General features: G+C 66.3%; 48 protein-coding genes, 1 tRNA gene and 2 pseudogenes (1 of these 51 cut by a window edge). 13 read left to right on the top strand and 38 right to left on the bottom strand.

Going from position 1 to position 57,671, the window contains the following annotated elements; genetic code table 11:
- Window position 1: 1 nt before the first annotated feature.
- From AC1DWP_RS10635 to AC1DWP_RS10615, 5 genes are all read left to right on the top strand, one after another.
- Window positions 2–334, top strand: a complete 333-nt coding sequence (locus AC1DWP_RS10635; protein WP_477614430.1) for a hypothetical protein — start codon at window positions 2–4, stop codon at window positions 332–334.
- A 522-nt stretch (window positions 335–856) separates the two neighbouring features.
- Window positions 857–2,530, top strand: coding sequence for a S8 family serine peptidase (locus AC1DWP_RS10630; RefSeq protein WP_477614429.1), 1,674 nt, complete (start codon window positions 857–859; stop codon window positions 2,528–2,530).
- Window positions 2,530–3,123 (top strand): RNA polymerase sigma factor, encoded by a 594-nt coding sequence (locus tag AC1DWP_RS10625; protein WP_477614428.1) that lies wholly within the window; start codon window positions 2,530–2,532, stop codon window positions 3,121–3,123. Before AC1DWP_RS10630 ends, AC1DWP_RS10625 begins: the two co-directional genes overlap by 1 nt.
- Window positions 3,120–3,644, top strand: coding sequence for a hypothetical protein (locus AC1DWP_RS10620; protein WP_477614427.1), 525 nt, complete (start codon window positions 3,120–3,122; stop codon window positions 3,642–3,644). Before AC1DWP_RS10625 ends, AC1DWP_RS10620 begins: the two co-directional genes overlap by 4 nt.
- Before the next feature lie 41 nt (window positions 3,645–3,685).
- The gene (locus AC1DWP_RS10615; RefSeq protein WP_477614426.1) at window positions 3,686–6,211 is read left to right on the top strand and encodes a CHAT domain-containing protein; all 2,526 of its coding nucleotides are present in this window, start codon (window positions 3,686–3,688) and stop codon (window positions 6,209–6,211) included.
- On the opposite strand, the gene cysE is transcribed toward AC1DWP_RS10615, so the two are convergent.
- Complete coding sequence (cysE, locus tag AC1DWP_RS10610) at window positions 6,172–6,771, bottom strand: serine O-acetyltransferase (RefSeq protein ID WP_477614425.1); 600 nt, start codon at window positions 6,769–6,771, stop codon at window positions 6,172–6,174. The two genes, AC1DWP_RS10615 and cysE, sit on opposite strands and share 40 nt — an antisense overlap.
- Before the next feature lie 29 nt (window positions 6,772–6,800).
- Window positions 6,801–7,727: a cysteine synthase A gene (cysK, locus tag AC1DWP_RS10605; protein WP_477614424.1), complete on the bottom strand. Its 927-nt coding sequence runs from the start codon at window positions 7,725–7,727 to the stop codon at window positions 6,801–6,803.
- 227 nt (window positions 7,728–7,954) lie between these two features.
- On the opposite strand from cysK, the gene AC1DWP_RS10600 reads away from it, so the two are divergent.
- Window positions 7,955–10,300 (top strand): (Fe-S)-binding protein, encoded by a 2,346-nt coding sequence (locus tag AC1DWP_RS10600; protein ID WP_477614423.1) that lies wholly within the window; start codon window positions 7,955–7,957, stop codon window positions 10,298–10,300.
- Window positions 10,301–10,341: 41 nt separating this feature from the next.
- Here the strand turns inward: AC1DWP_RS10600 and AC1DWP_RS10595 are convergent, their stop codons facing one another.
- The 6 genes from AC1DWP_RS10595 to AC1DWP_RS10570 form a co-directional block, all read right to left on the bottom strand.
- Window positions 10,342–11,103: a lysophospholipid acyltransferase family protein gene (locus AC1DWP_RS10595; RefSeq protein WP_477614422.1), complete on the bottom strand. Its 762-nt coding sequence runs from the start codon at window positions 11,101–11,103 to the stop codon at window positions 10,342–10,344.
- A 35-nt stretch (window positions 11,104–11,138) separates the two neighbouring features.
- Window positions 11,139–13,571 carry a LuxR C-terminal-related transcriptional regulator gene (locus AC1DWP_RS10590; RefSeq protein ID WP_477614421.1) on the bottom strand — a complete coding sequence of 811 codons (2,433 nt, stop codon included), beginning with the start codon at window positions 13,569–13,571 and terminating at the stop codon, window positions 11,139–11,141.
- A 254-nt stretch (window positions 13,572–13,825) separates the two neighbouring features.
- Complete coding sequence (locus AC1DWP_RS10585) at window positions 13,826–14,755, bottom strand: ABC transporter substrate-binding protein (RefSeq protein WP_477614420.1); 930 nt, start codon at window positions 14,753–14,755, stop codon at window positions 13,826–13,828.
- A gap of 20 nt (window positions 14,756–14,775) precedes the next feature.
- Window positions 14,776–15,591 (bottom strand): ABC transporter permease, encoded by an 816-nt coding sequence (locus tag AC1DWP_RS10580; RefSeq protein ID WP_477614419.1) that lies wholly within the window; start codon window positions 15,589–15,591, stop codon window positions 14,776–14,778.
- Complete coding sequence (locus tag AC1DWP_RS10575; RefSeq protein ID WP_477614418.1) at window positions 15,588–16,235, bottom strand: ABC transporter permease; 648 nt, start codon at window positions 16,233–16,235, stop codon at window positions 15,588–15,590. The genes AC1DWP_RS10580 and AC1DWP_RS10575 overlap by 4 nt, the downstream gene beginning before the upstream one ends.
- On the bottom strand, window positions 16,232–17,350 hold the full coding sequence (locus tag AC1DWP_RS10570) for an ABC transporter ATP-binding protein (RefSeq protein ID WP_477614417.1): 1,119 nt from the start codon (window positions 17,348–17,350) through the stop codon (window positions 16,232–16,234). Before AC1DWP_RS10570 ends, AC1DWP_RS10575 begins: the two co-directional genes overlap by 4 nt.
- A 58-nt stretch (window positions 17,351–17,408) precedes the next feature.
- Here AC1DWP_RS10570 and AC1DWP_RS10565 point away from each other — a divergent pair, with 58 nt between their 5' ends.
- Window positions 17,409–18,866, top strand: coding sequence for an aromatic amino acid ammonia-lyase (locus tag AC1DWP_RS10565; protein WP_477614415.1), 1,458 nt, complete (start codon window positions 17,409–17,411; stop codon window positions 18,864–18,866).
- On the opposite strand, the gene AC1DWP_RS10560 is transcribed toward AC1DWP_RS10565, so the two are convergent.
- The 3 genes from AC1DWP_RS10560 to dcd all read right to left on the bottom strand — a co-directional run bounded on the left by AC1DWP_RS10560 (window position 18,863) and on the right by dcd (window position 21,231).
- On the bottom strand, window positions 18,863–19,531 hold the full coding sequence (locus AC1DWP_RS10560; protein ID WP_477614414.1) for an alpha/beta hydrolase: 669 nt from the start codon (window positions 19,529–19,531) through the stop codon (window positions 18,863–18,865). The two genes, AC1DWP_RS10565 and AC1DWP_RS10560, sit on opposite strands and share 4 nt — an antisense overlap.
- Window positions 19,532–19,617: 86 nt before the next feature.
- Complete coding sequence (locus AC1DWP_RS10555; RefSeq protein WP_477614413.1) at window positions 19,618–20,568, bottom strand: aldo/keto reductase; 951 nt, start codon at window positions 20,566–20,568, stop codon at window positions 19,618–19,620.
- Between the two features lie 87 nt (window positions 20,569–20,655).
- The gene (dcd, locus tag AC1DWP_RS10550; RefSeq protein ID WP_477614412.1) at window positions 20,656–21,231 is read right to left on the bottom strand and encodes a dCTP deaminase; all 576 of its coding nucleotides are present in this window, start codon (window positions 21,229–21,231) and stop codon (window positions 20,656–20,658) included.
- A 116-nt stretch (window positions 21,232–21,347) separates the two neighbouring features.
- On the opposite strand from dcd, the gene AC1DWP_RS10545 reads away from it, so the two are divergent.
- A tRNA-Gly gene (locus AC1DWP_RS10545) sits at window positions 21,348–21,421 on the top strand.
- Between the two features lie 107 nt (window positions 21,422–21,528).
- Here AC1DWP_RS10545 and AC1DWP_RS10540 read toward each other — a convergent pair.
- The 3 genes and pseudogenes from AC1DWP_RS10540 to AC1DWP_RS10530 form a co-directional block, all read right to left on the bottom strand.
- Window positions 21,529–22,482: a tyrosine-type recombinase/integrase gene (locus AC1DWP_RS10540; protein ID WP_477614621.1), complete on the bottom strand. Its 954-nt coding sequence runs from the start codon at window positions 22,480–22,482 to the stop codon at window positions 21,529–21,531.
- Between the two features lie 9 nt (window positions 22,483–22,491).
- Window positions 22,492–22,644 (bottom strand): annotated as a pseudogene (locus AC1DWP_RS10535) (site-specific integrase); the annotation flags it as partial.
- On the bottom strand, window positions 22,641–22,844 hold the full coding sequence (locus tag AC1DWP_RS10530) for an excisionase family DNA-binding protein (protein ID WP_477614411.1): 204 nt from the start codon (window positions 22,842–22,844) through the stop codon (window positions 22,641–22,643). The gene AC1DWP_RS10530 and the pseudogene AC1DWP_RS10535, both read right to left, overlap by 4 nt.
- An 873-nt stretch (window positions 22,845–23,717) precedes the next feature.
- On the opposite strand from AC1DWP_RS10530, the gene mobF reads away from it, so the two are divergent.
- The gene (gene mobF, locus AC1DWP_RS10525) at window positions 23,718–26,363 is read left to right on the top strand and encodes a MobF family relaxase (protein ID WP_477614410.1); all 2,646 of its coding nucleotides are present in this window, start codon (window positions 23,718–23,720) and stop codon (window positions 26,361–26,363) included.
- 342 nt (window positions 26,364–26,705) lie between these two features.
- Here mobF and AC1DWP_RS10520 read toward each other — a convergent pair whose 3' ends face one another.
- The 12 genes from AC1DWP_RS10520 to AC1DWP_RS10465 form a co-directional block, all read right to left on the bottom strand.
- Window positions 26,706–27,971 (bottom strand): MFS transporter, encoded by a 1,266-nt coding sequence (locus AC1DWP_RS10520; protein ID WP_477614409.1) that lies wholly within the window; start codon window positions 27,969–27,971, stop codon window positions 26,706–26,708.
- Window positions 27,972–28,371: 400 nt separating this feature from the next.
- Window positions 28,372–29,130 carry an SDR family NAD(P)-dependent oxidoreductase gene (locus tag AC1DWP_RS10515; RefSeq protein WP_477614408.1) on the bottom strand — a complete coding sequence of 253 codons (759 nt, stop codon included), beginning with the start codon at window positions 29,128–29,130 and terminating at the stop codon, window positions 28,372–28,374.
- Between the two features lie 13 nt (window positions 29,131–29,143).
- Window positions 29,144–30,319: an acyl-CoA dehydrogenase family protein gene (locus tag AC1DWP_RS10510; protein ID WP_477614407.1), complete on the bottom strand. Its 1,176-nt coding sequence runs from the start codon at window positions 30,317–30,319 to the stop codon at window positions 29,144–29,146.
- A gap of 67 nt (window positions 30,320–30,386) precedes the next feature.
- The gene (gene lpdA / locus AC1DWP_RS10505; RefSeq protein WP_477614406.1) at window positions 30,387–31,826 is read right to left on the bottom strand and encodes a dihydrolipoyl dehydrogenase; all 1,440 of its coding nucleotides are present in this window, start codon (window positions 31,824–31,826) and stop codon (window positions 30,387–30,389) included.
- Window positions 31,826–33,205: a dihydrolipoamide acetyltransferase family protein gene (locus AC1DWP_RS10500; RefSeq protein WP_477614405.1), complete on the bottom strand. Its 1,380-nt coding sequence runs from the start codon at window positions 33,203–33,205 to the stop codon at window positions 31,826–31,828. The genes lpdA and AC1DWP_RS10500 overlap by 1 nt, the downstream gene beginning before the upstream one ends.
- A 40-nt stretch (window positions 33,206–33,245) precedes the next feature.
- A complete protein-coding gene (locus tag AC1DWP_RS10495) occupies window positions 33,246–34,205 on the bottom strand; it encodes an alpha-ketoacid dehydrogenase subunit beta (RefSeq protein WP_477614404.1) in 960 nt (319 codons plus the stop codon).
- 8 nt (window positions 34,206–34,213) lie between these two features.
- Window positions 34,214–35,329, bottom strand: a complete 1,116-nt coding sequence (locus AC1DWP_RS10490; protein ID WP_477614403.1) for a thiamine pyrophosphate-dependent enzyme — start codon at window positions 35,327–35,329, stop codon at window positions 34,214–34,216.
- 84 nt (window positions 35,330–35,413) lie between these two features.
- Window positions 35,414–35,767, bottom strand: a complete 354-nt coding sequence (locus AC1DWP_RS10485; protein WP_477614402.1) for a nuclear transport factor 2 family protein — start codon at window positions 35,765–35,767, stop codon at window positions 35,414–35,416.
- Entirely contained in the window at window positions 35,764–36,828 is a 1,065-nt protein-coding gene (locus tag AC1DWP_RS10480) for a Leu/Phe/Val dehydrogenase (RefSeq protein WP_477614401.1), read from the bottom strand. Before AC1DWP_RS10480 ends, AC1DWP_RS10485 begins: the two co-directional genes overlap by 4 nt.
- A 65-nt stretch (window positions 36,829–36,893) precedes the next feature.
- Window positions 36,894–38,651: a hydantoinase B/oxoprolinase family protein gene (locus tag AC1DWP_RS10475; protein ID WP_477614400.1), complete on the bottom strand. Its 1,758-nt coding sequence runs from the start codon at window positions 38,649–38,651 to the stop codon at window positions 36,894–36,896.
- Window positions 38,648–40,765 (bottom strand): hydantoinase/oxoprolinase family protein, encoded by a 2,118-nt coding sequence (locus AC1DWP_RS10470; protein WP_477614399.1) that lies wholly within the window; start codon window positions 40,763–40,765, stop codon window positions 38,648–38,650. The genes AC1DWP_RS10475 and AC1DWP_RS10470 overlap by 4 nt, the downstream gene beginning before the upstream one ends.
- A 553-nt stretch (window positions 40,766–41,318) precedes the next feature.
- Window positions 41,319–42,311, bottom strand: coding sequence for a LacI family DNA-binding transcriptional regulator (locus AC1DWP_RS10465; protein WP_477614398.1), 993 nt, complete (start codon window positions 42,309–42,311; stop codon window positions 41,319–41,321).
- Window positions 42,312–42,394: 83 nt separating this feature from the next.
- Here AC1DWP_RS10465 and hisD point away from each other — a divergent pair, with 83 nt between their 5' ends.
- From hisD to AC1DWP_RS10450, 3 genes are all read left to right on the top strand, one after another.
- Window positions 42,395–43,696, top strand: a complete 1,302-nt coding sequence (hisD, locus tag AC1DWP_RS10460; protein ID WP_477614397.1) for a histidinol dehydrogenase — start codon at window positions 42,395–42,397, stop codon at window positions 43,694–43,696.
- Window positions 43,697–43,710: 14 nt separating this feature from the next.
- Window positions 43,711–44,472, top strand: a complete 762-nt coding sequence (locus AC1DWP_RS10455) for an SDR family NAD(P)-dependent oxidoreductase (RefSeq protein ID WP_477614396.1) — start codon at window positions 43,711–43,713, stop codon at window positions 44,470–44,472.
- Window positions 44,473–44,565: 93 nt separating this feature from the next.
- On the top strand, window positions 44,566–45,297 hold the full coding sequence (locus AC1DWP_RS10450; RefSeq protein ID WP_477614395.1) for a GntR family transcriptional regulator: 732 nt from the start codon (window positions 44,566–44,568) through the stop codon (window positions 45,295–45,297).
- Between the two features lie 94 nt (window positions 45,298–45,391).
- On the opposite strand, the gene AC1DWP_RS10445 is transcribed toward AC1DWP_RS10450, so the two are convergent.
- The 9 genes and pseudogenes from AC1DWP_RS10445 to AC1DWP_RS10405 form a co-directional block, all read right to left on the bottom strand.
- On the bottom strand, window positions 45,392–46,303 hold the full coding sequence (locus tag AC1DWP_RS10445; RefSeq protein WP_477614394.1) for an oligopeptide/dipeptide ABC transporter ATP-binding protein: 912 nt from the start codon (window positions 46,301–46,303) through the stop codon (window positions 45,392–45,394).
- A complete protein-coding gene (locus AC1DWP_RS10440; RefSeq protein WP_477614393.1) occupies window positions 46,300–48,108 on the bottom strand; it encodes a dipeptide/oligopeptide/nickel ABC transporter permease/ATP-binding protein in 1,809 nt (602 codons plus the stop codon). Before AC1DWP_RS10440 ends, AC1DWP_RS10445 begins: the two co-directional genes overlap by 4 nt.
- Entirely contained in the window at window positions 48,105–48,782 is a 678-nt protein-coding gene (locus AC1DWP_RS10435; protein WP_477614620.1) for an ABC transporter permease, read from the bottom strand. Before AC1DWP_RS10435 ends, AC1DWP_RS10440 begins: the two co-directional genes overlap by 4 nt.
- Before the next feature lie 39 nt (window positions 48,783–48,821).
- A pseudogene (locus AC1DWP_RS10430) lies at window positions 48,822–49,037 on the bottom strand (ABC transporter permease); the annotation flags it as partial.
- 25 nt (window positions 49,038–49,062) lie between these two features.
- Window positions 49,063–50,622: an ABC transporter substrate-binding protein gene (locus AC1DWP_RS10425; protein ID WP_477614392.1), complete on the bottom strand. Its 1,560-nt coding sequence runs from the start codon at window positions 50,620–50,622 to the stop codon at window positions 49,063–49,065.
- A gap of 305 nt (window positions 50,623–50,927) precedes the next feature.
- On the bottom strand, window positions 50,928–52,055 hold the full coding sequence (locus tag AC1DWP_RS10420; RefSeq protein WP_477614391.1) for an alanine racemase: 1,128 nt from the start codon (window positions 52,053–52,055) through the stop codon (window positions 50,928–50,930).
- A gap of 79 nt (window positions 52,056–52,134) precedes the next feature.
- On the bottom strand, window positions 52,135–53,094 hold the full coding sequence (locus AC1DWP_RS10415) for a carbon-nitrogen hydrolase family protein (protein WP_477614390.1): 960 nt from the start codon (window positions 53,092–53,094) through the stop codon (window positions 52,135–52,137).
- A gap of 921 nt (window positions 53,095–54,015) precedes the next feature.
- Window positions 54,016–54,567, bottom strand: a complete 552-nt coding sequence (locus AC1DWP_RS10410) for a hypothetical protein (protein WP_477614389.1) — start codon at window positions 54,565–54,567, stop codon at window positions 54,016–54,018.
- Window positions 54,568–54,808: 241 nt separating this feature from the next.
- On the bottom strand, window positions 54,809–55,675 hold the full coding sequence (locus tag AC1DWP_RS10405; protein WP_477614388.1) for a TIGR04255 family protein: 867 nt from the start codon (window positions 55,673–55,675) through the stop codon (window positions 54,809–54,811).
- A 720-nt stretch (window positions 55,676–56,395) separates the two neighbouring features.
- On the opposite strand from AC1DWP_RS10405, the gene AC1DWP_RS10400 reads away from it, so the two are divergent.
- Window positions 56,396–56,773, top strand: coding sequence for a VOC family protein (locus AC1DWP_RS10400; RefSeq protein WP_477614387.1), 378 nt, complete (start codon window positions 56,396–56,398; stop codon window positions 56,771–56,773).
- Window positions 56,774–56,860: 87 nt separating this feature from the next.
- On the opposite strand, the gene AC1DWP_RS10395 is transcribed toward AC1DWP_RS10400, so the two are convergent.
- The 3 genes from AC1DWP_RS10395 to AC1DWP_RS10385 form a co-directional block, all read right to left on the bottom strand.
- Window positions 56,861–57,097, bottom strand: a complete 237-nt coding sequence (locus tag AC1DWP_RS10395) for a hypothetical protein (RefSeq protein ID WP_477614386.1) — start codon at window positions 57,095–57,097, stop codon at window positions 56,861–56,863.
- A gap of 110 nt (window positions 57,098–57,207) precedes the next feature.
- Window positions 57,208–57,498: an MMPL family transporter gene (locus AC1DWP_RS10390; protein ID WP_477614385.1), complete on the bottom strand. Its 291-nt coding sequence runs from the start codon at window positions 57,496–57,498 to the stop codon at window positions 57,208–57,210.
- On the bottom strand, window positions 57,495–57,671 hold the 3' portion of the coding sequence (locus AC1DWP_RS10385; protein ID WP_477614384.1) for a DUF3303 domain-containing protein. The gene runs 78 nt beyond the window's last position; 177 of the gene's 255 nt are visible here — the last part of the coding sequence; the start codon falls outside the window, past its right edge — the gene reads right to left on this strand; the stop codon is at window positions 57,495–57,497. Before AC1DWP_RS10385 ends, AC1DWP_RS10390 begins: the two co-directional genes overlap by 4 nt.

Here is a 57,671-nt window from a genome sequence, read left to right as displayed (position 1 = left end):
CATGGCAAAGCTCACCTTCCTCGCCGGTCTCGCTGCGGGCTACGTGCTCGGGGCCAAGGCCGGTCAGAAGCGCTACCAGCAGATCAAGGCCCAGACCGACCGCGTCTGGGGCAGTGCCCCCGTGCAGTCCCGTGTCGACACGGTCAAGCAGGTGGTCAAGGACCAGGCGCCCGTCGTGGCGGCCAAGATCGGTGACGTCGCGAAGACCGCCGGCGCGAGCGCCAAGGAGCGCCTCACCGGTGAGGACCTCCCGGAGACCCTGCACCGCGGGACCGATGGGCGGCTGCACGCCGACACCACCGGCTTCGGACCGGGGCCGGGCAAGCTGCCCTGACCGCCGGCGCACCGCAACCGGCACACCAAAGGAAGCGGCACGGCATACGGAGTTCCGGTATGCCGTGCCGCTTCTGTGTTGCTGGACTCAACGGCGTCGCCGAGGAGGTCCGGCTGGGCGCGTGCTGGGAACCCCTGACCAGCACCTTCCACAACCTGACCCACCCGGCGACGCGCCCCGAAGGGCGGGTCGGCCGCACGCCCCCACGAACTGCCGACCAGCCGCTGGCACCCCTGTGACCAGCGGTCCTTCGTCGCCGGGACCCGTCGCCCCCTGCGACAGGTCCTGCACGACATTGGCGTCCTCTCCGTTGTGTCCTCCTCGGTCCCCCGACCAGGTCTGACACTGGACAAGAGTCGGCACCACGGGCCCTGATACATCGCCGGCCAAGAATTTTTTTGCGGAGAGTTTTCGGTGGCTGCCCGGTATCAAACGGGCCCGTCTGGTTCTCCTGTCAGATGACGCATTCCCTCACTACGCTGAACAACGCACGCGTGGTCGGCACGACCCTCAGGAGATCCGATGGCCGCATCAGCCCCCCCGCCGCCCCCTGGGCCGGGACCCACACCCTGGGTCGCGATCCCTCGCTCGGCGGCGCGGCGCCTGGACGTGCGGGTGCTCGACCCCGCCAAGGCGGTGCGGCTCGACGGCGACGACGCCCTCGCACCCACCTTGTATGCCGGTAACCGCCTGCTCGTTCGCGGCCTCGCCACCCAGTCGGCGCGGGGTCCGATCAGCGCGCTGAAGGGGATCGCGGAGCGGCTCGGCTACTCGGCCGACGCCCAGCGGGACGAGCGGTTCGAGGCGTTGCTGCGGCAGAACGAGCTGGAGGACCAGGTCGACGCGGCCATCTCCACGACGGTGGTGTTCACGCCGTTGCCGGACCGTCCCGTCGTGGCCCCGGACGCCTGGCTGATCCTGCAGACGCTGCGTGCCGAAGACCCGGAGTCGGCGAAGTCGGTGAGCCTCAGCCACATCGTGACGGCGTCGGGCTACGGCTCCGGCGTGGGGTACGGGTCCGGCGTCGGCTACGGCTCGGGTGTCGGCTACGGCTCCGGGGTGGGGTACGGCTCGGGCGTCGGTTACGGGTCAGGGGTCGGGTACGGCTCCGGGGTCGGCGAGGGGGACGTACAGATGCCTGGCGGCGGGCCCTCGCCGCGGTGCCCCGTGGTCTGGGGTGGTCCGGCGCCGGCGCCAGGGGGCTACACCGCAAACGGCTCGGAGAACGGGGCGGAGTGCGATGACACGGGCGCCCCGGAGGGACCGGTCGTCGCGCTGCTCGACACGGGACTCGGGCAGCACCCCTGGTTCGGCTACGGCGTCATCCGGGACGTGACCGTCGACGGGATCCCCATCGGTGAGCGCTTCAGCACCGAAGACGACCCCGAGGGTTCCGGCTGCACCCTCGACCGGGTCAACGGCCTGCTCGACCCGTTGGCCGGGCACGGCACGTTCATCGCCGGGGTCGTGCGGCAACGCTGCCCCGAGGCCATGCTGATGGTCATTCCCGTCATGCACGGCGACGGCGTCACCGACGAGGCCTTCCTCGTCGAGACCCTCGGGCTCCTCTTCGTCCGCCAGCTGCTCGCCCACTCCGACGTCGACAAGGGACCGGCGATCGACGTCCTGTCGCTGTCGCTGGGGTATTACCACGAGACACCTGGGGCGTTCGACGACGAGCCGGCGTTCTGCGGCATCCTCAGGGCGCTGTCGAGCACCGGCGTCGCGGTGGTGGCCGCGGCCGGGAACGGCGGCACGAACCACGAGTTCTACCCCGCGGCCTTTGCGGTCGCGGGCGGTTTCGACGTGCCCCTGACGAGTGTCGGCGCGTTCAACCCGGACGGTTGCACGGTGTCGGTCTACTCCAACACCGGCCACTGGGTCCGCGCCTACCGGCGCGGGACCGCGGTCGTGAGCACCATGCCGACCACGTTCAACGGCAGCCTGCAACCGGCCCTCGTCCAGCCTGCCGCGGCTGACCCCGCGGCAGGGCGCCCGCTGCGCGGGTCGTGCGACCCCGACGACTACTCGAGCGGGTTCGCCCTCTGGAGCGGCACGTCGTTCGCAGCGCCTGCGTATGCCGGCGACCTCGCTGCCTGGCTCGTCCGCGAGGGCTGGGCAGGGTTCGACTCATCGAGGGCTCGGGTCGAGGGGCTCACCAAGGCCCTCGGCGCGCTCGAGGGAGGCGAACGGTGATGCACGCCGAGGGCGGCACCCGGAGCCTGGCCGAGCTGGCGGCGCGCGCGTTCGCCGACTACCGGGACGGGCGCCCGGAGGCGATGTCGCAGCTGGTGGACAGCACCACCACGCTGCTCTGGCACACCGCCCGGGCGCAGGGGCTCAGCGGCCCGCAGGCCGAGGACGTCGTGCAGAACACGTGGTTGTCGCTGGTCCAGCACGCGTCGGGGATCACCGACCCCCAGGGCGTGCTGAAGTGGTTGCTCACCACCACCCGGCGCGAGGCCTGGGCCGTGTCCAAGCGGGCCCGGCGCGAGGACGTCCGAGAGGACATGGGGGATGCGATGCCTGAGGTAGCCACGACCAGGGACGAGCCGGCCGAAGTCGTCGTCCGCAGCCAGGAGCAGGGCCTGCTCTGGCGCCACTTCAAGGACCTGCCGGAGCGGTGCCAGCAGCTGCTGCGGGTCATCGCCCTCGCCGACCGACCTGACTACGCGCAGGTCGCCGACGCGCTCGGCATGCCCGTCGGCAGCATCGGACCCACCCGCGGTCGGTGCCTGGCCAAGCTCCGAGGGGCGCTGCTCGGCGACCCGGGATGGGCGACGTCATGAGCGGCGACAGCGTGAGCGGCGGGGCCATGGGCGAGGGCTGGGAGGCCGACGCGCTCGGTGAGATCGACGACCAGGACCTCAGGGCCCTCGCGACGCTCCGGACCATCCTGCAGGCGAGTGACCCGGTGCCCAGCGGTCTGGCCGAGCGGGCCAAGTTCGCGATGTCCGTGGCCGCCCTCGAGGCCGAGGTCGCCGAGATCACGACGACGACCGCCGAGCTCGCCGGGGTGCGCTCCACCCAGTACGACCGGGCCGGCACCATCACGTTCTCCAGCGACCAGCTCAGCGCGATGATCACCATCGAGATGGTGGACGGCGGGAGCGCGCGGCTGAGCGGGTGGGTCACCACGGGACCCACGCACGTCGAGCTGCGCGAGCGGTCGCGCACCCAGGAGACCACGACCGACGACGCCGGCCGGTTCACGTTCGCCTCCGTCGAGCGCGGACTCGTCCACCTCGTCATGCGCCGGCTGGACGATCCTGGGAGTCGTCCGGTCATCACTCCCGCCATCGAGATCTGAGGTACGACATCGAGGTTGCTGACCACCAGGTCGCCGAGCTCTTGGCCCGAGCACGGAACCTCAACGAGATCGGCCGGTTCCGCGACGCCGAGCGCAGTCTGCGCCGCGCCCTCGTGCTGGCGGACCGCCTGGACGGCGAGGAGCGGGTGTCGACGCGAGCGCGGCTGCTCATCACCCTGGCCTGGCCGACCCTGGCGCTGCACGGACTGGACCAGGCCCTGGCGATGCTGGCGGAGTCCCGTGAGCAGAGCGACTCCGCCCGCCTGCGCGCCCTGAGCTGGATCCAGGAGGCCGTCGTCCACGTCTCCTGCCAGGACTGGCGGTCGGCCCTCAGCGCCCTCGGCAGGCTCGGCGACACGGAGGGGCTCCTCGCCCCCGGTGAAGAGGTCGCGGCCCGGATCAACAGTGGCCTGGCCCACCTCTCCCTGCTCGAGCTCGCGCCCGCTCGTGCCGATCTGATGACCGCGCTCGAGGTCAGCGTGGAGCACGGCCTGGTGGAGCAGGAGTTCAAGGTCCGCCACAACCTCGGCTGCCTCGAGTACTACGCGGGCCGGCTCCCGGAGGCCATCCGCCTGATGCGCGAGGCCGACGAGATGGACGTGCAGGTCGGCCGGGTGAGGGCTCAGCACGACCTGGCGCTGGTCCTGCTCGAGGTCGGGCTGCTCGACCAGGCGCGAGAGACGCTGACCCGCGCGCTCGACCAGGCCAGGCGCGACGGCCACCGCCTCGAGGAGGCCGACCTTCGGCTCGACCTCGCGACGACCGCACTGCTGCGCGACGAGCTCGCGACCGCGCGCGAGCACCTCGACGCCGCCGTGGTCGCCTTTCGCGCCAGGGGAGCGATCGAGCGCCAGCGGAGCGCCGCGCTGCTGCGCGCCTGGGTCGCCGTGACGGAGGGGGTCGTGCCCCGCGGTCTCGACCGCACCCTCGCGCCCTGGTCTGGCGTCGACCGGCCGGTCATGCCCGACGAACGCCTCGCGGCGCGGGTGCACGTCGAGGCGCTGCTGCTGCGAGGACACGTCGACCAGGCCGGGTATGCCGTGCAGCGGCTGAGGGGGCGTGTGCGCCAGGGCTTCGCCGCCGACATGCACGATCGCCTGCTCATCGCGAAAGTGGCTGCGGCACAAGGCGACACAGCCACTTCCCGGAGAGTGGTCCGCTCGGCCATGCACCGGCTGACCGGGCGCCAGGCACCGAGCCAGAGCGTCGAGATCCGGTCGGCCCTGGCCCTGCACGGTCACCGGATCGCGGACTTCGACGTCAACGACGCCCTCGTGAGCGGATCGCCCGTGCGGGTCTTCGACGCGGTGGAGCGCTGGCGCGCGGTGTCCCACCGCCTGCCCCTGCTGACCACACCAGAGGACGGGCGCTCCGCCGAGCTGGTCGCCGAGCTGCGCCAGGCCCGTCGTGAGGGAGCCGCCCCCGGCGAGGAGGGCGCCCGCCAGCGGGCCCGCGCCGCCGAGCTGGAGTGGGAGGTCAGCCGCCTGGACTGGTCACGGGCCGAGGCCGGCGGGGTGGCCGCTGCGGTGGCCCCGGTCGGACATGCCGTCACTCGCGACCTGCTCGGGTCCCGTGGCGAACAGGCCCTGGTCTGGGTCGCGCAGGACGGGCAGGAGTACGTCCTGGTCGTGACTCCCAGGGGGACCCGGCTGCACCACGTGGGACCGGCCGCCGAGGTCGCCGCCCTGGCGGACCGACTCACGCGGGACCTGCACGCGCACGCGTTCGCCGCCACCAACCCAGCGCTGGAGGCGGCCGTCGGCCGAGCGGTGGCGGGCTCCCTGGCCGCGCTCGACCAGCAGCTCTTCGGCGACTTCGAGCTGGCCGAGGGGCCTGTCGTCGTGGTGCCGGGGCGGACCCTGATGGCGGTGCCCTGGGGCATGCTGCCCAGCCTCGCGGGCCGTCCGGTCACGATCGCCCCGTCGGTGACCCGCTGGTCCACCCCGCTCCTCGCGGCGGACGCGGTCCCGGCGGAGCGGCTCCGGGTCACGACGCTGACGGGGCCGAGGCTCGACCGCGCCGCCGCCGAGGCGGCCGCGGTGACCACGGCCTGGGAGAGGGTCGGTGCCCTGGTGACCCGTCACGAGGGAGCGACGGCGCAAACCGTCCGTGACGCCTTGTCCGGCGCTGGCCTGGTGCACGTGGCGGCGCACGGCACCCACGAGCGTCAGAGCCCGTGGTTCTCCTCGTTGCACATGGCCGACGGCCCCGTCTTCGCGCACGAGCTCCCGCGACGGGCGACCGCACACCACGTCGTGCTCTCGGCGTGTGATGTGGGACGGCTCGACCCACGCCCCGGGGACGAGCCCCTGGGGCTCACGGCCGCGCTGATGGCGCTGGGCGTCCGCAGTGTCGTCGCGCCCGTCGCACCGGTGTCAGACGTTGCGGCTGCCGACGCCATGGGCAGCTACCACCGCCACCTGGCCGACGGCGACTCCGCCTCCGAAGCCCTGGCCGCGACGCTCACCGAGCACCCGGGCGCTGGCGCGTTCTGCCTCTACGGCACCGACTGGCGGCCGGAACCCGCTCAGATCCAGAGGGCCGGATCCTTGAACATCGCCTCATAGGGATCTTCGTGACCCTGCGGGAACCGGATGACCGCGGGGATCCCCGTGGCAATCGCCCCAGCCGGAACGTCCTTGACCACAACGGAGTTCGCGCCGACCTGCACGTCGTCACCGATGTAGACCGGACCCAGGATGCGGGCTCCGGCCCCGATCGTGACCCGCGACCCGACGGTGGGATGCCGCTTGACGCGCTGCAACGAACGACCGCCCAGCGTGACGCCGTGATAGAGCATCACGTCGTCTCCCACCTCGGCCGTCTCGCCGATCACGACGCCCATCCCGTGGTCGATGAAGAACCGGTGGCCGATCACCGCACCCGGGTGGATCTCGACGCCCGTCACCGAGCGCACCACCGTCATGACGACACGGGCCACCGGCTTCGCCCAGCCGCCGCGCAACCACAGGCGGTGGGCGAACCGGTAGGACCAGATGGCATGCAGCCCAGGCGAGTTCAGCGCGACGTCGACGCGCGACGTCGCGGCGGGGTCACGGGCGATCGCGGCGTCGAGGTCGTCGACGATGCGGCTGCGCGCGCGCCGGGCATACAGGGCGAGGGTCACGGAAGAAGCGCCACCTTGGGTCGGGTCGGTCAGTCGAGCAGGTCGGAGAAGAGGATCGTCGAGAGGTAGCGCTCACCGAACGACGGGATGATGACGACGATCGTCTTGCCCGCGTTCTCGGGGCGCCTGGCGACCTGGTCGGCTGCCGCGAGAGCCGCGCCCGAGGAGATCCCGACGAGCAGGCCCTCCTCCTTTGCGGCGCGCTTGGCCCACTCGACCGCCGTCTCGGCGTTGATGTCGATGACCTCGTCGTAGACCGTGCGGTCGAGGATCTCGGGCACGAAGTTGGCGCCGATCCCCTGGATCTTGTGGGGACCGGGCTCGCCGCCGTTGAGGATCGGCGACTCAGCAGGCTCCACGGCGACGATCTGCACTCCCGGCTTGCGAGCCTTGAGGACCTGTCCGACCCCGGTGATGGTGCCGCCCGTGCCGATGCCCGCCACGACGATGTCGACCTGGCCGTCGGTGTCCTTCCAGATCTCCTCGGCCGTGGTCTTGCGGTGGATCTCGGGGTTGGCCTCGTTGGCGAACTGGCGAGCGAGGATTCCGCCGCGCTCGGCCGCGATCTCCTCGGACTTCGCCACGGCGCCCTTCATGCCCAGCGCACCTTCCGTGAGGACGAGCTCGGCACCATAGGCGCGCAGCAGCGCCCGGCGCTCCTTGCTCATCGTCTCGGGCATCGTGAGCACGACGTTGTAGCCGCGCGCCGCACCCACCATGGCCAGCGCGATCCCCGTGTTGCCCGACGTGGCCTCGACGATGGTGCCGCCCGGCTTGAGCTCACCGGCCGCCTCGGCCGCGTCGATGATCGAGACGCCGATGCGGTCCTTGACCGACGAGGCCGGGTTGTAGAACTCCAGCTTCGCGGCGACGGTGGCCTCACTGTCGATCAACCTGTTGATCCGCACCAGGGGCGTGTTGCCGATGAGCTGGGTGACGTCGTCATAGATGGGCATGCGCGCTTCCTTGCGTTCGTATGCCGCGTGCCTGCCGTGCGCGCGGACGTGGACGTTCGTCCTGTTCAGCGAACCAGACGTTATGCGTATTCCAACAGATCGTTATGCAATCTGGCAACGCGCTCTCACCCTGCGGGCGTCGCGAACGACGCGCACGGCATACGACTCGCCTTTGAGCCCGCTCACAATCCGGTAAGCAGTCGCTTACCGGCCAGTAGAGTGACGCCATGTCTGCGCTCGAGATCGTCGCGCTCGTCGTCTGTGGAGTGGTTGCCCTCGTGGGCATCGCCCTGTTCGCACGGGTCATCCGTCAGTTCTTGTCCGTCTTCCGCCTGGGTCAGCCGGACGGCTCCCGCACGGGTGACAAGGGCGCGAGGACGGTGACGCTGCTGCGCGAGTTCCTGGGGCACACCCGGATGTCGCGGCTGCCGGTGGTGGCGGTGGCGCACTGGTTCACGATGATCAGCTTCGGGGTGCTGTTCTTCACCCTGCTCAACGCGTTCGGGCAGCTGGTCAAGGCTGACTTCACGCTCCCGCTGATCGGGCACTTCTTCCTCTACGAGTGGATCACCGAGTTCTTCGCGTGGACCGGGCTGGTCGGCATCGTCACGCTGATGGTGATCCGGCAGAAGAACCACCCGCGGTCGGCCGCCGGTGAGGGCGGGCGTCGCTCGCGCTTCTTCGGGTCGACCTGGTGGCAGGCGTACTACGTCGAGCTGACCATCCTCGGCGTGACGATCTGCATCATCACCCTGCGAGCGCTGGAGTACGCGCTGGAGAAGCTCGGCGGGACGACCGGCACGACCGCGGTGGGTCACGCGAACGGACTGCACTACCCGCTGACGGGCTGGCTGGGCGGACTCTTCGACGGCGCCTCGGTGAGCACGCTGGAGAAGGTCGTCGTCGTGGTGGCGGCGGTGAAGATCCTCATCTCGTTCGCGTGGATGATCACCATCTCCCTCCAGCCGACGATGGGTGTGGCGTGGCACCGGTTCCTCGCGTTCTTCAACATTTTCCTCAAGCGGCACGCCGACGGCCGCACCTCCCTGGGTGAGCTCCAGCCGATGATGGTCAAGGGCGAGCCGGTGGACTTCGAGAACATCGAGGACATGGACGAGGACGCCGCGCTCGGGGTCGGCAAGGTCGAGGACTTCACCTGGAAGGGCCTGCTCGACTTCACCACCTGCACCGAGTGCGGCCGCTGCCAGTCCCAGTGCCCGGCCTGGAACACCGACAAGCCGCTGTCTCCCAAGATGCTCGTGATGGCGATGCGGGACCACGCGCACGCCAAGGCCCCGTGGCTGCTGGCCGGCGAGTCCGAGCGCGAGGGCCTGGGCGAGGATGCGGCGAAGCTTGCTGAGGTGCCGCTGGTGGGCGACACCGGCTACGACATCCGGAACCCCCTCGCGGCCTACAACCCGCACGGTCCCGATGCGGTGATCGACCAGGACGTGCTGTGGTCCTGCACCACGTGTGGAGCCTGCGTCGAGCAGTGCCCGGTCGACATCGAGCACGTCGATGCGATCGTGGACATGCGCCGCTACCAGGTGCTGATCGAGTCGGCGTTCCCGAACGAGCTCGGCGGGCTGTTCAAGAACCTCGAGAACAAGGGCAACCCGTGGGGTATGGCCGCCAGGGCGCGCCTCGACTGGGCCAAGGACCTGCCCTTCCCGGTCAAGATCCTCGGCCAGGACGTCGAGTCCGCCGACGACGTGGACTACCTGTTCTGGGTCGGCTGCGCCGGCGCCTACGAGGACCGTGCCAAGAAGACGACCCGCGCGGTGGCCGAGCTGCTCGACCAGGCCGGGGTCACCTTCGCGATCCTCGGGGACGGCGAGTCCTGCACCGGGGACTCCGCCCGACGGGCCGGCAACGAGTTCCTCTTCCAGATGCTCGCCCAGCAGAACGTCGAGACCCTCAACGAGGCCGGCGCGACCAAGATCGTCGTCACCTGCGCGCACTGCTTCAACACCATCAAGAACGAGTACCCGCAGCTCGGCGGCAAGTACGAGGTCGTCCACCACACCCAGCTGCTCAACCGGCTGGTCCGCGAGAAGAAGCTCGTCCCCGTCGCCCGCCCCGCCGACGTGCCGGGCAAGTCGTCGAACAAGGACGTCGCCTCCACCGCTGCCACCGTGACCTACCACGACCCGTGCTACCTCGGCCGGCACAACGGCGTCTACGCCCCGCCACGTGAGCTGATCGGCGCCCTGCCCGGAGTCGAGCTCAGGGAGATGGAGCGCACCAAGGAGAAGTCCTTCTGCTGCGGCGCCGGCGGTGCCCGCATGTGGATGGAGGAGAAGCTCGGCACGCGGATCAACACCAACCGCACCGAGGAAGCCATCGGCACCGGCGCCGAACGCATCGCCATCGGGTGCCCCTTCTGCCGCGTCATGATGTCCGACGGCCTCGCCGCCGCCCAGTCCGAGGGCAAGGGCGAGGACGTCGAGGTCGTCGACGTGGCCCAGATGCTGCTCGCCGCGGTCAAGCGCCGCGACGACCCCCAGGCGGCCGCGCCCGAAGCCATCGAGCCCGAGCCCACACCGGACCCCGAGCCGCAGCCGGTCGCCTGAGGTGACGTGTGCCGCGGGGCCAGCCCCGCGGCATACGCGCGTCAGCGGGGTGTGTCGGCCCTGCGCACAGCGGCTTCGTCGAGCTCCCGCGCGACATCGACGGTCGGCGCCCCGCCACCTCGTGAGGCGGGCCACCACCAGGCGCCGGCCAGATCGCTCGGCGGCTGGGGGTAGCGCGCCACGAGCTCGTCCACCATGGCGGCCAGCCGTTGGTGCAACCGCTGGGTGAGGGCCTCAGCCGTCTCCCCCACCAGCGGCACGAGCGGCTCGCCGACCAGCACGTCCACGGCCTTGCCGCGACGCAGTGAGTAGCGGCCGTCGACGGTGAAGATGCGGTGGACCCCCCAGTGCGCCACCGGGACCAGCGGTGCTCCGGTCGCCAGGGCGAGGTAGGCCGCGCCCCGCCGGAAGTCGGCTCGGTCCTTGACGACGAACGCCCGCCCGATCGTCGCTTCGGGATAGACCCCCACGACCTCACCGGCCCGCAAGGCACCGAGCGCCTGTCGGGCCGCGAGCTCCCCGTGCGCACGGTCGACCGGCAGGTGCCGCATCGCGCGCATCAGCGGACCGGACAGCCGCGACCGGAACACCGACTCCTTGGCCATGAACCGCACGAGCCTGCCCCGTCGCGCCCCGGCCAGTCCGACGAACATGAAGTCGAGGAAGCTGCTGTGGTTCGCGGCGACGACGACCGGCCCCTTGGCCGGGAGGCGATCGGTCCCGGACACCGTGATCCGCAGGTCGAGCGCGCGGAACAACCCGCGGCAGAGCCCGATGACGAGGCGATAGGTGAGGTCCGGCACGGCAGGCATTCGGAGCCGCGACCGGAGGTGGATGCTCAGGCGATCTCGACCATCAGGGCCGCGAGCTTGGCGCGCGAGGCGATCTCGAGCTTGCGGAAGATGTGCGACAGGTGGGCATCGACCGTGCGTGGTGACACGAACAGCTGCTCGGCGATCTGCCTGCTGGTGAGCCCCTCGGCCACGAGCTCGGCGACGCCGCGTTCGGCCTTGGTCAACACGTGCAGCGGCGAGTTCGACGCCTCGGGCGCGACCTGACCGGCGCACAGGGCCGTCACCGCGGCGACACCCTGTGCGGTGAACTGACCGCGCTCGAGCCAGCCGGTGGGACAGTCGCGAATCGCCCCGGCGGCATACACGACGCCCGGGCGGTCGCGGCCCACGGCGCGGCGACTGACGCGCAGCGCTGCCGCGGCCCCCGCAACCGGCCGGAATGCCGCCGTGCCCGTCTCCGCGGCGATCGCCGCCAGGCCGTCGAGCGCGTCCGCAGCCCGCAACGGCATCGGGACCTCGGTAGCTCGCCGCAGCACCGACAGGTAGGAGGCCTGCGCCTGCCCGGGTTCGCCGAGGGACATCAGGGCGTCGGCCACGAGCAGCCTCGCCTCGATCGCGTCGCGTCCCAGCTTGCTGCTGTCCGCGAGCACGACGATGTCGGCGGCCTTTCCCGCGGCCCGGCTGACGTCGCCGGCCGCCAACAGTTCGCGGGCGTCCTGGAGCTGGACGACCAGCCGGACAGCCCAGGGCAGCGTCTCGGCGTCCACCGGCAGGCCCGGCTCACCCGAGACCATGCGGTGCATGGTGTCGGCGAGCAGCGCGATGCGGTCCTCGCGGATCTCCTCGGCCTGGGTGCGGGCGAACAGGGCCAACGAGGCCGCCTCGACCAGGCGCCCCTGCTCCCAGGCGATCTTTGCCTGCATCGTGCGCGCGGACAGCGCGATCCACACCTCGTCGGGGGGAGGCGAGTCCACGATGACGGTCGCCAGCTTCTCGGCCTCCGCGAAGTCGCCTGCCGAGACGAAGACGTCCATGAGGGTGCGTCGCACCTGACGGATGACGTAGGGGTCGTCGCCGCCCAGGGCGAGGGTTCGCTCGGCATCGGCGCGCGCCGCCGCAAGGTCGCCGGCGTCGAGGTGCATCTCGGCGCGGATGGCCGCGGTGCGGGCCAGTTCGACGTCGCGCATCGGTCCGTCCAGGGCACTCGCGTGCTCCTCGGAGCGGTGCAGCAGGCGGAGCCCTTCGTAGGTGCCGCGCACCTCTGACGCGCAGATGCCGGCTCGGCGGGCCAGCTGCGAGCCGATGATCGGCGGCCCGTCGCCGCTGGAGAGTGCGGCGTCCATCATGTCCAGGGCTTCACGGGCCCGCATGGCGGCCGAGAGGGACGGAAAGGCCCGGTTGGCGATGGCGTAGCCGCGCGGCCGGGTGGCTTCGACGGCACAGGCCTGTCGAACGGCGGTGTCCACGAGGGCCAGCTGGTTGAGGAACGGCGCATCGGCGGACCCCTCGTTGACGGCCTGCGGGATGACCCGGTCGGCCCAGGCGAGCAGGCCGGTCAGCGACTCCTGGGCATCGTCCGTGGCCTCGGCGAGGGCGCGACCCACCTCCCGCATCGGTGGCAGGAGGTCGAAGCTCCCGTCGGGGTTCACCTCGACGAGGCTGCGCCGAGCCAGGGCCGACGCGAGCTGGACGGCCTGGGGCCGACTGACGCCACACACGTCCGCGAGGACATCGAGCCCGAGCGGGCGGCCGATGATGGCGAGTCGCCGGAAGCACTGCTGCTGCTCGACGTCGAGCAGGTCGTAGGACCGTCTCACGGCCTCGGCGAGGGTCCCGACCGGCGGGACGTCGCTGACCCCGATGAGCGCGATCTGGACGGCCAGCTGCTCCACCAGCGAGGGCAGACCTCCACTGGCCCGCAACAACCGCCGCAGGATGGCGTCGTGCTTGTCGAGGTCGACGGAGTGCCCCCCAGCGGCGGCCACTCGGGCCAGCAACAGCTCGAGCGCCGGACCCTCCAAGGCCCCCCGAGCGGAGGGCACGGGCAGCGGTGTCAGCTTCATCACCTGCTCATGGGGCCGCCCCGCCACGGTCGTCGCGGTGCACAGGAGCTTCCAGTCCTCGGCGTCCTCGACGAGGTCGTTGAGCACCTCGCCGAGCCCCTCGATCGCGTCCACGCCGTCGAGCACCAACAACGTGTCGCGACCGTCCAGGGCTCGCTTGAGCGCCAACGTCGGCGAGTCACCGGGAGCCACCTCGGCATCGAGGGCATCGAGACACGCGGTGACGAGCGACTCCGTCGTCGAGTGTCGGTGGGCGGGGACCCAGGCCACGGCCGGAGCGCTGCTCGCAGTGTGCCGGGCCACGAGGGTCTTCCCACACCCGGGCGCGCCCGTCAGCGTCACCCACCGACTGCCGCCGAGCAGAAGCCGGAGGCGATCGAGATCCTCGTCGCGACCCACGCACGGAGTCAGCATCCGGACAGGCTATCGAAAACCTGCTGGCCAATATCGGTGGTTTCACTGATGCCGACCTCGACCCTCCCCGGGCACTCTCGTGGACAACGGAGATCACTGGATCCGACGTTACGGGAGGCGCGGAGGGGCACCTCCCGAAGCGGCGGATCTGGGATTGGCGGACCGGGGGGTCACGCCGAAAGGCCGGGTGTGGCTTCCGGGGGGAAACCACACCCGGCCTTCATCCTGTCCGGGGTCCTACGGCTGACGAGTGATCAGCTCAGGCTGTTCTTCGTCAGGAACTCCTTGGCCACCGTGTCGGCGTCCTTCTTGTCGACCACGACCTCCTTGAGGAGGGCGGCCAGGGTGGGCGTGTCGAGCTTGGCCGACACGGCGTTGAGGGCTCCCTCGATGGTCGCGTTGCTCTTGCTCTTGGTGATGAGCGGCACGACGTTCTGGGCGGCATACATGCTCTTGGGGTCCTCGAGCGCTACGAGGTCGTTTGCCGCGATGCTCGGGTCGGTGGTGAACAGGTCACCCGCGTCGATCTGGCCGTTCTTCAGGGCGGCCAGCGTCAACGGGCCACCCGCGTCGAGCGGACGGAAGGTCTTGAACTCCAGGCCGTAGATCGACTTGAAGCCGGGCAGACCCGTCAAGCGGGTCTTCCACTCGGGCGGGCCACCCACCGTGAGCTTGTCGGACTTGCCTGCGAGGTCCGCGATCGACTTGACCCCGAGCTCGTCGGCCTTGGACTTCTTCATCACCAAGGCGTCCTTGTCCTCGGCGGCCGACTTGTCGAGCACCGTGAGGGTGGCCGGCAGCGCGGCCTTGAGCTCGGTGTAGACGCCCTCGCTGTCCGTGGCCTTCGCGTTCTTGTTGAAGTACTGGCTCAGCACACCGGTGTACTCGGGGATGAGGTCGATCGACCCGTCCTGGAGAGCCGGGATGTAGGCCTCGCGGGCACCGATGTTGAGCTTCTTCTCGACCTTGACGCCCTTGGCCTCGAGGGCCCCGGCGTAGATCTCGGCCAACAGGGCACTCTCGGGGAAGTCGGCCGAGCCGACCTTGATGGTGCCCGAGGCTGCGCTGGAGCTCCCGCTGCTCGTCTTGGTGGCGAGCGGGTCGCCACCGGAGTTGCCGCACGCGGCGGTGGCCATCAGAGCGGCCGCCGTGGCGATCGTCAGGGTCATCTTGCTGAACTTCACGAAACCGCTCCTACCGTTGGTCAACTGGACTGGGAATCCACCGTACGCCGCGGCGCCTGAATCTCTACATCGAGGGGGGTATTTGATCGCTGGCTGGACACCGTCGACCCTCCTGTAGACCGTCGGCCCGGCCGCCCGCCGGCCCGGCCCGTGAGCCCGGGCGACACGGCATACCGCTGCACCACCGCGAGCAGGAGGTCGACGACCAGGGCGAGGACGGCCACTAGCAGTGCGCCGCCGGCCATCTGCGGGAAGTCCCTGACCTTCTGCCCGTCGATCAGGAACCGGCCGAGGCCCCCGGTGCCGGCCACGGCCGCGAGGGTGGCGGTGGCGATCACCTGGAGGGTGGCCGAGCGGAAGCCCGAGAAGATCAAGGGCAGCGCGTTGGGCACCTCGACCCTCGCCAGCACCTGGCTGCCCGTCATGCCCATGCCCTTGGCCGCATCGCGGGCGGCAGGGTCGACGCCCTCGACACCGGCATAGGCGCCCGCCATCAGCGGCGGGATCGCCAGGACGACGAGCACGATCAGGCTGGGGACGAGGAAGGCAGAGTCGCCGGCGAGCTTGGGGAAGAGCCACAGCACCATGAGGTAGAGCAGACCCAGACTGGGGATCGCCCGGGCAGCACCGGCGAGGTTGACGACGAAGAACCGGCCGCGCCCGGTGTGGCCGATGACCAGTCCGAGCGGGATCGCGATGAGGGCCGCGACCAACAGCGCCACGCCGGAGTACCAGAGGTGCTCGACGATCCGCGCCGGGATGCCCTCGGACCCGGACCAGTTGATCGAGTCGGTGAGCCACGAGAAGGTCTGGTTGATGACGCTCGACGCGATCATGCCCGGCCCCCCGTCGCCCGCAGCCAGGGCGTGAGCACCTTGGTCAGCACGATGATGATGGCGTCGAAGGCCAGGGCGAGCACGATGCAGGCGGCGATGCCGACGAACAGCGGGTCGTAGAAGTCACGGTTGAACCCGTCGCTGAAGAACAGGCCGAGCTGGTTGATGCCGAGGACCGTCCCCACGCTGACGATGCTGACGTTGCTCACCGCGGCCACGCGCATGCCCGCCGAGATGACCGGCACCGCGAGCGGCAGCTCGATCGCGAAGAACCTCTTGACGCGGGTGTAGCCCATCGCCGTCGCGGCCTGTTGGACGTGGTCGGGCACGGCGCCGAGACCGTCGGCGACGGTGCGCACGAGCAGGGCGACGGTGTAGAGGGTCATCGCGATGAGCACGTTGCCCGAGTCGAGGATCGGCAGGCCGGTGATGGCCGGCAGCAGGACGAAGAAGGCCAGGCTCGGGATCGTGTAGAGCAGCCCGAATCCGGCGGTGAAGGGCGCGTAGAGGACCTTGTAGCGCCTGGCCAACCACCCCAGTGGCAGGGCGATGAGGAGCCCGAGGAGCAGGGGCACGCCGGAGAGGTAGGCGTGCTGCACCCCGCGGCTCAGCACCTCGTCGAGGTGGTCGAAGAACCAGGTCATGCCGCCGGCGCCCCCGGCTTGCCGGGGTCTTGCAGCTCCGGCCGGTCGGTCTGCTCGATGGCGGTCAGCACCTCGTGGGCCCGGACCGTGCCGACCAGGGCGCCGGAGTCATCGACGATCACGCCGCGACGGCTCGGGCTGGACAGCGCGGAGTCGAGGGCCGAGCGCAGCGGTCCGCTCGCTCGCGCGACGGTGCCACCGCGGTGCAGCAGCTCCGTGCGGACCTCGCCCTTGACGCGCCCCGGCTCGACCCAGCCGAGCGGGTGGTTCTGGTCGTCGACCACGAGCACCCAGTCGGCGTCAATGGTGTCGACGCGCTCGCCCATGCCGACGGTGCGCTCCGCTGCCAGCGGCAGCCGCGGGGTCGCCTGGAAGGACAGCGCGCGGTAGCCGCGGTCGCGTCCCACGAAGTCCGCCACGAAGTCGTCGACCGGGTGGGAGAGGAGGTATGCCGGGGCGGCGATCTGGGCGAGGTGTCCCCCGACCTTCAGCACGGCCACCTGGTCGCCGAGCTTGATGGCCTCGTCGATGTCGTGGGTGACGAAGATGATCGTCTTGCCGAGGTCGCCCTGGAGCCGCAGGAACTCGTCCTGGAGCTGCTCGCGCACCACCGGGTCGACGGCGCTGAACGGCTCGTCCATGAGCATGACGGGCGGGTCGGCCGCGAGGGCCCGCGCGACGCCGACGCGCTGCTGCTGGCCGCCGGACAGCTGCGCGGGGTAGCGCTTGGCGAACGCCGGGTCGAGGCCGACGCGCTCGAGGAGCTCCATGGAGCGCTTCCTGGTCTCGGTCTTGTCCATGCCGAGCAGGCGCGGCACGGTCGAGACGTTGTCGAGCACGGTGCGGTGCGGGAACAAGCCGGCGTGCTGGATGACGTAGCCGATGCCGCGTCGCAGCTCGGACTCCTTCATCCGCCCGGTGTCCTTGCCGTCCAGCGTGATCGTGCCCGACGTGGGCTGGATCATCCGGTTGATCATGCGCAGGGACGTCGTCTTGCCACACCCAGAGGGGCCGACCAGCACGGTGATCTTGCCGCTGGGTGCCTCGAAACTGAGGTGGTCGACGGCGACAGTGCCGTCGGGAAACTTCTTCGTGACACCGTCGAAGGCGATCATGCGGATCAACCTAACCCAGCACACCGACAATCGACACCGACCAGCGATACTTGGCGGCGTGACGCAACCCGTGCACCTCGACGGCCACAGCCTCGATCTCGACGCGCTGGTGCGCGCCGCCCAGGGTGCCCCCGCGTCGATCGAACCGGCGGCCATGGAGACGGCAGAGCGCTCGCACCGCCATGCGGCAGAAGTCAGTTCACGTCGGTCGGTCTACGGGCGCACCACCGGGGTCGGTGCCGCTCGCGACGAGAGCACCGACTCCAAGGTCGACCACGGGCTGCGGCTGCTGCGCTCGCACGCGGCTGGCTGGGGGGAGGAGATGCCGTCGTCGGCGGTCCGGGCGGCGTTGGCAGTGCGAGCCAACCAGCTGCTCGCGGGCGGTTCCGGCGCCAACCCCGCGCTGGCGCAGGCGCTGGCCGATCTCGTGGGCGCGCCAGCAGCGGACCTGCCAGTGGTGCACCGCTACGGCTCGCTCGGCACGGGGGACCTCACCGCCCTCGCCGAGGTGGGCCTCGCCCTCATCGGTGAGCGCGAGCGCGCCGGCGGCGGGCACCGCGCCGACCTGGAGCTCACCTCCGCAGATGCCCTGCCGCTGATGTCGTCCAATGCGTTCGCCATCGCCGAGACGGGCCTGCACGCCGCGTCCCTTCACGCCTTGGCGCGCGCAGCAGACACGGTGTGCGCGCTGAGTTTCGTTGCCCTACAGGGAAATCCTGAGGCCATCAGCGAGACGGCCGCAGCGGCAACCCCGTTCCGGGGGGCGCGCGAGGTCATCCGCGTGCTTCGCGAGCTGTTGGCCGACCAGCCCGGGGAGCCGGCTCACCTCCAGGACTTCTTCGGCCTGCGCACCTGGCCTCAGGTGCATGGGCCAGTCCTGGACACGATCCTGGACCTCAAGGCAGTCGTGGAGACGGCCGCCAACACCGCCTCCGAGAACCCCCTCTTCACTGGTGCGGGGGACGTCGCCGAGGTGACGCACCACGGCGGCTTCCACGCGGCATACCTGGTGCTGGCGGTGGACACGACCTTGCTGGCGCTGACGCGCTCGGCGCAGGCAGTGCAGTCGCGGATCAGCCACACGCTCACCGACTCCGACAGCGGGCTGCCGCTGTTCCTGTCCGACTCCACGATGGGGTCCTCAGGGGTGCTGATCGCGGAATACGTTGCGGCGTCGGCGTTGTCGACGATTCGCGGAGTGGCATCGACGCCGTCGAGCGTGCAGACCGCCGGGGTGTCCGCCGGCATCGAGGACGACGCGAGCTTCGCGGGACAGGCGGCTCTGCGGCTGGGCGACGCGACTGCTGCCTACCGACGGATGCTCGCAGTGGAGCTCGTGTGCACAGTGCGGGCGCTGCGGATGCGCGGCGTGGCGCCGGTGGGCGAGCTGGGCGAGGCGTTCGCGCGGTGCGAGAGCCTGCCCGCGGGCATCGAGGACCGTGACCTCTCCCCCGAGCTCGCCACCGCCGAGCGCATCGTGGAGCGGTATGCCGTGTCGACGCCGGAGCATCGCTAGGCCTCGGCGGGGCCGCTCGGACAGGGCTGGTTCTCCGCAAGGGCGCCGCGGGCCAACAGGTGGGTGGCGAGGAAGGCCGCGGACTCGCTGTGCCAGCGGGTGGCCTGGCGCAGCATGGCGTGGCTCTCGCCCTCGACCGCCTCGTAGGTGACGTCGGCGCCCAACGCTCCCATCGCCGTCGCCAGCGCGCGCGACGCTCGGGGCGAGGTCATCCGGTCGAGGGTCCCGTGCATGAACAACACGTGCAGCCCCCTGTGCCAGCGGGCACGGTCCTTGGCTTCGACCCACGGAGCCAGGGCGACGATCGCGGTGACGCGCTCGTCGTCAGCCAGGTGCAGGGCGACGCGGCCACCCATCGAGTGACCCAGCAGGCCGATCGGTACACCGGGGTACTTCGCGACGATCTGTTCGAGGGCGAGGCGGGTGTCCGCGAGCGGACTGGCCTGGTCTCCGTTCCAGCCGCGCACTGCATAGCGGATCGAGGCCACCGCGATGGCTCCGTCGCCGGCCTCACCGACGGCACGCGCGAACGGCGCCATCCGCAGCACGGCTCCCTGCCACGGGCGGACAGGGCGGCGGCTGCGCGACTTGCCGCCGTGCAGGACGAGCACGACGGCGCGCGGCTGGTCGACCTCGATGGGCCAGAGCAGTCGGGGGGCGCGCACGGGTTCTCCTCACGGATGGGACGGTCGCAGTATTTCGTAGCCGACCGCGCTCCGGATTTCGGGCCCCCCTCGCCTGGTTGCCGAGCTCACCAGGCGTCGTCGAGGACCGCGCGTTGGTCGTCGGTCAGCGTCAGGCGCGCCCCGTCGAGTGCCTCGGCGAGCTGGGTGGCGCGGCTGGTGGCGACGATCGGGCGGATGGCGGGGTCGCCGCCGACCATCCACGCGAGCACCACGGCGCTGCGGGACACCCCGAGGTCACCAGCCACCTCAGCCAGGGCCGCCTTGCGACGGTCGCTGCCGAGGTGGTCGAACGCCTCCTCCGGCTCGCGGTCGTCACGGTCGTAGGAGCCCTGCATCAACGGGCTGTAGGCCCAGGCCTCCCACTGCGGGTTGGCCTCGAGGTAGTCGATCGTCTCGTCGGTGATCCACCCCATCCGGTGGTCGTGGATGCGGTTGCGGACCATCGGGCGCGGCTGGAGGTAGGAGTAACGCAGCTGCAGGGTGTCAGCGCCTGGCAGCCCCTGGCTCTCGGCGTGGGCGCGAGCCCGTTCGGCCCGCCAGACCGGCCAGTTCGACAGCCCGACCCGCCCGATCCGGCCCTCCGCCGCGTGCCGGCCCAGGGTCTCGGCGACCTCCTCGACGCTGACCTCGCGGTCGTCGCGGTGGGCGAAGAAGAGGTCGACGCTGTCGAGGCCGAGTCGGCCCAGCGACGCCTCGAACTGGCGGTCGATCGCCGCCTTGGACAGGCCTGTCGTGGGACCGGGGAAGACGCCCGCCTCGACGGGTTCGCAGCCCGCCTTGGTCGCGATCTTGACCCGGTCCCTCATGCCGGGGCGCGCGACGAGCCAGCGGCCGATGAGCGCCTCACTGTCGCCGCCGGCGCCGCTGTCGCTGAGCCAGAACGCGTAGCAGTCGGCCGTGTCGATCCACACCCCACCGCCGTCCACGAACTGGTCGAGCAGGGCGAACGAGGTGGCTTCGTCGATGCGGGTGCCGAACTCCATGGCTCCCAGGGCAATTCTCAGGTCAGCGGTCATGCGTCCAACTCTGGTGCGTCGACCGCACCACACGTCAAGGCGAGGTAGGCCGCGGCGGCGAGCACGCGGCATACCCCAGGGTGCGTCTCAGACGTCGGTGACGTGGAAGTTCTTGAACGAACGGCTCGCGGTGGGGCCGCGCTGGCCCTGGTAGTGGGAGCCGTACTTTGCTGAGCCATAAGGGTTTTCGACCGGGCTGGAAAGGCGGAAGAAGCAGAGCTGGCCGATCTTCATGCCCGGCCAGAGCTTTATCGGGAGGGTGGCCACGTTGCTCAGCTCGAGCGTCACGTGACCGGTGAACCCCGGGTCGACGAAACCGGCCGTCGCGTGCGTCAGCAACCCGAGCCGGCCGAGGCTGGACTTGCCCTCGACGCGGGCGGCGACGTCGTCGGGGAGGGTCACCGTCTCGTAGATGGAACCGAGGACGAACTCGCCCGGGTGCAGGATGAACGGCTCGCCGGCGTCGACCTCGACCAGGCGGGTGAGGTCGGGCTGGTCCTCGGCCGGGTCGATGAACGGGTACTTGTGGTTGTCGAACAACCGGAAGTAGCGGTCCAGCCGCACGTCGACGCTCGACGGCTGGACCATGTCGGGGTCCCAGGGCTCGAGGACGACTCGTCCGTTGTCGATCTCGGCCTTGATGTCGCGGTCGCTGAGCAGCACGGAGAGAGACTAACGCGAGGGGTATGCCGCCGGCCGTCAGTCTCGCGCGCGCGTTCGGTTAGACTTCCTGCCGCACCGCCCGCGGGCGGTGTTCACGTCGCTCCCGAGGGACGTGTGCCGGTGTAGCTCAATGGTAGAGCGCCAGCTTCCCAAGCTGGACACGCGAGTTCGATTCTCGTCACCGGCTCCACAGAATCGCCGCAGGTCAGCCGGTTGGAGGCAGTGCCCCGAGAGGGATCCCAGATCCAAGTCCAGCCCCGCGAGCAACTATCGAGCAACAGGGCAACGGTTGAGGGCTCATTTGGGCGCCTCTCGCTGGCTCCGAACCAGCTCATCCAGGCGGTCAGCGAGGTGCCTCGACCGGGCATCCGTCGCGTGTTGATAGATCATCGCGGCACGGACGGTCGAGTGCCCCATCCGCTGCATGAGTTCTCGGGTCGAGGCGCCCGTTTGGGCAGCTAGGTGGTTCCCAGTGTGGCGAAGGTCGTGGAAGCGAAATCCCTCCGCGAGACCTGCGGCCTTGACGGCGTCCTTCCACCGGACGTTCGCCCTCCAGTTTCCCCGACGAGGGACGCCACCGCGCTCCCCCGTGAAAACGGAGGCATCCGGGTCGGCGTCCACCCGACGAAGGTGCAGCTCGAGTTCGTCGACCAGGACGGCGGGCAGAGCGACGGTTCGGTTGCGGTTGTTCTTTGGCAGGGCGATCTCCAGACTCCCCCCGCGCTCAACCAAGCTCCGGCGCACGAATATCAGACCGGCATTCAGGTCAATGTCACGCCGCCGCAAGGCAACCAGCTCACCCCAGCGCAGGCTGGCCAGGGCGGCCGTGAGCACGAAGGCCCGATAGGTCGGCCCGATCGTGTCAGCCAAGAGAAAGACCTCAGGCACCGTTGCCACCGGTCGCTCGGGCGGGTTCTCCTGGTCCGCACCCTTGATGCGGCAGGGGTTCCTGGCGATCCTGCCGTCGTCCACTGCCGTGTTGAGGATGGCCCGCAACAAGCGGTAGCCCTTGGCGGCCGTGGATTCCGACCTCCCTGAGTCCCTCAGCCTCGCACGCCAGGATCTCACCGCTTCGGGTGTGATTTGGTCGAGGGGCAGGTGGCCGAGAAATGGCTCGATGTGCAGACGGAACAGGCCAGCGTATAGATCGCGCGTCCGCGAGCTGAGCCGGTGCTCAGCGATCCATTGGCTGCCGTATTCGCCGAGCTTTCGGCGACCCAGGGCCGGATCCGTCCAGCTGCCAGCTAGCATCTGGGTCTGCTGGAGGGCGAGCCACGCTTGGGCATCTGCCTTGGTTTTGAACGTGTGCCCGGCGAACGTCCTCAGCCCATCCGGTCCGAGACAGCTCGCCGAGTACCGACCAGACGCGCGCTTGCGAATGTTCCCGAATTCGCGTCGCTGCCGCGGACTCATGACACATGCCGTCGCACGGAGCGGACGACCACGTCGACCGTCCCGCCCTCGACGAAGTCGTCGAGGGCGCTCACGGGGATGCGCACATATCTGCCGACCTTGACGAAACGGATCCGGCGTTCGGCGACCAGGCGCCGAGGAAAGCGCACCGGCGTGCCCAGCGCCTCGGCCGCCTCGTCCAGCGTCAAGAGCTTCTCCATCGCCATCCCTTCCTGCCTCTGCCTCTGCCTCTGCCTCTACCCTCGGCTCAGTCCCGCCCTTCTCGGCCGTTACGAAGCCGGTCCTGGATGCTCCGGTCGGTCCCATGGCCTCCTGGTCCAAGCACGCGACGTGCTTACTCTGAATACGCACTCGTCGGGTCACTATCGGGTCCCAGTGGGGGACGGCAGGCGACAGAGGCCATCTCGGTTGCAGGCGTCGGTCGTCGTCAGTAGGGGCGAAGTAACCCCGGGTACGAGCGGCAATGGTCCATGGCGTGAAGCCAGATTGGTCTATGCGCGATGGGATTGCAGTGTCGTCGGGTCGCGCGGGTCAAGGCGCACCGGGCGCCGGGGGAGCCTTCGGGGCTGCGACGAAGGGGGCGCACGAGCCCGTGCGCCGTTCCGGGTGCCAAGTCTTTCGTTCGGAGCCGACCCGGACGACGGGTGGCCTCAGGCGACGAGCCACTGGTGTTGACGTTCGTCGAAATGCAGGCCGGTTGCGCCGGGGGGCTGCCATGCGTTCGCCAAGCTCGACCTCGCGCGCTCAGGTTACGGGGGCTCGAGGCACCATGTTCGCAGTCAGCGACAAGGCATGCCGCGCGGTTCATGCACCGCGCAGCATGCGGACAGAGATCTCAGCCGATGCGTTTACCGCCCCCTCCGCTTCAACCTCGCCGACCCTCGACTGGCTTATCCCCGCCGGCCTCCCAAGCCAACCCCTCACCCCACCGGCCCGGGCATGGCCGCCCCCCGGCCGCTACGTGCCATTCCCACCAACCAGCAGCGCCACACTGTTGGCACCAAGGTGGCCCGCGTGGCCCCGGCGTGCCCCGTCCGCCCCGTTTACCGGGGGTGACGATGTCGATCAGGCGGATGACGCTCGGGGCTGGGTACCGGTACCTGATGTCGTCGGTGGCGCGGATGGACGAGGCCGGCCCCGCCGCCGGTCTGGCGGGGTACTACGCCGCGGAGGGCACCCCGCCGGGAACGTTTCTGGGCGCGGGCTTGGACGGTCTCGCCGACGGTGCGGGCGTCGAATCGGGAACGGTGGTCACCGAGGAGCAGCTGTGGCGGATGCTCGGGACGCTGCAGGACCCGGTCACCGGCGAGCCCCTCGGCCGCCCACCGGTCGGGTCCCGCATCGCGTTCGTCGACTGCCATGGCCGGCGGCGGAGGGCATCCCAGGCGGTGGCCGGGTTCGACCTCACCTTCTCCGTGCCCAAGTCCATCTCGGTGGCGTGGGCGCTGGGCGACCAGGAGACCCGGCAGCGGATCCATGCCGCGCACCGGCGGGCGCTGGAGGCGGTCGTCGCGTACGGGGAGTCGCAGGTGTTCGCGACCCGCACAGGGCGCGGGGGTGTGGTGTCCGAGGAGGTGCGCGGGGTGGTCGCGGTGGCGTTCGATCACTGGGACTCCCGCGCCCACGACCCTCAGCTGCACACCCACGTGGTCGTCCTCAACCGGGCCCAGGGCGTGACCGACGGTAAGTGGCGCACCCTGGACTCCAAGGCTCTGTTCCGGGCCACGGTGGGCATGTCCGCGCTGTACAACGGGATCCTTGCCGACGAGCTCACCGCCGACCTCGGCTGGGGTTGGGCCCCGGAACAGCGCCGCCGGTCGGCGGAGCCGAAGTGGGAGGTCGACGGCGTCCCCGCACCGCTACGCGACGAGTTCTCGCAGCGGACGAACGCCATCGAGGACGCCACCAAGGGTCTGGTGGCCGACTTCCAGGCCGGGCATGGGCGGCCCCCGGTCGGGTCGGAGATCCTTCGGTTGCGGCAGCAGGCCACCCTGACAACCCGCGACGCCAAGACCCTGACACCGTTGGGTCAGCTAATCGAGGAATGGCGCCACCGAGCAGGGCCGCACCTCGACACCGAACCGGCGTCGTGGGTGGCCGGACTCGGCGACCGCAACAACCAACCCCTACTCACCGCCCACGACATCGACGACGCGACCCTGCGCGACGCGGCCACCCTGGTGCTGGACAAGGTGGCCGACAGGCGGGCCACGTTCACCCGTGCGAACCTGCTCGCCGAGACCCTGCGGCAGCTGCACGGGGTCCGTTTCGCCACCCCCGCCGACCGCATCGCCGTTGCCGAGAAGACCGCCACGTATGCCGCCGACCGCGCCGTCATGCTCACCCCACCCGAGGCCGGCGCCGTCCCGGACGCGTTGCGGCGCGCGGACGGGTCCAGCAAGTTCCGGGCCCGCAACAGCGAGGTCTACGCCACCGCCGAACTCTTGGACGCCGAGGCCCGACTCCTCGAGCTCGGCCGCGCAACCGACGCCCCCCTCGTGCCCATGCTGGTGGCGGCCCGGGTGGCCGGCTGGACCCCACCCGGCCGCCACCAGCCTCTGTCCGGCGAGCAGGTGGACGCCGTCGCGAACGTGGTCACCTCGGGGCGACGACTTGACGTGCTGGTCGGGGCGGCCGGGACCGGGAAGTCCACCACCATGGCCGCCGTCCGGGCGGTGTGGGAGGCCAGACACGGACCAGGGTCGGTGGTCGGGCTTGCCCCGTCCGCGGCCGCGGCGGAGGTGCTCGCCGACGCCGTCGGCGTGCCCACGGAGAACACCGCGAAATGGCTCGCCGAACACGACCGCAACCCCGAACGGCGCGCCTTGGTGGAGGCGTACGCCGCGCGGTTGGCCCGGGCCTACCCCTCACCCCAAACCCGTGCCCTGCAGCAGGAGGCCCGCGCGGCATGGGACAACTACGCCCGGTGGGCGCTGCGACCCGGGCAGCTCGTCATCATCGACGAGGCATCCATGGCCGCAACCAAAGATCTGCACCGGATTGCCACCCACGCCCACCAGATGGGAGCGAAGGTCCTCCTCGTGGGGGATTGGGCGCAGCTGTCACCGGTGCAGGCAGGCGGAGCATTCAAGCTCCTCGCCGACGACCGCGGCCACGACGCCCCCACCCTCCACCAGGTCAAACGGTTCATCCACGACTGGGAAGCCGACGCCACCCTCCGGCTGCGCCGAGGCGACCCCACCGTCGCCGCCACCTACCTCCACCACGACCGGGTCCAGGCAGGGACGCGGGAGGACCTGCTCGACCTGCTCTTCGACGCCTGGCGCACCGACACGGAGGTGGGCCGTCGGTCCCTGATGCTCGCCGCCGACACCCAAACCGTGACCGACCTCAACACCCGAGCCCGCAACCACCGCGTCGCCACCGGTCAGGTGGCAGCGGATGGGGTGCGCCTCGGTGACGGCACCACCGTCGGGATCGGCGACGTCGTCGTCACCCGGCTCAACAACCGCGCCCTGGCCACCGGGCGCGGGTGGGTCAAGAACGGCGACGGCTGGGTCGTCACCGACATCCGCCCAGACGGGTCCCTGCACGTCACCCGCGCCACTGGGGGTCCGGCGCGGCGCTCCCGGCGGACTACGTGGCTGAGCACGTCGAGCTCGGGTACGCCACCACCGCCCACCGCGCCCAAGGCCGCACCGTCGACACCGCCCACGCCCACATCACCGCCGCCACCCTCCGCGAACCCCTCTACGTGATGGCCACCAGAGGCCGGCAGTCGAACAGGCTCTACGTCGATACCGCCCACGAGCCCGACCAGCCCACCAGCCACGGCCAACCGCGCCACGCCCACCCGATCGACGTGCTCCGCACCGTCATCACCACCAGCAGAGCCGACACCTCAGCCACCCACGTCCGGCAATCAGAACAAGCCGCCGCCTGGGCCCCCTGGCGCCGCGAAGCCCAAGGCGCGGCGACACATAAAGCGCGCCGTGCCGTGTCTGCCTCAGAGCCCCAGATTTGATCCAGAGGGTGCCGTTTGCTCCTACTCAAGTTGACACCGGTCGCTACGATTATCGCTGCTCGTTAACCTGCGCGGGTCAAACTGCGATGCCGCGCAGTGAACGAGCAATGAATGTGATCAGAATGCAGGCTGCGATCAGAGCCGTGGCTGCAATCATCCAGGCAGTCGAAAACGAGTAGTGCGCCGCGATGAACCCGAAGCTTAGCGGGCCGAATACTGCACCTGAGTGCTGGCCGAACTGCATTTTGCCGGCAGCACTCGCCGCGAGTGACTGGTGCGTCGCAAGGGTTGCGAACATCAACAGACCTGGCCAGGCGAGCCCGATGCCGAATGCCATCAGCGTTGCCCCCACGAGCAAGGAGGCGCCATGCCCTAGTGCGAGCATGACCATGCTCGCAGCGAGCACGACCTGGAGCGCCGCCGACAACCGCAAGTGCACCAGCGGATTCGGAATGCGGTCGGAAACCGCACCGACGAGGACGCGTGACACGATCCCAAACCAGCCGGCCAGCGCTAGCACGCTTGTCGCGACCTCCGGCGACTGCCCTTGCGCGATGAGGCCCTCGACGAGGAACGGTGTCACTACGGCTGCACCGCATGATCCGAGCAGGCCGGCGAGGCCCAACAGCCAAAGCGTCCCTCGGCTGCCCGGTCTGGTCGGTCGCTGCCAGGGCTCTTCGACTCGGCGCTCGACAGTGACCACCGACGCCCCTCGAATCGACAGGCCGACAGCGATGGAGATGCCGGCGATCACCCACAGAACCTGGCGCCAACCCAGGTAGTCACCGGCGACGAGGTAGGCACCGAGTCCTGCGAGCGCGGCTGCACTCGGCAGTCCCGCCGTCCGCAACCCGAAGGCGAGCCCCCTCCGGCGCGGCGTCACCATCGACATGATCGTCAAGCTGATGGCAACCGCCGTGATGCCATTCAACGTCCCGCCAGCCAGAGTTGCCGCGTAGACGGTAGTCCGTGACTGGCTCATGGCCAGACCAACAGCCACCAGGGCAGCGCCAAACAGGCCGCAACGTACCACTGGCGTGGCCCCGAATCGCCGCACTACTGCACCACTTAGACCCGAGACGAGCGCGGAGGAGAGGAAGAATGCCGCGAACGCGGTTCCGATATCTGACTGGGTCAACGCGAAGTCATCGCGGATCGCGAAGGCCATCGGCCCCAAGATGACTGGCGGGAGCACCATCACCAGCGCCACGGTTCCCGGGAAGTGGATTAGACCGAACAATTCACCGGTCGCGCTGCGCATCGTGCCGGTGCCGACCGTTGGAGGCGGTACGTCGGCGCCGCTCTGACCCTGGTCGCGGTGCGCGTCACCGGGCCAACTCATGTGAACGCCAATCGGTCCAGGCGCAGTAACAGTCGTGCGCGCAGCCCGCCGGGCTCGAGCCGCACGTGTGTCTCGCCTACGTCTGCCGTCCTCGACGCCTTCGCGACCCGCGGCGTCAGCTCGCGCTTTGTCGCACGGTCCGATAGCAACGGCAACGCGGCCGTGTAGCGGGGGTGCTTGAACACTGACACCGGGGTGCAACGTACGCCACACAACACCGGATGAGCCCCTTGGACCTTGGTTCCGACGAGCGCCGTGTCGACGGCGTCGGCCACCGCGAACGAGATTTTGCTCCTCCCCGCCGCGGACAGGTCGCAACCACGCCGGGTGACAACCTCGGCACCGAGCCGACGTACGAGGCGTCCATAGTGTCCGCTGCGACCACAAACACGCAGGTACGTCACATCGGTGCCATCCGCAGTGCGCCGTCCATGCGGACGACTTCACCGTTCATGTAGTCGTGTTCGACGAGGAAGGCGGCGAGGTGGGCGTACTCATCAGGGCGGCCCAGCCGACGGGGGAAGGTGACGCCAGCGGCGAGTGCGTCGCGGTACTCGTCGGAGACCGTTGCGAGCATCGGCGTTTCCATCACACCGGGCGCGATGGTGTTGACCCGAATGCCACGTTGGGCGAGGTCGCGGGCGGCGGCGATGGTGAGCCCGATGATTCCGGCCTTCGATGAGGCATAGGCTGCTTGTCCGATTTGGCCCTCGTACCCGGCGATGCTGGCAGTGTTGATGATGACGCCCCGCTGGCCATCAACGGTCGGTGCAGTGCCGGCGATTCGTCCAGCCGCAAGTGTCAGGACGTTGAAGGTGCCAATGAGATTGACCTGCACGACCTTGGCATACAGTTCCAAATCGTGCGGCCCTCGGCTGGACAGGATTCGTGCCGAGGGAGCGATTCCGGCGCAGTTCACCACGATGCGCAGCGGTGGGGCGTCCGCCGTTGCCTCGCCGAGTGCCCGCGAGATGGCTTCGGGGTCGGTCACATCAACAGTCGCGAAGATGAAGCCTTCACCGGAGCGCTCCTCGGGGAGGGGAGGCTCGAGATCGAATCCGACGACATGAGCCCCCCTGGACGCAAGGTGAGCGGCTGTCGCGGCGCCAAGGCCAGACGCGGCCCCAGTGACGACGGCGGTTGTTCCGCTTATCTCCACGTGATCCTCTTTCTCAAATCGTGACGATGGGACCGCTGTTGTCGCGGTCGAGATGGCGGCCGATGACCAAGCGCTGAATCTGGTTGGTGCCTTCGAAGATCTGCATCACCTTGGCTTCGCGCATGTAGCGCTCGACGGAGAACTCCTTGGTGTAGCCCGCGCCCCCGAGAACCTGGACCGCGTCGGTGGTGACCTTCATGGCGGTGTCGGTGGCGACGAGCTTGGCGATCGATGCTTCGCGGCTGTAGGGGAGTCCGGCGTCCTTGAGTCGGGCGGCATCGTGAAGAGCCGCGCGCGCCGCGACGATGCCGGCTTCCATGTCGGCGATGATGAAGCTCAGCCCCTGGTGGTCGATGATCCGCTTCCCGAAGGTGTATCGCCGCTGGGCATAGGAGAGGGCGGCATCCAGTGCTCGTTGAGCAAGACCGGTGGCGACCGCAGCAATGCCGAGGCGCCCGGCGTCGAGTCCGGCCAAGGCGATCGTGAGACCGTCGCCCTCGGCGCCGATGCGACGTTCGACTGGGACTCGGACCCCCTCCAGTCGCAGCCCTGAGGTGGTGGATCCGGTGAGACCCATCTTCTTCTCGGGTGCGTCTGCGATTAGCCCCGGGGTGTCGGCCGGCAGGAGGAAGCAGGAGATTCCGCTGCTGTCGCCGGGGATTCCGCTGGTGCGGGCCATGACCGCATAGAAGTCGGCCTTTCCGCCGTGGGTTACCCAGGCCTTCGAACCGTTGAGGACGTAGTCGTCGCCGTCGAGGCGGGCGGTAGCTGCCATGGCGGCGGGGTCGGAGCCGGCGTGCGTCTCGGACAAACTGTACGCGCCGAGTAGGTCACCACCGAGCATGTCGGGCAGCCATCGCTGGTGCTGCTCCTCGGTGCCACGCGTGACAAGGCCGAAGCACGAGAGTGCGTGCACGGATACCCCGACGCCGACTGAGGCCCAGACCGAACCGATCTCTTCCAGCACCTGGACGTAGATCTCGTATGGGAGGCCGGAGCCGCCGACCTCTTCGGGGTATGGCAGGCCGAGGATCCCGGTCTTGCCAAGCATCCGGAACACATCGCGTGGGAATGCCTCGTCGGCTTCGGCCTGGGCGGCGCGAGGGGCGAGCTCGTTCGTCGCGATGGTGCGGACTAGCTTGACGAGGTCCGCGTGCTCACTTGAGCGAAAGGTTCGACGGGCAGGCATAGTTGGCCTCCTGATAGCTGGCGGCGAGGGCTGGATGTTTCTTGGGTGCAGGTGACGCAGGCCGGACTCAGAGATTGATCATGTGACCTTCGATTCCGTGGAAGGCTTCCTGCAGTGACTCGCCGAGCGTGGGGTGCACGTGGATGTTGCGAGCGAGCTCGAACGAGCCAAGGTCCCACTTCTGGGCGAGGGTCAGCTCCGGGAGCAGTTCTGCGGCGTCCAGGCCGACGACGTGCCCACCGAGAAGTAGGCCATCCTGATCGGCGATGAGTTTCACGAATCCGGTTGCGTCGCCGGCGCCCTGGGCCTTGCCGTTGGCCGAGAAGGGGAATTTCACGACCTTCACCTCGCCGTTCTCGGCGCGTGCCTGTTCCTCGGTCAGTCCAAAGCTGGCGATCTGAGGCTGGCAGAATGTGGCGCGGGGCATCATGCGGTAGTCGCCGAGCTCCATCGTGACAGCGTCGGCAATCGTCTCGGCCGCGACAATGCCCATCGCTTCGGCAACGTGGGCCAGCTGCATCTGCATGGTGACGTCGCCGATGGCGTAGATGTGGGGCTGGGTGCTCCGCATCCGTTCGTCGATGGTGATGGCGCCACGGTCATCGACGCCGACGTGTGCTGCCTCAAGTCCGAGATCGTCGCTGTTGGGGCGAAATCCGGTGGCCACGAGAACGCGGTCAACCGTCCGCTCGTTCGGGCCGTCGGGGCCTTCCCAGGCGACGGTGACCTTGCCGTCGTCGTCGTTGACCGAGATGACGCGGGTCGAGACCAACAGCTCGACGCCGAGCTTGCGGTAGGCCCTCCTGATCTCCTTTGAGACCTCCGCGTCCTCGGCAGGCAGCGGCCGGTCCGCGTACTCGACGATGGTCACCTGGACCCCATAGTTGGCCAGGACGTAGGCAAGCTCCATACCGATAGCGCCAGCGCCGACGACGAGCATCGTCTGCGGGAGTTGCGGGTCAAGCAGCACTGTTTCGTAGGTGACGACGTTCGTCGAGACCTCGATCCCGGGAGGCAGCGCCGGCCGGGCTCCGGTGGCGATGATGGCCTGATCGAAGGTGATCTCCCTCTCCGAGTCCCCTTTGGTCACCCGGAGTTCATGCGGGCCGGTGAACGTGGCGCGTCCGTCCACTTCGGTGATCCCGTTCTTGCGCATCAGGAAGTGGACGCCTTTGGCCCGACCATCGGCGACGTCGCGGCTTCGTTGATGGGCGATGCCGTAATCGAAGGTGACGTCTCCACCGATGCCGAACATGGCAGCCTGGTGGCGGTAAATGTGGGCGAGTTCGGCGTTGCGCAGCAGGGCCTTGGAGGGAATGCACCCGACGTTGAGGCAGACGCCACCCCAGTACTTCTCCTCGATGACAGCCACCGTCTTGCCAAGCTGGGATGCCCGGATGGCGGCGACGTAGCCGCCGGGTCCGGCGCCAATGACCACGACGTCAAAACGGTTCTTCTCACCTGCGCCGGTCGTATCGGTGGAGTGTCTCGCGGTGGGGTTGGTCATCACAGCACAGACAGCCCAGGCTCGGCGAGGACTGCTGCCGTATCGGCGAGCACCTGGGAACCCTCGGCGCCATCGAGCACGCGGTGGTCGAAAGACAGGGCGAGTTGGAGGATCGAGCGAGGCTCGATCCTCTCTCCGTCGGCGTCCTCGACGACCCAAGGCCGTCGACGGATAGCTCCGACAGCTAGGATCGTGGTCTCGCCGGGGTTCAAAATGGGTGTTCCGGTGTCGACGCCGAACACCCCGACGTTGGTGACTGTACTGCTTCCGCCGGCCATCGCTTCGGGCGGCGTCTTTCCCTCGCGCGCCGCTACTGCCAGATCGTTGATGGCAGTAGCCAATTCGTAGAGGCCCATCGAGTCGGCAGACCGGATGTTAGGCACCATGAGTCCTCGAGGAGTCGCCGCCGCGATGCCAAGGTTGATGCCGGCCGGGATGACGATCTCCTGGGCGGCTTCGTCCCAACGCGCCGTGGCCATCGGGACCTTGGCCAGGGCGCGGAGATAGGAGAGTGCGACGAACGCCAGCGGCGTGAGCTTGATATCGCGGAACTCGCGACGCCGTTGGATCGTCTCGCGAAGCTCGAGGGTCTTGGTCAGGTCGACGGTGACGAACTCGGTCACGTGAGGCGCAGTGAACGCAGAGGCCACCATGGCCGCCGCAGTGTGCTTGCGCACGCCCTTGATCGGGATGCGGGTCTCTGCTGCGGTCGTGGTGACCGCGGAACCGGCTACGCCCATTCCGATCGGTGCCTGGATTGGTGAAGATCCGGTTTCGGAGGCGGTGATTACGTCAGCTCGAACGACGATCCCGTCGGCACCGGTAGGAACGATGGCGGCTAGGTCGATCCCGAGGACCTTGGCGAGCTTGCGCACCGGAGGTTTGGCCCTTGGCTGTGACCGCTGCGACTCAGCGGTAACCGTGGCGGCAACGCGATCAGGTGCGGCAGGTCTAGCTGGGCTAGGGTTTGCCCGCGAGGCAGCTGGTTCGCCGGGGCGACGCCGGCTTTTGCCCGAGTCCTTTGTGCCATACCCGACCAGCAGCTTCGGCTCGTCCGTGGCCCGTCCGGCCGAGGGCTCGGCAGTGACCTTCGGATCGGGTCCAATTGCGGCAGCCCCCCCTGCCGTGCGGATCGCAATGATCGCCGATCCCACTTGCACGGTCTCCCCGACGCTTGCGACGAGCTCGACCACCTCGCCGGCGTAAGGGGAGGGGAGCTCGACGACCGACTTTGCAGTCTCGATGTCGACGATGATCTGGTTGACGGTAACTGTGTCGCCGACAGCGACGTGCCAGGCGACGATATCGGCTTCGGTGAGGCCTTCCCCGACATCGGGCAGTGGGAACGTCTGCAGTTTCGTGGCGGTGCTCGTGGTCACGGTGTGCTCCAGGGAGAGGCGAGGGGCGGCACGGGGAGGGTCAGTAGGTGAGGCTCCGGTCGCAAGCTTCGAGGAGCCGGTCGACGTTCGGCAGCCAGTCCTCTTCTAACCGGCTCGGCGGGTACGGGGTGTCGTATCCGGTGACCCGGAGGATCGGCGCCTCGAGCTCGTAGAACGCCTGTGCCTGGATGCGCGTTGCCAGTTCTCCGCCAATGCCACCGGTCTGCGAAGCCTCGTGGGCGATCACCAGGCGTCCGGTGCGGCGAACCGACTCGACCACCGTGCCGTCGTCGATGGGCGACAAGGACCGCAGGTCGATGACCTCGATCTCACGGCCTTCCTCCGCTAAGGTGGCGGCGGTCTTCAGAGCGATCGGCACGAGGGCTCCGTAGGTCACCAGTGTGAGGTCCCTGCCGGGACGGACAATCCGCGCCTTGTCCATGTCGAACGAGGCGGCGGTGAGATCCACCTCAGCCTTGGCCCAGTAGGAACGCTTCGGCTCGAGGAAGATCACGGGATCCTCCGACCGGATTGCCTGACCGAGCATGTCGTAGGCGTCATGGGAGTTCGACGGGCACAGGACCCGCAGGCCTGGAGTGTGGGCGAAATAGGCCTCCGGGGACTCGCTGTGGTGCTCGATGGCTCCGATACCGCCACCCACCGGGATGCGGATGACGACCGGAAGCGAGACCCGACCCTCGGAACGGTGACGGTACTTCGCCAACTGTGTGATGATCTGGTTCATCGCCGGAAACACGAAGCCGTCGAACTGGATCTCGCACACGGGCCGGTAGCCAGCCAGGGCGAGGCCGACCGCGCTGCCGACGATGCCGGCCTCGCCCAACGGGGAGGTCACGACACGCTCCTCGCCGAAGTCCTTCTGGAGGCCGTCGGTGATACGGAAGACACCGCCGAGCTGGCCGATGTCCTCGCCGATCAGCAGAACCTTGTCGTCCGCCTCCAACGCATTGCGCAGGCTCGCGTTCAGAGCATGGGCCATCGCCGTGATCATCCGTGCTCCCCTTCTCCGGTGGCCACGAAGGCCAAGTGCTCGTCCATCTGCCGCGCGAGGTCGCGCGGGATGCTGGCGAGGGTGTTCACGAAGGGGTCGCCGGGTGCGGGGACGGGGAGTGCCCGACATCCGGTGCGCAGCCTATCGGCGAGGCGCTCCTCTTCCTGGGTGAGGGCGTCGATGAAGGACTCATCGAGCTGCAGGGCCGTGCCTGAGGTGAGCAGGGTGCGGAGGCGATCGATCGGATCGCGAGACGCCCATTCGTCGTTCTCCGATCCGCTGCGGTAGCGCAGGTCGTCGTCCGAGGTAGTGTGCGGGTTGCGGCGGTAGGTAACGGCCTCGATCAGGGTGGGACCGTTGCCGGCGCGTGCGTTGGCCAACGCTTGATGGGTGGCGGCGTGGCAGGCGATTACGTCATTTCCGTCGACGCGGACGCCGGGGAAGCCGAAGCCGCGGGAGCGCTCGGCGGCTGGTATCCGGCTCTGGACCGAGAAGGGAGCTGAGATCGCCCACTGGTTGTTCTGGCAGAAGAACACGACGGGCAGGTTCTGCGCGGCCGCCCAGACGAAGGACTCGTTGGTCTCACCCTCGCTGAGCGCTCCGTCGCCGAGGAACACCAGCACCGCGCGGTCACGGGTCGGGTCGCCTGTGCCCACGTCACCGTCGCGGATCATACCCATGGCGTATCCGACCGCGTGTAGGGTCTGAGCTCCGATCACGAGCGAATAAAGGTTGAAATTGCGCTCGTGTGGGTCCCAGCCGCCCATCGTAGTGCCGCGGAACAAGCCCAGCAGTTGCACCGGATCGACGCCAAAGCACCACGCGACGGCGTGCTCGCGGTAGGTGGGGAAGACTACATCCTGGGGCCTCAGCGCGGACCCGGCGCCAACCTGTGCGCCCTCCTGACCGAGCATCGAGGGCCACAGGCCGAGCTCGCCCTGGCGTTGTAGCGCGATCGCTTCGGTGTCGATGCGGCGCGCCAGCACCATGTCGCGGTATGCCGCCCGCAGATTCAGTGCGGCCTCGCCGGTGGGCACACGGTCGTCGGTTCGCAAAATGCCCGCGCTGTCGAGTACCGACCACGGCCCGGTGGCTGGCAGCTGGTTCGTCACGGTGTTGGGCTCCTTCGTCGATGCGGCCATGAGAAACTTTCGCAATGGGGGACCGCTACCGACGGCCCCCACCAGTCGACATCACTACACCGCGGGCACATCGAAGTAGGTGCGACGTTCCACGATGAGCTCATTCCTGAAGTCGAAGAAGTCAGAGAACCCGATCGACACCGACGTCCCATCCTTGAGGTTGCCGGTGAACACGCCTTGTACGGCGACCCTCTCTCCGGAGCAGATCATGCTGTTGATTCGATGGGCACCTGTAGCGATCACGCGTTCTTGGCGGTAAAAGTTGAGAATGCTTTCTCGACCGACGAGTGACCGATAGCCCGGTCGGCTGTACACGGCGTCCTCCGCAAAGAGACTCGCAACGTCGGTGGCGCCTCGGTTATCCACGGTCTCGTAGTATGTCGTGGCCAGCGTCTTGGAACCCTTCATGGCGCGAAGACGTTGTGCCCAATGGGCCGCTTCGAGAGCCGCACCTGCTCAAGCAGTTCTCTCGCTTCCGCATGTGCGGCGCTCACGGGCGTGATCGAATTGCGTCTTGCCCGTTCGAGGAGCCGTTCCACCCGCTGGCCGATAGCAAGTACGGCATCGGTCGTGGTGAGGTGGTCCCAGCCCTCGGCCAAAGCATGAACGTGAATGACACCTCCAGAATTGGCCACAAAATCTGGGACGAACAGGATTCCCCGCTCCGCCAGAAGCTCCGCATCGCTCGCAGCATTGAGAGTGTCATTGGCGCCACCGGCAACGACCTTGCACTGCAGACGTGGGATGTTCTCCTCGTTGAGTACCCGTGCTATCGCGCATGGTGCGAAGACGTCGCAGTCATGGTCGATCACGGCATCAAGTGTCACAGCCGTGCCGCCCAACTCCCGCGCAAGATCCTGCGCTCGCGCAGGATCCACGTCGGAGACGTCCACGTGTGCGCCCGCGGCCTTCAGCTGGCGCGCCAGGGAGGCTCCCACATGTCCTACGCCCTGCACCAGAACGCTGATGCCCTCCAGACTCGACGCTCCTAGGTGGACGCGAGCGGCACCTTCAATCGCCGCGAAGACTCCGAGAGCAGTCCATGGCGAGGGATCCTCATCGGCACACCGAGTGCTAGCGCCGACCGCTGCCATGGCACGCATGTCGGCTGGATTGGTTCCCATGTCAACGCCAGGCACGTAGCACCCGCCGAGGTCGGCAACAAATTCACCGAATCTCGTGATGAGTTGGGCCCTATTGTCAGCTTCGCTGCTCGAGATGATGACAGACTTGCCCCCGCCATATGGGATACCGGCCAGAGCGTTCTTCAGTGTCATCGCCGCGGCCAAACGCTGGGCCTCTTCGATCGCGCTGCCGAGAGACCGATACTCCTTCATCCGAACACCACCGAAGCCCGGCCCAAGAGTGGTGTCATCGATCGCGATCACCGCTCTCAGGCCGATGCGATCGTCTATACAGATGACGGTGCGCTCGGCCGTCAGTTCTTTCGGGGGATCATCAAGTCGCATTTGGTGTGCCTCCAGCACGTCAACGGCCCGTCCCGGCCGCGAATTCTAGAACCTGTTTGATGCGTCTAGTGAGCAGAAAGTCCTGCACACATGGTTGCTTCCGATGCTTGACGGCGGACGTGCTGCGTTTCGTCCTCATTCACAACGTCGCCGTCGATCGCAACCCCGTAGACAGCGCGCGCTTGCTGCGTCGATACCTTGCCATCCAGCACGTCCTCCAAGACCGCCCCTGGATCACGCTCGTAGGGATCGCCGAAACCTCCGCCCCCGGCGGTGGCATGCCAGAGCACAGTCCCTCCGGGAATCAGTTCGAACGGTTTGGTGTCCAGTATTCGTTCCGCAGCCGAGCCCGGGTTGAGAACGTTGACAGAGGTAGACCCGGGTTGACCACCCTCTAGGCCATAGGGCGACGAGAACTTGCGGTCGGACCGGATCTGCATGGTGGCCTCAGGGCAGAGGAGCGTGAGCTGGCGTCCTACGGCGAGTCCCCCACGATAGGTACCCGCACCCCCGGTGTCGGGTACGTACTCGTAGGAGTTGACGCGCACATGTCCCGATTGCTCCAGCTCTTCGACTGGGATGTTGGCCATGTTGGCCCCGAGAGGACTGATGCCGTCGTTGCCGTCGCCCGATCGGGTTGCTCCCCATGAGCCCATGAAGAAGTCCCAGAGGATTACTTGTGAGCCGTCGCGTTCCGTCACCCCGAAGGCCACGGAGCCTGGCCCGCCGTCGCCGGCTGCCGGCACCCGATCGGGCATCGCTGTCGCCAGTGCTCCGAGTACAAGGTCGACCAGGCGATAGGCAACCAGCCCGCGAGCCCCCCTGGCCGAGGGCCGATTCGCATTAAGGATGGACCCGTCAGGAATGGTGAACATGAACGGTCGATAGAAGCCACTATTGGCAGGGATGTCAGATCCGAGGGCGCCTTGCAGGGCGGCGTAGGAGCCGGATCGAGTGAATGAGCTCGTGGCATTGAGCGCGGACGCTACTTGCGGCGAGGAACCCGTGTAGTCAAAGTGGATACTCGTCCCCTCAATAGTGATGCGGACCTTGAGTGGGATCGGGCCACCACCGACGCCGTCCTCGTCGATCTGATCACTGAACTCGTAAACACCATCGGTCACGCGTGACAACGCGTCCCTGACCAGGGCTTCGGAGTAGTCGAGCAGCTGCTCGCACAGCTCGTCGAACTTCGTTCGCCCGTACCTCAGTGCGAGTGCCTGCATGCCGGTGGCTCCCGAATGGCAGGCCGAGAGCTGCGCGTCAAGGTCACCGGTGAAGAGCTCAGGCTCGCGCACATTGCGACGGATCACGCTATAGAGCGCTTCGTTCATGATGCCCCCAGCGACGATGCGCAGGGGGGGAATTTGAATTCCCTCGGCAAAGATGCTCGTGGACTGCGAAGCCATGGAACCGGGCGACCACCCCCCCACGTCGCTGTGATTGACAACGGTGACGGCGTACCCCAACAGGGCGTTCTCGTAGAACACTGGGGCCAGCACGAAGATGTCCGGCAGGTGCATTCCTCCCTTGCTCGGGTCATTCAGGATGAAGACGTCGCCGTCTGTCATGTCGTCGCCGAATTCGTCCAGGACAGCACTCAATGCGTCTGGAATGGATCCCAGATGGACGGGACAGGTGTTCGCCTGTGCCAGCGTGCGACCTTGGCTGTCGCACAAGGCCGCTGAGAAGTCCATGCTCGTGGCGACGATCTGGGAGTGCGCTGTGCGTAGGATGGTGATGGCGAGCTCGTCCGCGAGACCCGAGATCGCATTTCGGAAGACCTCGAAGGTAGCCGGGTCCTTGATCATCTGCTGCGTCATGCTGATGGCTCCTGTCCCTCGCCCCAAGTGATGACCAGGTTGTTCAGTTCGTCCAGGGCAACGGTGGCGCCTGGAGGGACCAATGTCGTGGCGTCCATGTCCTCGATGATCAAGGGGCCTAAAGTTTCGGTACGAGAGAGATGACCCCGGCGCATTACTGGCGTCTCGTAGACCCGGTCGAACTGACACGGTCTCGTTCGTACTGCATCCGGCTCGTCGAGAGCCGAGGACAGCACGCTCGCCATGGCGACGGCGTTCTCAACGAAGCCTCGCACTCTCAGGTTGACCACTTCGACGAGGTCGTCGCCGCCGCGACGCCCGTACGTCTTCTCATGTTCGGCATGGAATGCCCGTACGGAATGCGCAAGCGTCCGAGCGCTGATCGTGCCGCCGGCAACGGGGATCCTCAATTCGAACCTCTGACCGCGATACCGCATGTCGAAGAATCGCTCGACGTCGGTATTGGCGCCCTCTGCCGGGAGTCGGTCACGAACCACGGCCTCGAGCTCGATAAATGCCCGTTCGATGTCAGCCGCGTTCGAGAAACTCATACCCCAAGAGCGAGCAGCCTGGTACTCGGTGTCTGCCACCAACAGTCCGAGACTGCTGAAAAGGCCGGTATGTCTCGGTACCAACACCCGTCGCACACCCAGTTCACGCGCAAGGCTCGCCGCATAGAGCGGCCCGGCCCCACCGAAAGCGACGATAGTGGCCTCGCGGGGATCACGTCCGCGCTCGCTGGTAACGGCCTTGACAGCCGAGGTCATGTTCGACACAGCGATGTCGTACGCGCCCCGGGCGACATCAACCACCTCAGTGTCGATTGCCTCGCCAACCTGTCGCAGAGCCTCACCTGCTAGGCCGCGATCGATGGCAACTCGGCCCCCGGCGATGGCTTCGGGGTTGATGTAGCCGAGCACGACGTTGGCATCAGTCAGTGTTGGGAGTTGCCCGCCTCGCCCGTAGCAGGCCGGTCCCGGCGAGGAGCCTGCGCTTTCAGGGCCGACGTGCATGACGCCGGCCGCATCGGCGCTGATGATGCTTCCACCACCCGCGCCAACCTCGGCGATGTCGATCGATGGGACACGGATTGTGTACCCGGCGCCCTTGCCCATGGAGCGAGTGATGTTCATCCCGGCGCCGACTTCGTAGTCACTCGCGACGAACGGGGTGCCATTCTCAATCAGCGATGCCTTCGCCGTCGTTCCACCCATATCGAATGCGATCACGTTGTCGAGGCCCATGATCCGCGCCAACTTCTGTACGGCGATCACCCCAGCCGCCGGCCCGGACTCGATGATCTGTACGGGGCTCTCGACCACGCTGGCAGCATCGAGAAGTCCTCCCGATGATTGCATGATCGAGAAGGGCGCGTTGATCCCTTCCGTGATCAGATCCGACTTGAGGTCGTTCACATACTGGCGAACGACAGAGCCGACATAGGAGTTCACAACGACGGTGCTCGTTCGCTCGAACTCGCCCTGTTCAGGCGAGATGTCCACGGAGGCACTCACGTACACGTCAGGCAACAGGCGCCGCAGCTCGCCGGCCACGAGTCGCTCCTCGTCCGGGCGAACGTGTGAGTTGATAAGGCACACAGCCACGGCTTCGATGCCGTCCTCCTGCATTCGCTTGGCCAGTTGCCCGAGTTCAGCCAAATCGATCGGCGTCAGAACCCGGCCCGCATGGTCAATGCGTTGAGCAAGCTCGTGGCGGTCACGGCGTCGCACCAAAGGTGTGGGCTTCCGCCACGACAGGTCGTAGAGCAGCGGCCGGCGAAGGCGGCCCAGTTCCAGGACATCTCTGAAGCCCTTCGTCGTGATGAGAGCGGTCTTGCCGCCTCTCCGTTCCAGGATGGCGTTCGTCGCCACCGTTGTGGCGTGAAGCACGGCCGTCACATTGTTGGGATCCGCGCTCGCTTCCGAGAGCGAATCAAGTACCCCTGAGATAACCCCCTTCCCGAAGTTCGGGGGGGTGGACAGGACCTTCATAGGAGTCAGTCCGCCGTCATCCCTCAGTAGGAGCACATCCGTAAAGGTTCCGCCGATGTCGGCGGCCACGAGGTACGAGTCCTCGGCACCAGCAGCTGCGGGGCCGGCGGTTTCGTCAGTCATGAGGCTCCAAAGTGACGTGATCGAGTGGCGAGGAGGGAGCGGGTGCGTAGCCCGTCGTCCCGTTAGTACATGTTGCGGCACGTCTAAGATATTGTCAACACATTATTGAGATATCTCGGTCGGTTGGAGACACAGACTGCCTCTCCGCCGCAGAGGGCCACAGGATCGCGATAAGGGGGACCGAGGCGTCTCCCATTGCGGGCACCGTGGTACCTCGACTTCGCCGGGCCCAGGACGACGGGGCTCGCGACCGACTGACACTCACAAGGAGCGCTCGTAAGTGCTGGCTCGTTCGCCGCTCGAGGGCCTATCGGCATTCCCCGCCTCCGAACGGGATGGGCTCTCCTCTGGCCCGACCCAACGGTCTCGTCCAACTCGGCACCCGACATGTCGGGGACCAACAGCCTGGGGGCGACCACCGCACTGTCCAAGGCAGACCCTAAGACCCCCCGGGACGTTTCTTGGCGTCCGCAGATTCAATCTCTAGGTCGATACCTGGCTAGGCGCTGAAGCGAGAGCCTCGCAGGTCAACGAGTTTCTCCACTCGCCATCGTCACGATGGCTTTGCGTGGGTACTGCGGTGTACCAACGTTGTTGGGATGACCACATGCCTTGCCGGATCCCCATTGAGTGTCTCAAGCAGCAGATCCGTCGATGCGTGCGCGAGTGCGCCGAGATCGCACCGAATGGTCGTGAGATCAATCAGACCCCAGGACGCCATACTGATGTCGTCGAAACCCACTATGGTCAAATTCTCTGGCACCCGTATTCGAAGTTGGTGGGCAGCCGCGAGGCCTCCGATCGCCAGTACGTCGTTGCCGCACACGAGGGCGGTCGGGCGTCGCGGCCCGCTCAACAGGTCAAGAGCCGCCGTCATACCGGCCGCATAGGTGTAGTCCACGCGTCGCACGTGCTCACGCCGGATGTGCGCGCCCGTCTGCCGCAGGCCAGTCCTTATGCCCAGGCTCCGCTGGCGGCCAGTGGAGAACTGAGTGGGACCTTGGATCGCTCCCACTTGACGATGACCGAGATCGCCGATGAAGCGGCCGAGAGCGCGGCTCCCTCCAAAGTTGTCGAAGCTGCAGCTGCTCGAGTTCGGTAGATCCATCGTGCGATTCACCAGAACATGAGGCATACCCGCCTCGTCCAGATCTCTGCTGAGGGTGGAGCGACGAGATACCGTGCAAAGCAGCGCTCCGTCATAGGACCCGTCTGACAGAGTGGCCAACATCCACGAATCCGCCTGCCGATCCGTTATCAGGACCATCTGGTACCCGCGGAGGTTGAGGTGTTGCCGCAAAGGTTCCACAAGTTCGGGGTAGTACGGGTTAGTCAACTCCTCGGCCACCACAGCAATTCGTCCCGTCTTGCGAGTGGCGAGCGTTCGACCTGAGGCGCTGGGGACGTATGCGAGTTCCGCTGCCGCGGCCCGGACTCGTTCGCGCACCTCGGCGGACGTGCCCGGCAGATTCCTAAGTGCCCGGGAAACGGTGGGCTGCGATACGCCTGCCAGGCGGGCGACGTCATGACCCGTTACTCGTGCCACCACGCCTCCTATTGCCAAGTATACGTATACAGCCGATGCTACCAGCGTATGTCATCGAGAGACGGCCCGGAGAGAAGGTAACAATGAAGCATCTGAAGAAGGCAGCGGCAGCGCAGAGTCACGCGCCTGGAGCGGCCTCCGTGCCGCAAGTGGTAGCGGACATCATCGCGGACATCCGAGAGCGCGGTGACGAGGCTGTCCGCGACTACTCCGAACGCTTCGATAACTGGAGCCCCGAGTCCTTCAAGTTGGATCCGGCCCACGTGGAAGAGCTGGTTGCTTCAGTCCCGCGGCAGACGATCGACGACATCATCGCTGTCCAGACGCGGGTCCGGCGTTTCGCCCAGTTCCAGAGAGAGTCCTTGAAGGACTTCGAAGTCGAAACGGAACCCGGCGTCCTGCTCGGTCAGCGGAACCTGCCCGTAGCAGCGGCCGGGGCGTATGTTCCCGGTGGACGGTATCCCCTCGTGGCTTCGGCCCACATGACGATCGTGACCGCGAAGGTTGCTGGCGTTCCGCACGTCACTGCTTGCACCCCTCCGTTGCGCGGAGAGATTCCCGCCGCCACTGTCGCAGCCATGCACTTGGCCGGTGCAGACGACATTTTCATCCTGGGCGGCACTCAGGCGATCGCAGCCATGGCCATCGGCACTCAGCACATTCAGAAGGTCGACATGCTGGCGGGTCCAGGCAACGCATATGTTGCGGAAGCAAAGCGGCAACTCTTCGGAGAAGTGGGCATTGATCTCTTCGCGGGTCCGACCGAGACACTAATCATCGCTGACGAAACGGCCGACCCGTTCGTTGTTGCGGTGGATCTCCTTTCGCAGGCCGAGCACGGACCTGACTCGCCAGCGGTCCTCATCACCACGTCAATTGACATAGGCCAACGCGCTCTGTCATTTGTCGACACGATTCTCGAGACTATGCCCACCCGTGACTTCGCGCTTCCCGCCTGGCGGAACCATGGCGAAGTCATCGTCGTTCCGACGCTGAAGGCCGCATACGCCCTCGCCGACGATTACGCGTCTGAGCACGTTCAGATTCTGACGTTCAATCCCCGAGAAGCGCTCGAATCGATGACCAACTATGGCGCCATGTTTCTGGGCGAGGGAACCTGTGTCTCGTACGGCGACAAGGTCATCGGAACCAACCACACCTTGCCAACTCGCGGCGCAGCTCGGTACACGGGTGGACTGTGGGTCGGCAAGTATCTGAGGACGGTCACGTATCAGGAAGTAGTCGATCGCGGCACGAGCGCTGAGCTCGGACGGCTGTGCGGCCGAGCGTCCCGCGTTGAGTTCTTCGAGGGTCACGCGCGATCAGGCGATGTGCGTGCCCACAAGTACGCCGGTGATGAGCTTCCCTGGGCGCCTGTCCAGTGACACCAACGACAGGAATGCAGAGCCCCGCGGGCCAGACGGCCCTGATCACGGGAGCAGGCGATGGGCTTGGCCGAGCCATTGCGCGCCGGCTAAACGAGGCCGGAATGCGAGTAGTCCTGGTAGGCCGGACGATGGAGAAGCTCGAGGAATCGGCTTCCTCGATGGAAGGGAGCGTTCGCGTGGAGCGTTGCGATACGTCTGATCCCGGATCGGTGGAGGAACTCGCCGCGCAACTTGGCCAGGAGACAATTTCCGTCCTCATTAACAACGCTGGAGTGGCCGGTCCAGTGTCCCCCTTGGTCGATATCGACCCCACGGCGTGGGACGAAGTGTTCGCAGTCAATGTTCGGGGGGTCTTCCTGATGTGCAAGTCGTTTATTCCACCGATGGTCGCCCGTGGGCACGGTCAAGTGATCAACCTCGCCTCCGTCAGCGGAAAGAGACCGTTGGCCAACAGAACCCCGTACACGGCGTCAAAGATGGCTGTCATCGGGCTGACGACTACGCTCGCATTTGAAGTAGGGCCACGTGGAGTGATGGTCAATTCATTGTCACCGGGACCCGTGGACGGCCCACGCATGGAACGAAACTTCACCCTCGAGGCTGAGCACTCTGGTCAAACAATCGAAGAGGTCGCGAAGAGCTTCACCTCCCGCGCCGCCCTAGGCAGGATGGTTACCGAGCAAGAGGTGGCCGAAGCCGCGCTCGCCATGCTGAGCATGTCAGGCCTGTGTGGAGCAGACGTTGATCTCTCAGCAGGAATGGTGGCTCGGTAGCAAAGCGTCCAAGTGCGTCGCGGCACCCTTCCTCGCAACTGTGTCAATCGAGTGTATTGGCACACCAGTCCGCCGGTCTGTCATACTAGACACGTGATTCTGCCTGCGATCCTCGCGCGCCCAGCCGCGCTCGCCAACCAGACCGAGACGGTGTACTGGACGATCAAGCGACGCATCATCGAAATGGATCTGCCGCCTGGGGGACAGTTCACTGAGTCAACGTTGGCGAACCAATTCGGGACGAGCAAGACCCCCGTCCGCGAGGCTCTCGTCAGGTTGCATCGAGATGGGCTTGTCCAAGCCGTCCCCCGCTCTGGGTACCTGGTGACACCAATAACCCTGCGCTCCACGCGTGAACTCGGCGAGTTCAGATCCATCCTTCAACCGAAAGCCGCTGAGATGGCGGCTTTGCGCGGTCTACCCGCAGAGAGCATTGTGCGCTTGCGTGAACTAGCTGAAGGCCCCCTATCCCAGCCCTTCGAATCCGAAGATGAGCTTGAGAGATACCTTCGCGCACACTTCGAGTTCGACTCGATCATCATCAATGGCGCCGGAAACTCGCGACTCGCCGCGGTCGCGGTCGCGGTGCTTGACGACATGGAAAGAGTCATGAGGTTGGTCTTGCGACTCATCCCCTGGTCGACCACTCGAGTTGCGGAGCGCGGAGCAATAGTTGACGCGATCGAAAGGCGTGATCCGGAGGCAGCCTTCACTGCAATGCAGACTCGAACGGCGAATTCCCTCACGGAGAATATTTCCGTTTTGATGAACAGTGCGGACATCAGCGATGCGACGATCAGTCTCCCCGCGGCGCAAGCCCTCTAGAGGGATTGCGCCCAAGCAGAAGCGCATAGTCATAAGCGGACTCGTCGCTGCGGCGATCTGAACGCACATGACAGTGGCCGTCCCTGTCAGGAGATCAACCGACGTCGAGGGAACTGGCAAAGTGGCAAGCGGCTCGGTGCCGTCGCTGTGTTGCGTTGATCGCTGGATCCACCTCCTCGCATATTGAGCGATCATCGAACGCGATCGGACCAACAGGGCAGCGGCGGTGGAAGCGACAACCAGACGGCGGTTCTCGGGGGTCCGTCGGCTCGCCGATGGCCCGAAACCCTTCGCGCTTGTTCCCAGGGATAGCCGCGAGCAGCGCTCGCGTGTACGGATGCTGGGGGTCAGCAAACAGGCAACTCGTCTCCGCGACCTCCACCACCTGGCCGAGATACATGACCGCAGTGAGGTCGCACACCTGTCTGACGACCGCGAGGTCGTGAGAGATAAAGAGGCCAGCAAACTCAATCTCGTCCTGCACTTGGAGCAGTGTCCGCAAGATTTCGGCTTGGATGGATACGTCGAGAGCCGCAGTCACCTCGTCGAGAACAAGGACCGACGGACGCACGGCTAGGGCACGACCTATTGCGACGCGCTGACGCTGCCCACCAGAGAGTTCGTGCGGATAGCGGGCCACCAAACCGGTATCCAAGTGCACCAGCTGGGCTAGATCGTTGACCGTCATGGGCGCTGGAGAGAGTCGCAGGGCCTCCCTGAACATCTCGAGGACCGTCATCCGAGGATTAAGGGATGAGTATGGGTCCTGAAAAACCATCTGGATACCATTCTTGCGACTCAGCGCGTCACCCGTGATCGTGCCGGCTACGGGAGTGACAAGGCCGCTAATCGCTCGGGCAACTGTTGATTTCCCGGAGCCAGATTCGCCCACCAACCCCAATGTGCGCCCCTTCTCGAGAACAAACGACACGTCACTGACAGCTGTGAACCGTGACTGTCTCTGCCCATATTCGATCTTCAATCCGTCAGCGACGAGTGCGCTCATCGAGATGCTCCTGAACTCTCTTCGCTCTTGTAGCCCAGGTCATCAACAATCAACCTTTTCCGCCGAGCCACGATTGGCCCATCGATGTCTGGCACCGCCTTAAGCAAACTTCGCGTGTAAGGATGTTCTGCAGACTCCAGTTCGGCCACAGACAGTTCCTCGACGATTTCCCCGTCCCGCATGACAATGACGCGGTCGCAAATCTCCCGGATCACCCCGAAGTCATGGGATATGAAGAGGATCCCCATCTGGTGCTGACCTTGTAGCCGGCGGAGCAGTGCGAGGACTTCGGCTTGAATGGTGACGTCCAGAGCCGTCGTTGGCTCATCGGCGATGAGTAGGGATGGCTTAGTCATGAGTCCCATCGCGATAACCACTCGCTGTCGCATGCCTCCCGACAATTGGTTCGGGTACATCCGTAGGATCCGCGGCCCGCCCGTAAGCTGCACTTCTCTCAGCGCTGCCAACGCTCTCCCTCGGGCCTCTCGTTTTGACAGGCCGAGATGTAGACGCGATGCCTCCGTCATCTGACGACCCAGACGCATCGACGGCGTTAGAGCTGCCATCGGATTCTGGAAGACGGTCGCGATTTCTGTCCCTTTGAACTTGCGCACGTCTGCGCTGGATGAACCAAGTAGATTTACGCCGGCCATCTGAAGCCGGTCAGCGGTAACCGCGCCCGGAGCAGGGACCAGACCCGCTATGGCGGACGCGGTCATACTCTTCCCGCTCCCGGATTCACCTACAACGCCGACGACCTCGCCGGCATTTACGTGAAAACTGACCCCGCGGAGGACTCGTTGCCCCGCGAAGGTGACCTCGAGGTTCCGTACCTGTAGCAGGCGCTGCTCCCGATCCCCAGGCCATACTTCACTTTCGACGCTTGTCCGTGCTGTCCCGTGCGTCGGCGTAGCAGACTCGGACTCAGAGGGGGCCGCATGGCGGCCCTTGCTTGAGGTCCATCGCCGCGGGTCCATGCTACGCGCCCCACTTTCGCCGATGAACGCGAACATGATTCCGACGAGGGTGATTGCGCCCGCGGGTCCCATGATCACTACTGGGTCGGTGAAGATTCGATCGAGGTACTCGGCGAGGAGACTTCCCCAGTCGTAGCCGGGCGGTCGAACGCCCAGGCCTAGGAAGCTCAGTGCCGAAAGCGCGACCATCGCGTCGCCTACCCCAGTGGTTGTCTGGATCCACAGGGGGCCGGAAACGTTGGGTATGATATGTCGCCGCAGACGGCGTCCTCGGCTTAGGCCCAACAGCCTTGTTACGTGTATGTAGTCCGACTCGACGACCGAACTGGCGAGATTGAGCATTGTTCGCGCGTAGAGAGGGACGAAGGCTAAGCCGACTGCGATGACGGCGCTTGCGGTTGTTCGGTATAGAGCGCTGACGAAGAGTGCGACGACGATGGGGGGGAAGGCCAGCCACAAGTTCAGGCAAGCCGTCACCACCGTGCGCGTCCGCCCTCCCGTCATCGCGGCAATCAAACCGATTGCGTACCCGACCATTGCGGAGAATGCGATGGCGAGTGTGGAGAGGACGATTGTTAGTCGCGTAGCAGCGATTAGGCGTGCGAGTACGTCCCGACCGAGATCGTCTGTGCCCAGAAGGTGGTGTGCGCTCGGACCTTGGCGAGCGGCGATCGGGTCGAAACGGTTAGCTGCTTCGCCGGCCACAAGGGGTCCGGCCACGGCGGCAACCACGATGATGAGCACGAAAAGCGCCGCGAGCTGCCCAGACCTCGTCGAAAGGACTGCCTTCAAAGGACTTCTTGCCGGCGGAGAATTCGTTGGCGTCATCGTGAAACCCTCAATCGTGGATTCAAGGCGACCAGAATCAGGTCAACGATGGTGTTCACGAGCAAGACGCCGATGCCAACCAAGATGATTGTCGCTTGCAGGACGGGGTAGTCGCGCGTGTCGGTCGCACTGACCAGTGCCGTTCCGAGACCCGGCCACTGGAACACGTTCTCGACGATGACGCTTCCTCCCAGCATGTAGCCGAACCAGACGCCGCCTATCGTCAGGGCCCCGGTGATGACGTTTGGCAGGACGTGTCGAAAGTAGATGGACGCGGGCGGCAATTGTTTGCTGCGCGCAGTTTTGACGTATTCACTTTGGAGCGCGCTAAGCGCTTCGACCCTGACGATGCGGGACAGGATCGCAACGGCGGGCACCGAGAGGGCCGCGACGGGGAGAACCAGACCGCTCGGGGAGCCAGGGTCGGATACCGGAAAGATCGGGAATCTGACAGACAGAAGTGCCACCAAGCCCATGGCCAGGACATAGGACGGGATTGCTGAGAGCAGACCCGTAAGCGTCGTGAAGATGGACGCAAGAGACGAGCGCGATTCATCTTTGGTTGCTGCCGCCATGACCAGGCCGATCACGACACTAAGGATCGCCGTGACAAGGACGCTGCTGGCAGCGAGCTCGGCGGTCTTCAATGTTCGATCCGCCAGGATCGAGCTCACGGACTGCCCCGTGAAGGAGTCGCCGAAGCGGAGGGTGAAGACACCACCCAGTAAGTCTCGGTACCGCTCCAGTATGGGGTGGTTCAGACCAAGAGCTTGCCGGGCTCTTGTCACGTCAACTTGCGATGCTCCGGGCCCGAGCAATCTTGCCACGGGATCCCCAGGCATTGCTTGAACCAAGATAAAGGCCCCGGTCGCAAGCAAGAGGACTCCCCCGACGAGTCTGGCCAGCAACTTGCTGACCAGACTCGCCATCGTGCGAAACGACATGTGGTTTACCTCAGTCGACGCGTAGCGACGCGGGATCGATGTACTGGCGGTACGGCTTGACTGTGACTCCCTCTCGGGTGACCACCTTCGTGGCGTCGTAGTAGAGCGGGACCATAGAGACCCCTTCGTTGATCGCCTGCTGAGCCTCTGCCCACACCGCGCACGAGTCTTCAGGATTCATGTTGAAGGCCTGCTTGGCGAGCGCCGCGTATTTGTCGTTCTTCATGTACCCAGCGTTCGGAGACTTGGGGGACGTGAGGAACGGCGCGATCACTCCGGGATTGTAGACACCAGTCCAAGCACCGACCCAAATGTCGTAGTCGCCCTCCATTCGACGATCCAAGCCCGTCTTCTGGTCCACGTTCTCCATGTTGACCTTGATCCCGAGATCCGTCCATGCCTTCAGTACGTAGTCTCCGATGGGCTTGTTGGGTGCCGCGGCCCCTGTGACCAACACGTTGAGAGCGAGCTTGCGGGCGTCCTTGGTCCAACCATCTCCGCTCCGCGTCCATCCCGCCTGTTCGAGGTACTTGGTCGCGGCAGACGTGTCGTACGGAAGCAGTCCATTTGAACTGATGGAAGATTGACAAGATGCCTGCGGCAGCGCAGTGCTGTTGTGCGTCTGGTCCGGGGATCCGGTCGCGATCTGACTCATGCCCTTGGCGTCAAGTGACGACGCAAGAGCCCTTCGAACATTGATGTCCTGCGCCGGATTTGCCGCCTTCAGAAAGTTGAACTGAAGGTAGGTCGCGGAAGAAGGAACAGTCATGATTTTGAACTTGTCGGTCTGGAATCGGTCCGTCGCCCCCTGGGAGTTGAAGAAGCCGACCGCGATGCCTCCGCTTAGCATCAGGTTCGCCGCGGTAGTCTCGTTGTCGATCACCCGCACCTCGAGCGAGCTTGGGAAGCCCGCACCGCCAGCAGTCTCGCCATTCGGGCCCCATGAATAGCCACTGCGAGACTTAAATTGGTAGGACTGGCCGGGCTGCGCCTTAGTGAGGACGAACGGACCAGTCCCGAAGCTGTTGGTGGCAAGCTGACTGGGATTGTCTAGGCCCTTCTGGCAGATGATCCCAGGGTAGAAGGCCAGGTTCGACAGCAAAGGGCTGAACGGCTCCGGCAGGTCGAGCGTAACCTTGTTCTCGGCCTTATCTGTGCTGACCTTGTAGTCAACTGATCCGATAAAAGCTCCGGTCAGAGGGATCTTCGCGTTTGGATCCTTGAGGCGCTCGAAGTTCGCGGCGACAGTTTCAGCTGTCAGTTTGGTGCCGTCCGCGCATGTGATCCCGTCGCGGATCTTGAACGTGGCCTGAGTCGGAGTGACGTGCCATGACTCAGCGAGTTCAGAAACGACCTTTCCGTCCTGCTCTGCCACCAACGTGTCGTATGCGAGGCGCATCATGGGCCGTCCCCAGGCACCGGTGCTGGCCTGAGGGTCCAAGGAACCCGGGTCTGTCGGGACCTGGATAACAAGAGATGAACTCTTGCTACCGGCGCCTGATCCACTGCCACCGCATGCGCTGACAGTTAGCAGGACAACTGCCAGCAAGAGCAGCGTGACTCGCTTCATGGTCTCTCCTCGTAAAGATATGTGTGAACCGGGCTCTGTCGCTTGGATACCTCATGCCTGCAGCGCCGAGATTTGAGTACGCTAGCACGCAGGTTTGGTATCTCGCTAGAGGGAATTGAGATCTTATGCTGCCCTGGGAGGGCTTCGTTGACTCAACCGACCCAGACGGGGAAGCGTTCGGCCGTTTGCCTGACAGGCCCGTACACGTCTACCAGGCACCTTGACGGCAGGGGCCGTTCTTAGCGGCTGCACAAGCAAGCGCATCTCAAGTGGAGCGCGTTCGCGGCGAGCACCCACCGACCCGGTCAGCGCCGAGAGACGGCGCTTCCGGCCAAGAATTGGAACTGGGTTGTCGAAAGTCCGTGCATCTCGGCCGCTTCGACGAGCGAGATGGCAGATTCGCCGCGACCTCCGACGAGCGCCAAGGCATCGCCGACGGACGCACTGGACTTGAGCCCAGACAAGTCGACCAAGGAGTTCAGCAAGGTTCGGGCGATGACAGGAACCCGCTCGCCATGCGTGACAACAGATTCGCTGGCTGATGGGCGAGGAGACAGGCCATCTAGCCACCCCAAAGGAAAGACCCCATAGGTGCCGGACGCCGGGACCATTACCCGCTCGCCGTAACCGAGTGCCAACTCCGTGGGCGCGCGTACCCGGGTGACTTGGATCAAGTGACTGCGCAATTCAGCGAGGACTGGCTTGGTCGGCACCTCGTCCGTCGAGTACAAGCCATAGAGCAGGCTTCCGGGATCCACAGCGTCATACGGAAGGTGAGGTCTCATAAGCATCGGCGCCGAGCTCGCGACCATGCTCAATACCGGTCCGGGCAACGCATCTCGAACCTGACGTAGGAGCGCGTCGAAGCGCAAGACGCCCGCGTCAAGCACCGTGGGCTTCGGCTTACCGAAGTGCGTGTACACCCCCACGCACGTCAGACGATCTTGTCCCTGGACGGCACGAAGGACCCGTTCCAGTTGTGGCGCCCCCAAGCCGAACCGCCCGCCCCCGAAGTCCACCTCGACGAAGAATCGGCCCTCCGCTCCACTCTGCAGCAGCACTGCCAGCGACTCTTCGCTGTTCACGGTAACTATGACGCCGCTGGAGACCAAGCCCGGCAGGAGCGAGGGTGGCGTGGACGAGAAGAGAAGCACCTCCGCTTTGGGCGCGAACTTCCGGGCGAAAAGAGCCTCGGAGGGCGTGCCGGCGCAGAACGAATCGATACCGGCCGCCACCCCTAGCCGCAGTGCGGTCTCGATGCCCAGCCCGTAACCCGATCCCTTGATGACCTGAAAGATGCGCGTAGAGGGCCTCAGAATCTTTCGAGCCTCATGGACGTTGTGAAGAAACGCCGAGAGGTCGGCCGTGCAGACGTTGTCGCGGTCATCGCAGGTTTGGATTGAAGACTGCTTCCGGTCAGCCTGCATTGTCATCACCGGCAACCTTGGCTGATCGTCGCCTCGGATCCCCTTCCCGGCGGCGAGGAGGCCCAAGCGGCTCTCAGCATGCTGATCACGGGTACGGTCGCGGATCAGTGATGGCGCCGTAGATCTCCGGCTGACGCACATGGAACATGTGCATGTCGGATCGCTGGCGAAACTGTCGATCGAGGTTCACGTCCACAACCAGCACACCCTCTTCGTCGAAGGGCAACTGAGCGACGACCTCGCCATCTGGCGCGATCGCACGCGTCCCCCCAACGTAGCCCCGCTCTGGATTGGAGCCGATCCCACTCACCATCAGGTACCAAGACATGTTCTCGACGGCTCTAGCCCACATCATGTGCTTCCAGTAGGCCTGGAAACCGTCGGCCGCGGCAGCGAGATTCAGCAGGTAGGTAGCGCCCATCAGCGTCTGGGCGCGAGCGACCTCCGGGAACGAGATGTCGTAGCAAATGTGCAGACCCACGGGGCCGTCCTTGGTCATCACCGGCGCCAGATCGCGACCTGGTGAGTACCTGGAGTGCTCGTCCGCAATGCCATTCAGGTACGGCCAGTTCGCGAGGTGTGTCTTGCGGTAAATGCCCGTAAGGCCGTCGTCGGGGTCGATGACGAGAGCAGCGTTGTACACGTCGCCAGGCATGCGATTGCCGCGCGCCACACAACCAAAAGCAATTGTCACCTGGAGTTCGTTCGCAAGGGTGATCATCTCTGCAACATGTGGATCAGACGCGTCGGGCGTCGTCGGGTACAGGGTCGCGAAGGGGCGATCCAGTGAAGTCCTCGTCTTGTCCACGACCCCGTAGCCCTGCAGAAAGACTTCCCCCAGCGCAACCATGGTGGCGCCATCGGCGGCTGCTTGCTTAATGCCCTGGATCGCGCGCTCAAGATTCGTGTCCCTAGGGTCGAACGTGGCGGTTGCAGACTCGAAGGCTGCCTGCACAAGCCCCACGCGCACGTTGCGATCGGACTCGAACGTGGACATGGCAGTCGGGTCGCTCGGAAGCACCTGTATGTCGTCCAGCTTCCCCATTTGCACTCCTTCAGGTAGAGGCGTATGCCATCGCTCGTTTGTAATATACTAACTTGCCACTTTGATGTCGTCAACGTGAGGGGCCTTCAAATACCCAGGCCGTTGCCCAAGCGACCAGCTCCGAACCTGCGAGACCGTAGATGGCCGCCTCTTGTGACAGCAGCACCGACAGCAACGCGCCCACGCACAACCAGCTGGAACCGCGCTTGAGGTACCAAAGGCGGCACCTTGTGGCGCTTCTACAGACCGACTGCGGCCGGCTGCCGACATCTGAGAATCGGAAGATCAAGGGCACGGGCGGTACAGCACCGAAGTACAGCAGACGGTGCGACGGGAGGTTGCCGCTCTACGCAGGCTGATGGTGGGTCTCAAGCACGACAGTTCCCGACGCCAGTGCCTGAAGTTCGGGACGATGAGCGTCCCAACATGTACGCCAATCCTGCACTGCGCCCAAGTGGACGAGCGCGCCACTCCCGCCAGCCTGTGGGCCGATCCCAAGGCCTTGGAGACCCGCATCCTAGAACTCGGGCTCCTTGGACACCCATGGAGTGAATGCGGTGCACCAGTCGTTGTCCGGGAGCACAACCCGGGCGCAAGCCACCTCGACGTCGGCGGCACGGGTGGTACTCATCCACGGCCTCTCACTGCCGCCGAGCAACTCGCATCGCGGCCATAGTCCTTCCCCGACAACGCGTGTCCCGACCCCAAACGAGAAGACGACTGCTGGATTGACCTCGCTTGGATCAAGGCGGCGCTCCGCGCCATTGGGTCCGGGGCCCCGATGGGGCCCCGCGCTTAGGCGCTTCGCGCCACGCGCACCCCACCGAACCCCGGCCCCTCGCAGATCGGCGAAGGAGCAAGCATTCCGTCATTTTCTGAGTTTTGCGCGCGAGAGGGCGTACCAGCTCAGGGAAGACGCTCTCAGGAAGCCGCCTCCGGCTTAGGCATCATCCGCGTCCATTGCACGTTCCACTTCTGACTGAAAAGAGTCAGACACTCCGGATCTAGCGTGCCCACGCGCGTATCCCACATCGTCGCGACAACGCGTTGATCCTCCATTTCCCCCGTTTCCTCCGCTGTAAACGTCCGAAGCTCGGGACGCAGGAGGGCAGCTGGCAGAGTGTAGGGCTGAGTCAGCATGACGTAGCTCTCACCCACCCCCTCAACATCCCCAAGGTACAGCGCCTCGTAGGGCTGGAGTTCGTACGCCTTGCTGCGCAGGAGATCGGCTCGGTCCTTCGGCAGCGCTTCCACACTCAAAAGGGGTAGGAAAGCCAGGTGCTCAACCCGCATCTTCCCATTCGACTTCTTGTCGATCGCGCAGCCGTGGCTGATCAACATCGCCGGACTGTGATCGAGCGACTGAGCGGCCATGGAGTCAGATACGCCAGCCCGCACGAACAGCAGCTTCTTGAAGACGTCGCCCTGACTGAGCCAAGCTGAGTGAGGCGCCAATCGGGCGTCCGCAGTCACCAGTCGAGGTCGGCGTCAGCCACTCGTACGAAATCCACGACGGTCACGTTCGAGGTGTCACCGAAATCGATGTCGGAGACACGCGAAAACGGGTCACTGGTCAAACTGACCGGGTTGCAGGCGGGTGTGGACGCGGCAGCGCCACTGAGACGTGCTTGGGCGGCCACCCGTGGGTCATATCGAGTGCCAGTCGCGTACTGAGGGACGGTCTTCGTTGCTTCACTTCTGACTATCAATGCCATCAGCCCATCAGCCCTCTCGTCGCGTCGGTTACGCACGCCTCAAAAACGTAGTTCTTGGCCAGCCGGAGTCTATCCAGGGTAGCTGTTATCACTTCATCAAACGCAGGATCTGCCGTGTCGCGGTTCACCAGAGTCTTAACGTCGATGTCAAGGAGCATCCATCCGCCGGGCTGCTCCTTCGTTCCCTCTATGAACGTCGATGTGACAGTGGCCTGCGCCTCCTGAGCCGGAAGCGGGATGTCCACCTGCATGAATAGGCCACTCAGTGTCTGTGGCAACTGGGCGGGGATGTCGACGGAAATTCGTAGGTAATCCTTGATCTCGACGGGGCGGTTGGGCATTGGGATGTGGTTGACGAAGCGCACTCCAATCCCCACCAACTTGCTCGGGCCACTTGTGTCACGGTATATCTCCCAGGCGCGCTCAGCGCCGCTCATGAAGTCATCCCAATGGCTGTAGTGGCCACGGCAAATGAACGCAAAACTCTGGGCGCTTACCTGAACGGTCCTAGCATTGTCACCAGTACTGAAGGCGAAACCCACCTGGTTGTCCCGGGTCTGACTCGAGATGGTGCCGTTGTCGAACTTGACCTCGTGCTCGACGTTGTAGATCGTCTGCGGTTCCCCAAAACTCTCACCAAAGTCGAGGCTGGCCAACCGCTTGACGCGCTCGTCTGTGGGGGCGACTCGAAATTCCAGGATCGCCTCCACGATGGGGGCGTTCTTGTACCGCCGGCCGAGGTCCAAGCCGGGGACCGGCTCCCAGCCGTCCAAGTAAGAGGACTCTGAGTGCGTCAGGTGGAGCCTCCTCAGTGAGGTGACCGCGAAGTGGCGGTCGCGTTCAGGGTTGTCCAGGGCACGAGTCATTCTGAGCCTATACGACCCCCGCCGTGGCTTCGCGGAACTCGACGCCAAGGATCTGCAGTACGACTCGAGAGGCTAACGAATACCGAGTGAGATTCGTGCGATCTGGCCGCCGGTTGGGAGCACCTCGCAGCTCGACAGCGACCCCGCCGTGCCGGACCGTGCGGTCGACGGCTGGTCCCGGAGCTGTGGTCGTTGTATGAGGACCTTCGTACAGTCGGACGTCGGGCTCGATGAAGGGCTGTGGTTAAGCCTCACGCCCACCGAGACACCTGAGTGGAAGCATGGAACGACTTTGTCGTCACACCATCGATGAACACGCTGCCGTCCACGACGCGGCCCAAGCGGGGGTGGCACCCCACGACAGGACCGCTCGGAGTTTGCAAGTGGAGGTCCAATCCCACCGGCGGACCACCAGCGGGCCACAGTTGGCGGTGTGGAGGGGTCACAGAGGGTCACCTGAGGTGTCGAATGGCAGCACCAGCAGAGAGTCGCAGTTGGCAACGACAGGATTCCCAAGCTGGACACGCGGGTTCGATTCCCGTCACCGGCTCCACAGACGAACGAGGCACGAGCTACAAGCCGTCCGGGCGCTCGCAGGTCACCCGAATGGCGCAGGTGGGGGCAAGGCTTCGGAGGTAGCGTTTCAGAGGGTCGTCGCCCCGATCCCGGCCCGGCCCGCCAAGAGGCGCACTTGCGCGGAAGCTGGGGAGGTTTGTGGAAATGTTCGAACCACTGAGGGCAGTACCGACCATCGCGGTGTCAGACATCGAGAGGGCGAAGCAGTTCTACGGCGAGACCCTGGGCCTGAAGACCATCGACTCGAGGGCCGACGGCGTCAGGTATGACGGGGGCGGAGGGACGTTCGTGCTCGTCTATCCCTCTGGGTTCGCCGGCACGGCCACGAGCACCTACATGGGCTTCACCGTGGACGACGTGGAAAAGGCCGTCGCTGAGCTCCGGGACCGCGGCGTCGTCTTCGAGGAGTACGACATGCCGGGGCTGAAGACCGTCGACGGCATTGCCGAGATCGAAGGCGTCAAGGGCGCCTGGTTCAAGGACCCCGACGGCAACATCTTGTCGATCAACCAGGAGCTCTGACTCCGGACCGGTCCAGGGGCGGCTCGATGGAGCCGCCCCCGTCCCGGGGTCGAACTTCAGGACACGCGTGATGCTGACCGGCTGTACTCAGAAATCGCCGCCACCGTCGCCTGAGCCGAAGTCCTGGAAGAACCCCATCGACAGACCCGGCATGCCCCTGCCGGCGTCGCCATCGAGGCTTGCCTCTCCCATCGAGTACTCGCTGGCCGGAAGCTCGGAGACGGTCCCGCAGCGCTGGCAGGTGGACACCACCCACTCGTCGACCTCTCGGTGCTCCCACACGTGGTTGCGGATCGCGCAGCCGACCCTATTTCTCAGGTTCATGGTTCGAGTGTGAGGATCTCCGAGCTGCCAGTCTGTGCTGCGCGTTACACAGCGGGCGTCACTCTCGCGATGCCAGCTGCACCAGCCAAGGGCCGGTGCACCCCGCCTGGCTAGCGACTCGCTTCGACAGACCGCTCTACCCGGTCCGCGGCCTCTTGAGCGACCGCCGCACCCTTGAGCTTGCGGGGCCAGGCACTGAAGTCGCCCAGCAGCGTGAGGAGCGCCGGCACCAGGATCGTCCGCACGACCAGCGCGTCGATGAGGACGCCCAACCCCATGACGAACGCCAGCTCTCGGAACTGCCGCAGCGGGATCAACGCAAGCATCCCGAAGCTCGCCGCCAAGGTGACCCCAGCCGCGGTGATCGCCCTTCGGGGGACCTTCGTGAAAGTGTCGGTCACTCCTTGGGAACTGGGACCTCGCTGACCGGTGTGATCGTGCTAGTGCAGCGCTTGAAGCCAGGCCAGAGGAACTTGTGGACAGCATTGACGTCCTCGGCCTCGACGACCAGGAAGAGCGTGTGCTGGGCGTTCGCGCCGTAGCGACCGATCAGCGTGACCCCCTCGACACTGGC

The organism is Pedococcus sp. P2_F6 (assembly GCF_056403675.1).
This window is presented reverse-complemented; position numbering and strand designations above follow the sequence as displayed.

What these genes read in the sequence shown, in the direction of transcription:
- AC1DWP_RS10635 (WP_477614430.1), top strand. Translation starts at nt 2, where the DNA reads ATGGCAAAGCTCACCTTCCTCGCCGGTCTCGCTGCGGGCTACGTGCTC.
- AC1DWP_RS10630 (WP_477614429.1), top strand. Translation starts at nt 857, where the DNA reads ATGGCCGCATCAGCCCCCCCGCCGCCCCCTGGGCCGGGACCCACACCC.
- AC1DWP_RS10625 (WP_477614428.1), top strand. Translation starts at nt 2,530, where the DNA reads ATGCACGCCGAGGGCGGCACCCGGAGCCTGGCCGAGCTGGCGGCGCGC.
- AC1DWP_RS10620 (WP_477614427.1), top strand. Translation starts at nt 3,120, where the DNA reads ATGAGCGGCGACAGCGTGAGCGGCGGGGCCATGGGCGAGGGCTGGGAG.
- cysK (WP_477614424.1), bottom strand. Translation starts at nt 7,727, where the DNA reads ATGCCCATCTATGACGACGTCACCCAGCTCATCGGCAACACGCCCCTG.
- AC1DWP_RS10600 (WP_477614423.1), top strand. Translation starts at nt 7,955, where the DNA reads ATGTCTGCGCTCGAGATCGTCGCGCTCGTCGTCTGTGGAGTGGTTGCC.
- AC1DWP_RS10590 (WP_477614421.1), bottom strand. Translation starts at nt 13,571, where the DNA reads ATGCTGACTCCGTGCGTGGGTCGCGACGAGGATCTCGATCGCCTCCGG.
- AC1DWP_RS10580 (WP_477614419.1), bottom strand. Translation starts at nt 15,591, where the DNA reads ATGATCGCGTCGAGCGTCATCAACCAGACCTTCTCGTGGCTCACCGAC.
- AC1DWP_RS10575 (WP_477614418.1), bottom strand. Translation starts at nt 16,235, where the DNA reads ATGACCTGGTTCTTCGACCACCTCGACGAGGTGCTGAGCCGCGGGGTG.
- AC1DWP_RS10570 (WP_477614417.1), bottom strand. Translation starts at nt 17,350, where the DNA reads ATGATCGCCTTCGACGGTGTCACGAAGAAGTTTCCCGACGGCACTGTC.
- AC1DWP_RS10555 (WP_477614413.1), bottom strand. Translation starts at nt 20,568, where the DNA reads ATGACCGCTGACCTGAGAATTGCCCTGGGAGCCATGGAGTTCGGCACC.
- AC1DWP_RS10540 (WP_477614621.1), bottom strand. Translation starts at nt 22,482, where the DNA reads ATGCTAGCTGGCAGCTGGACGGATCCGGCCCTGGGTCGCCGAAAGCTC.
- AC1DWP_RS10530 (WP_477614411.1), bottom strand. Translation starts at nt 22,844, where the DNA reads ATGGAGAAGCTCTTGACGCTGGACGAGGCGGCCGAGGCGCTGGGCACG.
- mobF (WP_477614410.1), top strand. Translation starts at nt 23,718, where the DNA reads ATGACGCTCGGGGCTGGGTACCGGTACCTGATGTCGTCGGTGGCGCGG.
- AC1DWP_RS10520 (WP_477614409.1), bottom strand. Translation starts at nt 27,971, where the DNA reads ATGAGTTGGCCCGGTGACGCGCACCGCGACCAGGGTCAGAGCGGCGCC.
- AC1DWP_RS10510 (WP_477614407.1), bottom strand. Translation starts at nt 30,319, where the DNA reads ATGCCTGCCCGTCGAACCTTTCGCTCAAGTGAGCACGCGGACCTCGTC.
- lpdA (WP_477614406.1), bottom strand. Translation starts at nt 31,826, where the DNA reads ATGACCAACCCCACCGCGAGACACTCCACCGATACGACCGGCGCAGGT.
- AC1DWP_RS10495 (WP_477614404.1), bottom strand. Translation starts at nt 34,205, where the DNA reads ATGGCCCATGCTCTGAACGCGAGCCTGCGCAATGCGTTGGAGGCGGAC.
- AC1DWP_RS10485 (WP_477614402.1), bottom strand. Translation starts at nt 35,767, where the DNA reads ATGAAGGGTTCCAAGACGCTGGCCACGACATACTACGAGACCGTGGAT.
- AC1DWP_RS10480 (WP_477614401.1), bottom strand. Translation starts at nt 36,828, where the DNA reads ATGCGACTTGATGATCCCCCGAAAGAACTGACGGCCGAGCGCACCGTC.
- AC1DWP_RS10475 (WP_477614400.1), bottom strand. Translation starts at nt 38,651, where the DNA reads ATGACGCAGCAGATGATCAAGGACCCGGCTACCTTCGAGGTCTTCCGA.
- AC1DWP_RS10470 (WP_477614399.1), bottom strand. Translation starts at nt 40,765, where the DNA reads ATGACTGACGAAACCGCCGGCCCCGCAGCTGCTGGTGCCGAGGACTCG.
- hisD (WP_477614397.1), top strand. Translation starts at nt 42,395, where the DNA reads ATGAAGCATCTGAAGAAGGCAGCGGCAGCGCAGAGTCACGCGCCTGGA.
- AC1DWP_RS10455 (WP_477614396.1), top strand. Translation starts at nt 43,711, where the DNA reads ATGCAGAGCCCCGCGGGCCAGACGGCCCTGATCACGGGAGCAGGCGAT.
- AC1DWP_RS10445 (WP_477614394.1), bottom strand. Translation starts at nt 46,303, where the DNA reads ATGAGCGCACTCGTCGCTGACGGATTGAAGATCGAATATGGGCAGAGA.
- AC1DWP_RS10440 (WP_477614393.1), bottom strand. Translation starts at nt 48,108, where the DNA reads ATGACGCCAACGAATTCTCCGCCGGCAAGAAGTCCTTTGAAGGCAGTC.
- AC1DWP_RS10425 (WP_477614392.1), bottom strand. Translation starts at nt 50,622, where the DNA reads ATGAAGCGAGTCACGCTGCTCTTGCTGGCAGTTGTCCTGCTAACTGTC.
- AC1DWP_RS10420 (WP_477614391.1), bottom strand. Translation starts at nt 52,055, where the DNA reads ATGACAATGCAGGCTGACCGGAAGCAGTCTTCAATCCAAACCTGCGAT.
- AC1DWP_RS10415 (WP_477614390.1), bottom strand. Translation starts at nt 53,094, where the DNA reads ATGGGGAAGCTGGACGACATACAGGTGCTTCCGAGCGACCCGACTGCC.
- AC1DWP_RS10405 (WP_477614388.1), bottom strand. Translation starts at nt 55,675, where the DNA reads ATGACTCGTGCCCTGGACAACCCTGAACGCGACCGCCACTTCGCGGTC.
- AC1DWP_RS10400 (WP_477614387.1), top strand. Translation starts at nt 56,396, where the DNA reads ATGTTCGAACCACTGAGGGCAGTACCGACCATCGCGGTGTCAGACATC.
- AC1DWP_RS10395 (WP_477614386.1), bottom strand. Translation starts at nt 57,097, where the DNA reads ATGAACCTGAGAAATAGGGTCGGCTGCGCGATCCGCAACCACGTGTGG.